This window comes from Stenotrophomonas sp. TWI700 (genome assembly GCF_039673645.1).
In the GTDB taxonomy this organism is placed as follows: domain Bacteria; phylum Pseudomonadota; class Gammaproteobacteria; order Xanthomonadales; family Xanthomonadaceae; genus Stenotrophomonas; species Stenotrophomonas maltophilia_AA.
This window is the reverse complement of the sequence record NZ_JBDJMB010000024.1, coordinates 1-57,217: the sequence shown is the minus strand read 5'-3', so window position 1 is coordinate 57,217 and position 57,217 is coordinate 1. Positions and strand designations below refer to the sequence as shown.

The window sequence follows — 57,217 nt, the reverse complement described above, 5'->3', positions numbered from 1 at the left end:
GTCCGGCTTGACCACCACGCCGACCGAATCCAGCTGCGGCATCGGGGTGAGCTGCAGGTTGTTCTCCAGATTCAGTTCGTTGCGCGTGGCCTTGGAGTAGTTCACGTCGGCGACGACCTTGACCCGCTCGAAGTTGAACTCGTTGTTCCAGCCGAACGCGTCGATCTTGTCCTTGCGCTTGTTGTACATGCCGCGCACCAGCGGATACACGCCGGTCGCCACGCCGCCGGCGAAGGTGCCATCGGCATTGATCTGCGGGTTGGTGATCAGCAGGCCGGGGGTATAGCCGCCGTTGTAGTTGCTGAGGTTGACCTCGAACTGGTTGGCGGTATCGATCTGCTCGGCTTCGGTATGGAACGCATCCAGCGTGCTGGTCCATACATTCGACGGGCGGAACTGCACGGTCGCCATCACGCCGTCGCGCTCGTTGTTGCCGGTGCGGCGCAGGGCCTTGATGCCGTCGGAGAACACGGTGCCCGGGGCCAGGCCGGGGCGGTTGCCCTGGTCGGTCTGCTCGGTGGTCCAGGGTTCGTACAGGCCGACCTGGTTTTCCTGGATGGGCATGTCGCTGTGCGCGTAGCCGATCGAGATGCCCAGCGTGTTGTCGAGGAACTGGTCGATGTAGCTGGCGCTGAAGCGGTTGCCGTACGGGTCGACATTGGCGGCCTTGCCCAGCGAACTCTTCTGGTAGCGGCCGCTGATCGCGATCACGCGCTCGGCAAAGCTCAGCGGACGCACGGTCTGCATGTCGATGGTGCCGGACAGGCCCTGGCCGACCAGGGCCGCGTCCGGGGTCTTGTACACGGTCACGCCGTTGACCAGTTCCGACGGGTACTGATCGAACTCGACGCTGCGGTTGTCACCGGTGCTGACCACTTCGCGCCCGTTGAGCAGGGTGGTGGCGAAGTCCGGGGACAGGCCGCGCACGCTGATCACCTGGGCACGGCCGGCGACACGCTGGGCCGCCAGGCCGGGCAGGCGGCCCAGCGATTCGGCGATGCTCACGTCGGGCAGTTTGCCGATGTCTTCGGCCGAGATCGCTTCGACCACCGAGGTGGCGTCCTGCTTGATCGCGATCGCGTTCTCGATGCCACGGCGGATGCCGGTGACCTGGACGGTGTCCAGATTGGTCGCCGTGGCGCCGGTCGGTGCGGTGGTGGTACTGGATTCGGCGGTCTGCGCCGACGCCATCAACGGCGTCAGGGCGACGGCCAGCGCGAGACTCAGCGCGCTGCGCTTGCGGTTCAACATTTTCCCCTCCCAGGCAATGTTGCCAATCGATTTTTTGGTTGCCCGGAGGACCCGGGAGCGTCATGGCGCGGTGGCCGTTGACTGCGTGGCTATGGTAGGCAGCGCGCTCGCTGCGGGGATCACCCTGCATACGTATTCAATGACGTTGGCTGCATTGGAATCGATTACAGGTGGCTATCGCAGCCGCACCGACGCACGCGCGCCCGGCGCTGACTGAGCGACTTACAACGGGGTGAAGCGGATCGCCTGCCCGCCACCCGGCGCCAGGGTGATCACCAGCGCATCGGCGCTGGTGACCTCGCGCGTCTCGCGCACGAAGGCGAACGGGTTGCTGCGGAAATCGGCGCCGTCTCCATCGCGGTAGATCTCCGCGCGGTAACGCACGCCCGGTTCCAGGAAGCCCAGTGACACCGGCAACACACGGCCGTGTTCGTCGGTGATGCTGCCCAGGAACCAGTCGCGGCTGTGGCGTTCCCTGCGCACGATGGTCACGTAGTCGCCCACCTCGCCGTTGAGCACGCGGGTGTCGTCCCAGTCCACTGCCACGTCTTCGATGAAGCGGAAGGCCTCACGGTGTTGTTCGTAATGCTCGGGCAGGTCGGCCGCCATCTGGATCGGGCTGTAGATCGTCACGTACAGGGCGAGCTGGCGGGCCAGCGTGCTGGGAATCGCCTGGCCGCCTCGGCCCTTCAGGCTCAGGATGCCGGGGGTGTAGTCCATCGGCCCGGACAGCATCCGGGTGAAGACGAGATTGACCTCGTGCTCGGGCGGGTTCGGTGGCTGGCCCCAGGCGTTGTATTCCATGCCACGCGCGCCTTCGCGGCTGATCCAGTTCGGGTAGGTGCGGCGCAGGCCGGTGTCCTTGATCGGCTCGTGCGGGTTCACCGCGATGTGCCGTCTGGCCGCCTCCTGCACGACCTTGAGATGGTGGCGGGCCATGAACTGGCCGTCATGCCACTCGCGCCACAACGGCCCACCGGCGGGGTTGCGGCGGTCAACCTGGCCGTCATCGCAGACGTAGCCGCTCTTGAACGAATCGACGCCCAGCCGCGCATACAGGTCCAGCGCCGCGCCAAGCTGATCTTCGTAGTGCTCGATCGCACACCCCGTTTCGTGGTGGCCGATCAGGTGCACGCCCTTCTTCGCGCCGTAGGCGGACAGCGCTTCGATGTCGAAATCGGGCGTGGGCCGGGTGAAGTCGAACGCATAGCCATTGCCCACCCAGTCGCCGTCCCAGCCCGGATTCCAGCCTTCCACCAGCACGCCGCGGAAGCCATGCCTGGCGGCGTAATCGATCACGCGCCTGGTTTTCGCCGTGGTCGCGGCATGTCGCGGGCCGGTCGCCCAGCTTTCCTCGTCCAGGTGCATCGACCACCACACGCCCAGATACTTGGAGGGCTTCACCCAGCTGACGTCGCCCAGCACGTTGGGCTCGTTGAGGTTGAGGATCAGGCTGGACTCGACCAGTCCGCCGGCGGTGTCGCTGATCTGCAGCGTGCGCCACGGGGTATCGAACGGCAGGCTCCGTCGCACTTTCCAGCCCTCGGCCGAGGGCGACAGCTGCGCGCGCAGGCGCTGGCCCTCGGTGCGGCGCAGCCACATGCCGGCGTAGTCCACCAGCGCGGCTTCATGGATGGAAACATGCAGGCCATCATGGCTGCGCAGCGTCATCGGCGTGTGTGCGAGCGGCACCTGGTCCAGCGGCGTGCGCTGGTAGAGATACTCGTAGTGAATCGGTTCACCGGCCGGAATCCACCAGGCGGTGGAGGCCGGGGCGATCGCGAACTCGGTCAGCTCATCGTCGATGATCGCCTCGCGCATGCCCGGCTGTTGCGGGAAGTGATAGCGGAAGCCCAGGCCGTCGTCATAGACCCGGAACACCACATCGATGCGACGCTTGGCGCCGTTGCGCTCGGCCAGCTGCACCACCACTTCGTTGAAATGATTGCGGGTCAGCCGGCGCTCGCCCCACGGCTGCTCCCAGGTCTCATCGACGCTGCGCGACTGCTGGCTGACGATGGCAAGATCACGGTCCAGTCGGCCATCACGCAGCTGGAAGCCGAGCCTGGAGGTGTCCACCACGGCCTCGCCGAAGCGTTCGACCCGGTAGCTGGGGGTGCCGCCGTCCAGTTGCAGCGATACGCGCAGCACCTTGCCGGGTGACTCGACGCTGGCCACGGTGACCGGCTCGGCAACCGCGGTGGCGCTGAACGCGCAGAGGATCCAGCCCAGCAGGGACAGGCGACGACGTGCGCAATGCCCGTCCGTTGGATACGACAGTGACGGCATTTCCCCTCCCAAGGCGGCCGAAAACACACCGGGACTATAGCGACGCCCTCACGCCTGCCGACCGCCGTGCCGATGAATACGTATGCAGGTCGATGCAGCCTGCGGTGCGCCGTCTACCATGGGGCCAAGGCACCCTGGGAGGGGGCCGCGAGCGCATTGCCGCGAGGCGGTGTGGACCTACAACGCGAGCAAAGGGGAGGGAGGCAACGGGCGCGAGCCGGTTCGCCACTTCGATGCTGAAGATGATCTGCCTGACCGCTGCCCTCGGGGCAGCGATGGGGTCCACCGCGGGCGCGGCGGACCTGGAGTTTGATGGCCGCCATGCGCGCGCCGAAACCGCCGCTGCGGGTGGCTATCGTCTGCATGCGCCGCAGGGCGAGGTGCGCGTCAGTGCGCAGCCGATGCGCAGCGAGACCGCCAGCGTACTGTTCGATGCGCTGTTCGGGCTGGCCCAGCAGGAGATGGCCGACGACCGCGTGGATGCGATCCGCGACCCGGCCTTCAATCACGGCAAGCCGGTTCCCTGCGCGTGTTTCCAGACCGGCGAGCGCTGGCCCTATGTGTGGACGCGCGATGTCAGCTTCGCCGCGGATCTGGCGCTGTCGCGGCTGGATCCCGTGCGTACGCGGCAGTCGCTGCAGTTCAAGCTGTCCACGGCGCGCGATGGACATACCCCGGGCCTGTTCGTGGCGCAGGACACCGGCTCCGGTGGCAGCTGGCCGATCAGCAGCGACCGCGTGGTCTGGTTCCTGGCCGCACGTGGGCTGCTGGATGACGCCGCATTCGCCGACCAGGTCTGGCAGGCGCTGCAGGCGACCCTGGCGCAGGATCGCGAGGCGGTGTTCGATGCACGGATCGGCCTGTATCGCGGCGAAACCTCGTTCCTGGATTGGCGCGAGCAGACCTATCCTGACTGGACCCGCGAGGACGTGCGCTTCATCGGCGAATCCTTCGCGCTGTCCACCAACGTGCTGCATTACGAAGCGCTGCGCCTGGCCGAACGGCTGGCCCGCCAGCACGGCGATGCACGCGCTGCCACGTACGGCCAATGGGCGGATGCGCTGGCCCGCCAGATCGACGCGCGTTTCTGGCGCGAGGATGCCGGGCAGTACATGAGCTACATCGGCGAGGCGGCGCACCCGGTGCCGTACGCCAAGTACGACCTGCTCGCGCTGTCGCTGGGCGTGCTGGCCGAGGTGTTCCCGGCCGATCGCGCACGGCGCGCGCTGGCGAACTACCCGGCCGTGGCCGGTGGCAGCCCGGTCGTCTGGCCGCAGGAAGCGCAGCAGCCCATCTACCACAACCGCGGCATCTGGCCCTTCGTCAGTGCGTACTCGCTGCGGGCAGCGCGGCGGTTGGATGATGCCCCGCGCATCGCCATGGAGATCGAGTCGCTGATGCGCGGCACCGCGCTGGCCGGCTCCAACATGGAGAATTACGAGATGCGCACGCTGGCCGTGCATGTCGATGAAGGCGTGCTCAGCGGTCCAGTGGTCAATTCGCCGCGCCAGTTGTGGTCGGTGGCCGGTTACCTCTCGATGGTGCTGGAAGGTGTGTTCGGCGTGGAAGACGATGGTCGCATCGCGCCGAAGCTGCCGGTGTCACTGGTGCCGACGTTGTTCGGCGACCGTGACCGCATCCGCCTGGACGACGGCAAACAGCGTTACGTTCTGGTGCGGCCGAAGCAGCTCGCCGGCGAACTGCTGGTGGCGGGCGCCATCCAGCGTGACGGCAGCACCACCACCGTGCAGTTGGTCCCGTTGGCGGGTCGTGCGGCGATGCCGTCGCCGGCGATTCTCCGCCCGGCGGCGGTCTTCGCCCCGGCCACCCCCGCCGCCCCGGTGCCGCGCGAAACGACGGCGGGCTGGCAGATCCCGGTGCCCGCCGATCATGTGCTGTGGCGCGACGGCCAGACGCTGTCGCCCACAGGGGGTATCGCCATGATTGCCCGGGACGCGGCCAGCCATTGCCTGAGCCTGACCCGCCGTGAGGGAACGCTGGAATCGCTGCACAGCCCGATGACCTGCGTCGGTCCGCAGCAGGTGCTGGCCGGTGCCACGCACTGGGAGTGGACCGCACCGAGCGCCGGACGTTGGCGTGCGCGCCTGCGCTATGACAATCCGAACGGCCCGATCAACACTGGCGTCACTGCGGCGGTAAAGACCTTGGTGCTGCAGTGCGAGGGACACCCCGACCAGCGCCGTCCGGTGGTGATGCCGCACAGCGTGGGCGAGCAGGATTCCACCGCGGTCGAGTTCGAGGCACCGGCGGGTAGCTGCCGCATCGCCTTGGAGGAGGGCTTCAACATGAGCGCGCTGACCCACTTCGCGCAGTACAACGGTGGCAAGGGGGGCAAGGACGGTGTGCTCAACCAGGCGCGCGTGTCCGCGCTGACCCTGATGCCGGTGGCCGTGTCGCTGGAGCCGCGCCGATGAGCCGTACACCCAAACCGACCCTGTCGTTCTGGCAGATCTGGAACATGTGCTTCGGCTTCCTCGGCATCCAGTTCGGCTTCGCGCTGCAGAACGCCAATGCCAGCCGCATCTTCGAGACGCTGGGCGCGCCGATGGACGCGGTGCCCGGGCTGTGGATCGCCGCCCCGCTGACCGGCCTGCTGGTGCAGCCGGTGATCGGCTACCTGTCCGACCGCACCTGGACGCGCTGGGGCCGCCGCCGTCCGTTCTTCATGATCGGTGCGGTGCTGACCACGCTCGCCCTGCTGGTGATGCCGAATTCGCCCACGCTGTGGATCGCGGCCGGTACGCTGTGGGTGCTGGATGCGTCGATCAATGTATCGATGGAGCCGTTCCGCGCGTTTGTCGGCGATCAGCTTGCTCCGCGCCAGCGGCCGACCGGCTTTGCCATGCAGAGCTTCTTCATCGGCATCGGTGCGATCGTCGCCAGCTTCCTGCCGTTCATCCTGGCCCACTTCGGCGTCGCCAACACGGCGGCCGCGGGGCAGGTGCCCGATACCGTGCGCTACGCGTTCTACTTCGGCGCGGCGGTGCTGCTCGCGGCGATCACCTGGACGGTGGTCAGCACCCGGGAATACTCGCCGGACGAGCTGGCCCGCTTCGATGACGCCGAGCCGTCCGCGGTGCACCAGAGTGCGCGCGTGGCCGGACCGCCCCCGTGGGCGCAGATCGGCGGCTGGGTGGCGGTGGGTATTGTGCTGGCCGCAGCCATCGCGGCGCGGCAGGGCGACCGCATGCTGTACGTGCTGGCCGGCCTGTGCATCGCCTATGGCGTGCTGCTGGGCATCGCGCGCTGTGTGCCGGGGCCGCACATGCTGACGACCATCGTCGACGACCTGCGTGCGATGCCACGCACCATGCGCCGCCTGGCCTGGGTGCAGTTCTTCTCCTGGTTCGCGCTGTTCGCGATGTGGATCTACACCACGGCCGCCGTCGCCGGCACCCATTTCGGCTCGACCGATACCGCCTCGGCCGCCTACAACGAAGGCGCCAACTGGGTGGGCGTGCTGTTCGGTGCCTACAACGGGTTCGCTGCGCTGGCGGCGTTGCTGATCCCGCTGATGGTGCGCGCACTGGGCCTGCGCTGGAGCCACCTGGTCAACCTGTGGCTGGGTGGACTGGGCCTGATCTCGATGCTGTTCATCCGCGACCCGCATTGGCTGCTGCTGTCGATGGTCGGCGTCGGCTTCGCCTGGGCCTCCATCCTGTCGCTACCGTATGCGCTGCTGTCCGACAGCGTGCCGGCGGCGAAGATGGGCATCTACATGGGCCTGTTCAATTTCTTCATCGTGATCCCGCAGCTGGTCGCGGCCAGTGCGCTCGGCTTCCTGCTGCGCGCGTGGCTGGGTGGCGATCCGATGCACGTGCTCGCACTCGGGGGCGGCAGCCTGCTGCTGGCCGGCCTGTGCGTGCTGCTCGTGCCATCCCAACAGGAGAGTGTCTGATGTCCCGGTATTCGTCGTTGTCGCTGGCCCTGTCGTTCGCGCTGTCGGCCAGCCCCGCCCTGGCCGTCGAGCGCCCGGACTATGTCGGCACGCGCGAGCCCTTCGCCAGCCAGGCGGTCTACTTCGTGGTGACCGACCGCTTCGTCAACGGCGATCCGTCCAACGACCACCGCGACCAGGGCGGCGCGCATCCCACGTTCGATATCCCGGTGCCGTGCCCGGACAAGGTGGACGGCAACATCGGCTACCTGGGCGGTGACTTCAAGGGCGTGCTCGACAACGCCGCGTACATCCGCAACCTCGGCTTCGGTGCGGTGTGGATCACCCCGATCATCGACAACCCGGACCAGGCCTTCACCGGCAGCAAGCCGATCAGCTGCACCAGCACGCTGACCGACCGCGGCAAGACCGGCTACCACGGCTACTGGGGCGTCAACTTCTACACGCTCGACGAGCATCTGCCGAGCAAGGGCCTGGACTTCGCCGCCTTCACCCGTGGCCTGCACGCCGCCGACCTGAAGGTGGTGCTGGATATCGTCGGCAACCATGGTTCGCCCGCGTGGACGATGCCGGTGGCGCAGCCGCAGTTCGGCCAGATCTTCGACAAGGACGGCCGGTTGATCGCCGATCACCAGAACCTGCCGCCGCAGCAGCTGGATCCGGCGCATAACCCGCTGCATGCCTTCTACAACAGCATCGGCCCGGTCGACGGCAAGCACGGCTCGATCTTCGACGGCAACCTCGCCCAGCTGTCCGACTTCAACGAGCACAATCCGGCGGTGATGGACTACCTGGTGGGCGCGTACCTGCAGTGGACCGCGCAGGGCGTGGATGCGTTGCGCATCGACACCATCGGCTGGCTGCCGCACCCGTGGTGGCATGCCTTCGTCAATCGCATCCGCGCCGAGCATCCCGGCATGTTCATGTTCGGCGAGGCATTCGACTACGACGCGGGCAAGATCGCCGAGCACACCTGGCCGGCCAACGCGAACGTCAGCGTGCTGGATTTCCCGCTGCGCGGCGCATTGTCGTCGGTGTTCGGCAAAGAGCAGAAGGGCTTTGAAACCCTGGCCGAGCCGCTGCACCTGCTCGACGGTCCGTATGCCAATCCGTACGAGCTGATGAGTTTCTACGACAACCACGACATGGCGCGGCTGGATGCCAGCGATGCCGGGTTCATCGATGCGCACAACTGGTTGTTCACGGCGCGCGGCATCCCGGTGATCTACTACGGCTCGGAAACCGGCTTCATGCGCAGCCGCGCCGAGCACGCCGGCAACCGCGCCTACTTCGGGCAGGAGCGCGTCAACGACGCGCCGAAGAGCCCGATCTTCGCGCCGCTGCAGCGCATCGCCAGACTGCGTGAGGCCACGCCGGCCCTGCAGCGCGGCCTGCAGGTCAACGAGCGCCTGCAGGGCGATGAAGCGGTGTTCTTCCGCGTGCTGCAGCAGGGCGATACCGCGCAGACCGCGCTGGTGCTGCTCAACAAGGGTGATACGGCGCGCTCCATCGAGGTCCGCCGCTACCTGCAGGCCGGTACCTGGCGCGACGCGCTGGGCGGCGCCAGCCAGACGGTGAAGGGATCGCTGACCGCCGAGGTGCCCGCACACGGCGTGCGTGTGTTCTTGCTGGACGCGCAGGTCGAGCAGACGGCGCTGCAGCAGCAGTTGAAGGCGGCGGTCGACGACCAGCGTGCGCGCACCAGGCGCCTGGCGAAGTAGCCGGAGTGTGCCCGGCCCGCCGCACTGCGGTGGCCCGGGCACTACAATCGGGTCCGCGACCGCGCAGTGCGGTCCTTCCGGGTCCGCTGTCCATGTCACGCCTGTTCCTGCACCACGCAACGCCCGACGATGCCGAGCGCCTGTTCCACCTGATGCAGTTCTACTACTTCGAGGCCTCGGCCTGGAGCGGAGAAGCGGTGCGTCCGGACGGCCTGTTCGATTGTGACCGGACCGATGTCGAGTCGTCGCTGCGCGATGACCCGCAGTGGGCACGGTTGCTGTTCGTCGACGACGCGCTGGCCGGGTTCGTGCTGGTGGATCAGGTGGAGCGGGAAGGGCGCCACTATCCCGAGCTGGCCGACCTCTTCGTGCTGCCCACGTACCGGCGGCAAGGCCTGGCCGCGCATGTGGTCAAGGAACTGGTCCGCCCCGGCGACGGGCAATGGCTGCTCGCGGTGTTCCGCGGCGACGTGACCGCGCATGCCTACTGGCTGCGGACGCTGCCACGGCTCGCGGTGCCGTTCGTCGCCCTCGACGACGAGGACGCCACCTTCCACCTGTTCCTGATCGGCGCCCCCGCGCGAGGGTAGTGCCGGCCGCTGGCCGGCTCCCAGTCACCCCGCGGGTACAATGAGGGATCCCCCGTATCCCTGCATTCCATGAACGACGCCGCCCCCCAGACCCCGATCGAAACCCTGCTCAAGACCGCGATGGACGGTCAGTTGCCGATCGGCCTGTTCATGAAGGCCTTCGTGGCCTCCGAGGTGGTGCTGCTCACCGGCAGCCTGGTGACCCCGGACGGCAGCGGTTTCGATCCGTTGCTGTTCGACAAGCAGGGTGTCCTGCACGTGTCGGTGTTCACCGATATGAGCCGCGTCGGTTTCCACAGCCAGCAGGCCCCGCACACGATCCGCATGCTGATGCTGGAGGTGCTCAAGCGCGTTCCCGGCGGCTACGGCGTGGTGATCAATCCGGGTACCTCGCTGGGCTTTGAGATCTCGCCGTCGGGCGTCGGCGAAATCCTCAAGGACTTCGCCGACGGCCCGCGCTGACGCTGCGTCCTACTGCAGCGTCACCTTGCGCCGGTTGTCCGAGGAGACCCGGTCGATCAGCTTGTTGTACGGATCGAAGCCCGCCTCGTCCGGCTTTCCCTCCACCGTGACGGTGATCGACGGGTTGGCCGCGGTGACGTGGTGGCGCTGCAGGTACAGCACCTTCTGATCGCGCTCCTTGCCCGAGGAGCCGTTGGCGAACACGCCGATCTCGATCCAGTCGTCCATCCTGCCCGCGGTCTCCTTGCCATCGCCGTCGGCGTAGCGCTTCTCGGCGTGCAGCGTCAGGGTGACGTCGTACTTGCCATCGGCCCGCTTGTGCGCGGTCGCGGCCAGCACCCGGTTGTCGTAGAAGCTGATCGTCTCGAACAGGTCGGTCACCAGCTGCTGGCGGTCGGCCGGCGTCTCGGCGCGGATGTACTCCAGCAGTTCGGTGGAGGTGGTGTAGGGCGGCTGCTGGAAACCCTTGTCCTGCAGGAAGCGCTTGAGCGCGCGGTTGAGCGCGGCCTCGCCGATCTCCTCGCGCAGGCGGTAGAACGCCAGTGCGCCCTTCTCGTAGTGGATGTACTGCTGGTTCTCCACGCGCGCCAGCGGCAGCTCCTCGATGCCCTCGCTGCCGCGTCCGGACAGGTAGCCATCCAGTTCGGTCTTGAGGAACTGGCGCATCTGCTGCCGCCCGTATTCCTTCTCCATCACCATCAGTGCCGAGTACTGCGACAACGATTCGGAGAGCATCGTCGCGCCCTGCACGTTGGCGCCGATCACCTGGTGTGCCCACCACTGGTGCGCCACTTCGTGGGCGGTCACGTAGAACACGTAGTCCACCTTGTCGCGGTCGCGCAGGTCGGCGATGAAGCCGATTCCTTCGGAGTAGGGAATGGTGTTGGCGAAGGACTGGGCGAACCGCGCGTAGCCCGGGAACTCGATGATGCGCACCTGGCGGTGCTGGTAGGGCGTGAAGTTGGCTTCGTAGTAGGCCAGTGACTTCTGCACCGCTTCGATCATGCGGTCTACGTTGTAGCCATGGCGCGCATCGTAGTACACCTCGATCGGGATGCCCTTGTATGCCGCGCGCTTCACGTCCCAGCGGGCCGAGAGGTATGCATAGAAGTTGAGCATCGGCCGGTCCATGGCATAGCTGAAGCAGCGCCGGCCGTTGACGGTGGCTTCGTGCTGCAGGTAGCCGGGCGCCAGCGCGATCTGGTCCGGTGCGGTGCAGATCGTGCTGCGGAATGCCAGCCAGTCGGCATCGTCGGTCACGTAGTTGTTCGCGCGGGCGGCCTGGTCTTCCAGCTTGGGCATGCGGCTCGGCTCGCCCAGGCCACGCTTGCGGCGTTCGTTGCGGTCGGTGATCTGCACGCCCTGGTCGTAGCCGAAGGAGGGCAGCAGGCTGCTGTTGAAGAAGCTGCCGTTCTCCACCAGGTTGGTCGGTGCCTGATCGGCGGTGATGCCGGTCGGGTGCTGGTTCACGCGGAAGTGGATGCGGCGCTCCTCGCCCGGCTGCAGCGGGCTGGCCAGCTGGTAAATGCGGTAGCCCAGGTCGGCGTCATGCATCGCCAAGGTCTGGCCGCCGAGGTCGACCGCGGTCAGTTGCCGGTCGTCGTTCATCGCCACGTGGAGCTGGGCGATGGGCGCGGTGTGGGTGTTGCGCACGGTCCAGTACGCATCGATCACCACCGACTGCGTTTCCGGATGCAGATCGATCCGGTTGTCCACGGCGACGATGCGCGGCTGCGGCAGGTCGCGGTAGCGCGACAGTTCGCGCTCGTAACGGGCCTGCAGGTCCAGCTGCTGGTCCGGCGAGAGGAACGCATTGCGGATGTTGGTGCTCCAGTACAGCCAGCCACCCAATGCGATGAAGCCCAGCATCGCCACGGCGGCGCCAAGCCCGGCCGGCCCCCGCAGGCGACGGCCGGCCAGCACCAGGCGCTGGCGCAGACTCGTGCCGACGCCACGCACCCAGAATGCCGAGGCAACACACAGCAGCGCCAGCAGGAACAGCGCCCAGTAGCCCTGGAAGGCCAGCTGCCCCGGTAGGAAGTGGCCGTAGCCGTTCATGTCCGAGTACGGGGCGATCGGCCAGCTGCCGAAGTTGTAGAGGTTCTGGGTGTAATCGAGCATGCCCAGCACGGCCTGGCCGATCATCACCAAGATCAGCAGCGCGTAGCCGACGAATTTGTTGTTGGTCAGTACCTGCAGGACCAGCGCCAATCCGCCCATCAACAGGTAGACCACCGAGTCCAGCGCCAGCGTCTTGAGGTACACCAGCGGCTCGATCTGCGTATAGCCCTTGGCCAGCTGCACCCCGATCGCGGCGAGTGCGCCGATCGCCTGGAAGCAGGCGATCACCGCCACCAGCGTGGCGAACTTGGCCAGCAGCGGCACCCAGTTGGGGACGGGCATCGCATCGGTGACTTCATTGATCCGCGCCGCGCGCTCTTTCCAGACCAGCTCGCCGGCGAAGAACAGCACGATGATGATCAGCAGCCAGCTGAAGGCGCCCTGCAGGGCGGTCAGCATCTCCGAGGTGACCGGCCAGATCGGCGTGCCATACAGGGTCTGGCGGAACAGCGCACCGGGCAGGAAGTTGCACAGCCCCAGCACCAGCAGCACCAGGAAGGGCACGCTGCGCAGCACACCGCGGGTGTCGAAGCGGACCTGGTGCAGGAACTGCGCCCAGGCGGTAGCGGCGCCACGGCCGGGCACCACGCGAGGCACAACGACCTGGGCCGGACGCAGTGATGGCGCGGCCGCCGCAGGGGTGGCTTTGCGGCCCCAGCGACGACCGCCGCTGCCGCTGCGCTCGGTGCGGAACAGGGCAAACGTCGCGGCATACAGGAGCGCGGCTACGCCCAGCCACAGCGCACGGTTGGCCAGCAGCTGCCCGGCCAGCGCAGGCAACCCGCTGTTGCGCTCGGCCACTGACCAGTAGCGGATGGTCCGTGACAGCGCGCGCAGGCCGAGCGGCTCGCTGAGTACGGCGATCCAGGTGTTGTCGATGTCGCTGAGCAGGGCCGCGCTGACCCCGTACAGCACGAAGTAGCCGATCACGCCGATGTAGACCCACAGGATCGAGCGCGTGGTGGCCGCCAGCAAGGCCAGCAGGGCCGTGGTGAAGATCAGGTTCGGGATCACGATCACCCCGAATGCCCAGACGTAGCTGTACAGCGACACCGGCCCCATGCGGGCTGGATCGACCCAGGGCATGAACGGCCCGAGCGCGAGGCCGAGCGCGATGATCACGTACACCAGCAGTCCGCTGACCAGGGCGGCGCCGATGCGGCCGGCCAGATAGTCGCGGCGCTTGATCGGGCTGGCGAAGATCAGCTCGGCCGTGCCGAGATCGAAATCGCGCAGCAGCGCATTGCTGACGAACAGCGTGGACACCAGCATGCCGAGCAGGGTGAACACGCCCAGCATCGAGGCGATCACGGTCGGCGCATTGCTGTGCACGTTGCCGGCACCGCCGCCGATCTGTATCGCGTCGGACGACGCGGCACCGAAGGCCATCAGCGCGAACAGGCCCGCCAGCAGCCACAGCAGGGGGGAACGGAGCTGCTCGCGCAGCTCGAAGCGGAAAAAGGCAGCGATCATGGGCGGGCTCCGGTCAGGCGGCCCGCGACTGCAGGCGCAGTCGCGGGAAATCGACGTCTTCCAGATCGGGAGCAACGACGGCGAAGCCGTCGCCGGGGTCGGTCGCGCTGTGCACGTGGATCACCGGCCGGCCACCGACCAGGCGCGTGGACAGCACCACATGGTTGGCTTCGTAGTCGGGCAGTTCGGCAACGTCCACCTGCTTGCGCCAGACCTGGTGCTGCAGCGCGTCGATCGCATCGCTGGGCTTGCCGGTCAGCAGCACCTGTCCCTTGTTCATGATAGCCATGCTGGGGCACAGGTCGGTGACATCCTCGACGATGTGCGTGGACAGGATCACCGCTACGTTCTCGCCGATCGCCGCGAGCAGGTTGAGGAAGCGGTTGCGCTCTTCCGGGTCGAGCCCGGCGGTGGGCTCATCGACGATCACCAGGCGCGGATCGCCGAGCAGGGCCTGCGCGATGCCGAAGCGCTGGCGCATGCCGCCGGAGTAGGTGCCGAGTTTGCGTTTGCGCGCATCCCACAGATTGACCTGCTGCAGCAGGGCCTCCACCACTTCGCGGCGCTGGGCCTTGTTCGTGAGTCCCTTGAGCACCGCGAAATGGTCGAGCAGGTCCAGGGCGCTGACCTTGGGATATACCCCGAAGTCCTGCGGCAGATAGCCCAACCGCCGACGCACCGCATCCTTGTCACGCAGCACGTCGATGCTGGCCTCCCCGGGAATGGACAGGGTGGCCGTGCCGCTGTCCGCTTCCTGCAGCGTGGCCAGCGTCCGCATCAGCGAGGACTTGCCGGCGCCGTTGGGACCGAGCAGGCCGAACATGCCGCGGGGAATATCGAGCGTCACACCCGCAAGGGCATGCACACCATTGGCGTAGGTCTTGGACAGCGCGCGGATCTCAAGCATGCGGACAGCTTCCCCTGGGCGATACCTCGGTTATCCGCCCTATTCAGATAGGCTGCATCCGCCGTAAGTCATGGGTGCCCGCGGCCGGTCGTCCGCCAACGGGCCGCCAGCCACGATACCGCCACGCATCCGGCGCCAGCGAGCACCCACCCGGTCGCCGCGCGGCCCGCGGCCTGCTCGATCGCGCTCCACCATGCCGGGCCGAACAGGGTGCCCACTGCCAGGGCAGCGATGGCCAGCACGACCAGCAGCACCCGCGACACCCAGCGCTCGATGCCGGCGTCATGGCGGGCGATGCGCAGGGCGACCTCGCGGGCGAAGCGCATCGGCGGCCCGCGCTGTGGTGCGGAGGCGATCGCCTCGGCGATGCGCAGGTAGTCGACGTCGTCCGGGCCGGCGCGCTGGCCGCTTAGGGCGGCGCGCAGGCCACGTTCCTGGGCCTGCCACTCCTCGGGGTCGATCCGGGGCTCGTCTGCGGTGCTCATGCGGGCACTCCAATACGGGATTCCAGCAGCTCGCGTAGTCGCTTGCGGCTGCGGAACAGGTGGCTCTTGATGGTGCCTTCGGCCAGGTCGGTCAGGGTGGCGATCTCGGCGATGGAGATCTCTTCCAGATGATAGAGCGTGAGCAGGGTGCGCTGCAGCGGCGGCAACGCGTCGATCGCGGCGTGCAGATGGGCGTTGATGTCCTGCTCGCTGGTGTGCGCCTCCAGATCGTGGCCGTCGCCGATCTGGTCGATCAACGCGGCACCGTCTTCGGTCACGCTGTTGTCCACCAGCGGAATGCGGCGCCGCTCCAGGTGGCGCCTGGCGATCGAATAGGCGACCTGCGCCACCCACGATTTCAGTGCGCTCTCGCCGCGGTACTGATGCAGCGTCTGATGGATGCGAAGGAACGCTTCCTGGCACAGCTCTCGGGTGTCGTCCGGATGGCGGACCATGCGGTCGACCACGCGCCAGCACAGTCCTTGATACTCGCGCACCAGCTGCTCGAACGCCCCGGGCTGCCGCGACAGGATGGCGGCGACCAGGGCACGGTCGGCGTCGAGGCAGTCGGCAGGGGTGGGCGGCGCGCGCATGTCCCATAGGGATACGTCGAGTGCGCCATCGGTTGCAACCGGGGCCCGTGCAACCGATCCCGCCCCGGCCGTATCTCAGTGGACAAGCCCCTCCTCAACGGAACGTACGCACCATGGATTACAACCTGATTCTGCCCGTCGTCCTGATCCTCGGCATCGTGTATGCCATCAAGAGCGTGGTCGACGGCCACACCCGGCGGCGGATCGTCGAAGCCCGCGGCTCGGAAGAGCTGGTGCGCTCACTGCTGGCCGGCGACACCACCAAGCGGCGGCTGGCCGCGCTGCACTGGGGCTGCGTGATGCTGGCCCTGGCGCTCGGTTTCGGGCTGGTGGATGTCCTCGGCATCGACCGGGTCACGCCCGGGGCGATCGCGCTGCTGCTCGGTGCGACCGGGCTGGGCAATGTCGTGTACTTCGTGCTGGATCGTCGTTTGAAATAAGCCGACAGCGGTGAATGCTCAGCCGCGCAGCGAGGATTCCCGCAGCACCTGCTTCACCGCGATGCTCTGGCCTTCCACCGGCTGGCCTTCGATCAGTGCCAGCAGCTTTTCCACCAGCAGGTGCCCGGCCTGCTTGGTGTCCTGCTGCACGGTGGACAGCGGCGGGGACACCGAGGCGGCCAGCGGGATGTCATCGAAACCGGTGACGGCCACATCCTCCGGGACACGCAGCCCATGTTCGCGCAGGGCACGCATCGCGCCGATCGCGATCAGGTCGCTGGCCGCGCACAGCCCATCGATACGCTCGCCGCCTGCCAACAGCGCCTGGCAGGCATCGAAGCCGGACTGCTCGGTGGTGATCGCATCGTGCTGCAATGAAGGCTCGGCGGTCAGGCCGCGCACCCGCATCGCCTCGACGTGGCCGCGATAGCGCTGCTCGAATTCGGGATAGTGGCTGGAGGCGTGGCCGACGAAGGCGATCCGGCGGCAGCCCTGGTCGAGCAGGTGGGCGGTGATGTCAAACCCGCCCTGGAAATTGTCGCTGCCGATCGAGACACCCGGCTGGTCGGGCAGGGACGCCCCCCAGCGCACGAAATGGGTGCCTTGCTCGACCAGCCGCTGCAGGCGCTCGCGCGACTCATGGTAGTCGCCGTAGCCGAGCAGGATGATGCCGTCGGCCTTGTTGCTGTCCTCGTAATCGGCCTGCCAGTCGGTGGACAGCTGCTGGAAGGAGACCAGCAGGTCGTAGCCGCGCAGCGCGCAGGCGCGCGTGATCGAGCCGAGCATGGCGTGGAAGAACGGGTTGATCAGCGAGTCGTCGTTGGTCGGGTCCTCGAAGAACAGCAGGGCCAGCGTGCCGGCATTGCGCAGGCGCAGGCTGGAGGCGTTCTTGTCGACCTTGTAGTTCAGCTCCCGGGCGATGGCCAGGATCCGCTGCCGGGTCTCGGCATTGACCATCGGGCTGCCGCGCAGTGCCCGCGACACCGTCGGCTGGGAGACGCCGGCCAGGTGGGCGATATCGAGGGAGGTGGCTTTACCGCGGATGGTCATTGCTGCAGGCGTGGGAACAGTGAACGGACATCATGCCATGCGCCGCCAGGGCCGGGCCGGGCGGAGGGAGGGCCCCCGCGCCAGCGGCCGGCGGGCTGCGGGCGCAACCGCCGTCACCCTTGCGGCATATGGCTCGAGCAGGTTTCCGGTCGCTTCCGGCCGGAATTCCGACAGGGCCGGGGACGATGGCAATGATAAGATGGGTCGTTCTGGATTCCCCCAATTTCACCTGGGGCGGCCCCGCGTATCTGCAGCCTGTCCGGGGCTGTGATATGACTGCGGCCTGCCCTCGGACAACGGAAGAGCAACCCTATGGCGCGTGGCATCAATAAAGTCATCCTGGTCGGCAACCTCGGCAACGACCCGGACGTGAAGTACACCCAGGGCGGTATGGCGATCACCCGCATCAGCCTGGCCACCACCAGCGTCCGCAAGGACAAGGATGGCAACCAGCAGGAGCGCACCGAATGGCACCGCGTGGTGTTCTTCGGCAAGCTCGGCGAAATCGCCGGTGAATACCTGCGCAAGGGCAGCTCGGTCTATGTCGAAGGCAGCCTGCGTTACGACAAGTACACCGGCCAGGACGGCGTGGAGAAGTACTCCACCGACATCATCGCCGATGAGATGCAGATGCTCGGCGGCCGTGAAGGCGGCGGTGGCGGCGGTGGTGCTGGCGGCGAACGTCCGCAGCGCCAGCAGGCGCCGCGCCAGGAGTACGGCGGTGGTGGTGGCGGCGGTGGTGGTGGTCAGCGCGGCGGCGGTGGTGGTGGCTACGGCCAGCAGCGCCCGCAGCAGCAGGCCCCGCAGCAGTCGGCGCCGCCGATGGACGACTTCGCTGATGACGACATTCCGTTCTGATTTCTGATTTTTACGGATGCAGATGAAACCCCGGTAAGCCCCCGTGCTTGCTGGGGTTTTTCTTTTCTGCACGGGACGTTCGGGTTCCTGCTTGTCTGACGCCGGTCTTCTATCTCTGGTCGTGGCACGATGGGTCATTGCTCAAGGAAGGAGTGACGGCATGCGACTGACCGACCAGGAACTCAAGCACGTGCTCAATGTCGACTGGGGGATGCGATTCTGGCGCTGGTTCCGCTGGGTGCTGCTGGTCATCCTGGCAGTGGCCGCGACCGGTGGTCATACCGGCCTGATGAAGCAGGCACCGAATGCGTGGCTGATCGCCGGCGCGGTCTATCTGCTGGTCGCCTGGCCGGGCCTCTGTCGCGCGTATGTCTATCGCTCGCTGCGGCGCATGATCGAGGCCGACCCGGAGGCGCGCGAGCAGCTGCGCCAGGCGATGCATCGCCGGCGATGAGTGGATGCCTGCCGCGAGGCGGTGCTGATCTCCCGCAGCCGGGTGAACGCGATTGCGCGGCACGCGGCCCTCCCATCGCACGCACGCGGCGACAGGCAGTACGCGCGTTGTGCCCCGCAACATGCGTTTTCGTGCACCGCGTCTTGCAAAAAAACGATGTCCTCCTCTATGGTGCAATCGATTGCATTGCAGCGGATCGTCAACGTTTGATACCGGTTGGGAGGCCGGAAGACGGATGTCCATCCATTCGATCAGACCGGCGCCGTCATCGGGGCCGGGGCTCACGCGGCGTGATGCACTGCGCCTGGCGGCCGCCGCGAGCCTTGGGCTGGGTGCTGCGGGCGTGCTGCCGGCGTTTGCCGCCGCCGCGCCGCTCAAGGGCAACCTGAAGCACGCCGTCGCCCGTTGGACCTTTCCGCAGCAGTCGGTTGCCCAGCTGTGCAGGACGGTGCAGGAGATCGGATTCGCCGCCATTGATCTGGTCGGCCCGGAGGACTGGCCCACGCTGAAGGCCCATGGCGTGGACAGCTCGATGTGCAACGGCGCGGAGCTGGGCCTGACCAAGGGCTTTGCCGGCCGCGAGTTCCACGACCAACTGGTGGAGCGCTACACGCGGCACATCGATCTGGTCGCCGATGCCGGCTACCGCAACCTCATCTGCTTCTCCGGCAATCGCAATGGCATGGACCCCGAGCAAGGCATGGCCCATGCCGAAGCGGGGCTCAAGCGCATCCTCCGGCACGCCGAGAAACGCAACGTCGTACTGGTGATGGAGTTGCTGAACTCCAGGGTCGATCATCCCGACTACCTCTGCGACACCTCCGCCTGGGGCGTCGAGCTGTGCCAACGGATCGGCTCGGATCATTTCGGCCTGCTCTACGACATCTACCACATGCAGATCATGGAGGGCGACATCATCGCCACCATCGGCAGGCATCACGCGTACTTCAAGCACTACCACACCGCGGGCGTGCCTGGCCGGCACGAGATCGGGGATCAGCAGGAACTGAACTATCCGGCCATCTGTCGCGCGATCCGCGACACCGGTTTCGATGGGTATCTGGCGCAGGAATTCATGCCTGCGGCGCCAGATCCCGTCGGCTCGCTGCGCGAGGCGATCCGCCTCTGCGACGTCTGAAACGATATCCACCAGGTGAGAGATCCATGGCAGACAATCATTACGACGCCATCGTTGTTGGCTCGGGAATCAGTGGCGGTTGGGCGGCAAAGGAGCTGACCGAGAAGGGCCTCAAAGTCCTGATGCTGGAACGGGGACGCAACATCGAGCACGTGAAGGACTACGTCAACGCGATGAAGGAGCCGTGGGACTTCCCGCATCGTAACCGGCCAACCCAGGCGATGAAGGCCGCGTTCCCGGTACTGATGCGCGACTACGCGCTGGCCGAGAACCTGCAGGGGATGTGGGCCGACGAACAGGAATCGCCCTACATCGAGACCAAACGGTTCGACTGGTTCCGCGGCTACCACGTCGGGGGGCGCTCGCTGATGTGGGGCCGGCAGAGCTATCGCTTCTCCGATCTGGATTTCGAAGCGAATCTCAAGGAGGGCATCGCTACCGACTGGCCTATCCGCTACGCCGACATCGCGCCGTGGTACGACTACGTGGAGAAGTTCGCCGGCATCGCTGGCACGCGCGAAGGGTTGGATGTGTTGCCGGACGGCGAGTTCCTGCCGCCGATCCCGTTGAACATCGTCGAAAAGGACGTGGCCGCGCGGATCAAAAAGGCCTTCGGCGGCACCCGGCACATGATCCACTCGCGCACCGCCAACATCACCCAGCCCATGCCCGAGCAGGGGCGTGTCAACTGCCAGTACCGCAACAAGTGCATCCTGGGCTGCCCCTTCGGCGCCTACTTCTCGACCCAGTCGGCGACGCTGCCGGCCGCCATGAAGACCGGCAACCTGACCCTGCGCCCCTTCTCGATCGTCAAGGAAGTGCTCTACGACAAGGACCGCAAGCGTGCGCGCGGCGTGGAAGTCATCGATGCCGAGACCGGGCAGACCTACCAGTACACGGCCAAGGTGATCTTCCTCAACGCATCCTCCTTCAACTCGACCTGGCTGTTGATGAACTCGGCCACCGATGTCTGGGAAGGCGGGCTGGGCTCTGCGTCGGGCGAGCTGGGGCACAACGTGATGGACCACCATTTCGGTGCGGGTGCCTCCGGCCGGGTCGAGGGCTTTGAGGACAAGTACTACTTCGGCCGGCGTCCCTGCGGCTTCTACATTCCCCGTTTCCGCAACGTCGCCGAGGAAAAGCGCGGCTACATGCGTGGCTTCGGTTATCAGGGCGGCGCGAGCCGCAACGGGTGGTCGCGCGAGATCGCCGAGCTGAACATCGGTGCCGACCTGAAGGAGGCGCTGACCGTACCCGGCGACTGGCGCATCGGCATGACCGGGTTCGGCGAGATGCTGCCGCACCACGACAACACGATCCGCCTCGACCGGGACCGCGAGGACAAGTGGGGACTGCCGGTGCTGGCGATGGATGTATCCATGCGCGCCAACGAGCTGGCCATGCGCAAGGACATGGCCGCCGATGCCGCCGAGATGCTGGAAGCCGCCGGCGTCAAGGACGTGGAGATGCACGACAACGACTATGCCCCGGGCAAGGGCATCCATGAAATGGGCACCGCGCGCATGGGGCGTGACCGCAGGAACTCCGTGCTGAACCAGCACAACCAGGTATGGGATGCGCCCAACGTCTATGTCACCGACGGCGCCTGCATGACCTCCAGCGCGTGCGTGAATCCGTCGCTGACCTATATGGCGCTGACCGCGCGGGCAGCCGACCACGCTGTGCGCGAACTGAAAGCGGGGAATCTCTGATGGACCGCCGCGAACTGCTGAAGATGATCGTCGCCGCCACCGGTGCGGCGATGATCGGCCTGCCCGCGCTCGGTCAGGCACAGGCTCCTCCCGCAGGGCCGAAGACGCCGTTCTCCGACGCGGATGTCGGCACGCTGGACGAGATCGCCGAGACCATCCTGCCGCGGACGAAAACGCCGGGGGCGAAAGACGCAGGCGCCGGTGCGTTCATGGCGACGTTCGTCAGCGACTGCTACACCGCTCGGCAGCAGGCGACGTTCCGCGCCGGCCTGGCCGATATCGACAAACGCGCGGGCGGTCGCTTCGTTTCACTTGCGCCGCAGGCCCGCACCGAACTGCTGCGCGCGCTGGATGCTGAGGCCAGGAAACACGCAGTCGAGGTCACCGAGACCGGCACCGCCGAAGAAGGCGAAGCAATGCCGCATTACTTCACGATGTTCAAGCAGCTGACCATCTTCGGTTTCTTCACCTCCAAGGTCGGCGCAACCGAGGTCCTGCGCTACGTCGCCGTGCCGGGTCGCTACGACGGCGACCTCGCCTATGTTCCCGGTACGCCTGCCTGGGGGACCAGCTGATGGATCACGCCATGAAGATCACGCCTCTATTGATCGCCGCCGGTGTGCTGGCCGCTGCACCGGCGTTCGCGCAGGCCGGTGCCGATCCCGCGCGCGATCCAACGAAGACCGAGGTGTGGACCCCCGTGCCCGCGAGCGTGGCCACGCCGCCGGGCCGCGCGCCCTCCGACGCGATCGTGCTGTTCGATGGCAGGGATGTTTCTGCCTGGGAGGCGGAGCAGGGTGGGCGCGTGCCCTGGAGCGTCGCCGACGGTGCGCTGACCGTGGTGCCGGGCAGCAAGGGCATCCGCACGAAACAGCGCTTCTGCGACATCCAGCTGCACGTCGAATGGCGCTCGCCCATCGCGACCAAGGGCTTCGACGGCCAGGATCGGGGCAACAGTGGCATCTTCCTGCAGGAGTTGTATGAGCTGCAGGTGCTCGACAGTTACAACAATCCGACCTATGCCAATGGCCAGGCCGCCTCGCTCTACAAACAGGCCATGCCGCTGGTGAACGCCTCGCGTGCGCCGGGCGAGTGGCAGGCCTACGACATCCTCTGGAAGGCACCGCGCTTCTCGCCGGGCGGCGGGCTCACCTCGCCCGCCCGCATCACCGTGCTGCACAACGGCGTGCTGGTGCAGGACGACACCGTGCTGGCAGGCAAGACCGAATACATCGGTGCGCCGTCGTACGCGCCGCATGCGTGCGCGCCGATCTACCTGCAGGAGCACGATTCCAGGGTCAGCTACCGCAACATCTGGGTGCGCGAGCTGTAGCGCCGACACGAAACGGCTGCCGGCGCCGGTAGCCTAGTGCGCCAGGTAACTGGCGATATCGTCGATCTCCTGGGGCGACAGCTGTGGAAACGGCGGCATCAACCCGCCGCCCTTGCTGATCTTCTCCTTGATCTGCGCCGGCTGCAGCCGCTTGGCGACGTCGGTGAGCGCGGGGAACGTCGGCGGTACACCGGCGCGCTCGGCGCCGTGGCAGGCCGTGCAGTGGGTTGCGTAGAGGGTCGCGCCGGCCGCGGGGTCGTCCTTGGACCACGCCTCAGGGGCAAGCAGCGCACTCGATGCCAGTACGGCGAGGATCGGGATCAGTCTGAAACGCGTATTCAAGCATTACTCCTTTGCTGGCTGGCGCGGTGCGCTGGCGGGCAGGCGGGCAGTCAGGTGTCTGCGCAGGTAGTCCGCCCCGGCCTGGATGACCTTGGCCGGATCACGCGGCTGGTCGTGTTCGATGATGTACCACCGCACCCCGGCATCCGCCGCGGCCGGCAGGATCGCGTTCCAGTCCAGCACGCCCTGGCCGACGGCGGCGAAACCGCCCTCGTCTTCGGCCTGGCCCTTGGGTGCATTGTCCTTGGCGTGCACCGCGAACAGGCGGCCGCGGAATGTCGCCAGCATGGCCGCCGGGTCATGGCCCGCACGCGCGACCCAGGCCAGGTCCAGCTCGGTCAGCAGATCGGGTCCGGCGGCCGCGAACAGCAGTTCCAACCCTGTCCTGCCGTTGAAGTCGACCAGCTCGAAGTCGTGGTTGTGGTAGGCCAGCTGCATGCCCTTGGCCCGTGCCTGCCTCGCGATTCCGCCGAGTTCCCGGCCCAGTGCGGTCCAGCCTGCGGCATCGGTGGGTCGATCCTTTTCGTCCAGGTAGGGCACCACCAGCGTCGTGTTGCCGATCGACCGGTTGAACGCCACCACGCCGTCCAGGTCCCTGCGCAGCTCGGCCAGTTGCACGTGGGACGAAATCGCCCTGATCGAATACCTGTCCAGCAGCTGCTTGAGTTCGGCGGCGCTGACGCCCTGCGTGCCCACCGTTTCCACCGCACCCACGCCCGCGTCATGGACGATCTTCAACTGCTGGTCGAGCGAGCCGGCGTTGCGCAGTGTGTACATCTGCACGGCGATGGGCTTCTGCGGGGTGACGATGTCGTGCGCGAAGGCGGGCAGGGCAGCGAGCAGCAGAGCGAGGATTACAGTTCCGCGAACAGAGGTGTTCATCAAGAGAGTCTCCCGGGATTCAGCCGATGGTGGTCCAGGCACGTGTCCTGGCCGATGCGATGACGCGGTCTACGATCCGCGCCGAGCGCAGTCCGTCTTCGAAGGTGGGCAGGCCCTGCGGCCGCTCGCCTTCGATGGCGCGATAGGTGTCGGCGACGAACGCCTCGAAGCAATGGCCGTAGCCCTGCGCGTGCCCGGCCGGCAATACGGACAGCCGGCGCTGTTCGGCACTGCCGGCCCCCGGCCCACGCACGAAGGTCTCCTCGCGCTGGTCGGGCAGGCCGATCCACAGCCGCTCGGCGCCCTCCTGGTTGAATGCCACGCTGGACCTGGCGCCATCGATCTCGAACCAGAGGCGATTGTGGCGTCCGGCAGAGACCTGGCTGACCGTCAATGACGCCAGCGTACCCGCACCGGTCCTGAACATCGCTGCCGCCACGTCCTCGCTGGTTACCGCCTGCATCGCGCCGCCCCCCGCTGGCGTGGTGAAGCTCTGCCCGCCCACGGCACCGCGCTCGGCGATCACCGTGGCGAAGGCCGCGCTGACGTCGACGAAACGCTCGCCGCTGACCCATTCCACCAGGTCGCACCAGTGCGAGCCGATGTCGGCGAACACGCGCGAGGCGCCGCCCAGCGCCGGGTCCACGCGCCAGTTGTTGCTGGCGGGGTCCAGCAGCCAGTCCTGCAGGTAGCTGCCGTGGATCAGGTGCAGCGGCCCCAGCTCGCCCTGCGCGATGCGTGCGCGTGCCTCGCGGACCACCGGGTGGTAGCGGTAAACGAAAGGCACCGTGGCGACCAGCCCGGTCGAGGCGGCCAATGCCGCCAGGGCCTCGGCGTCTTCCAGCGTTGTCGCCAGCGGCTTCTCGCAGATCACGTGTTTGCCGGCTTCCAGTGCGGCCTGCGCCATCGGGCGGTGCAGGTGATTGGGCGTACAGATGTGCACGACCTGCACCTGGGGATCGGCGACCACGTCCTCGATATCCCGATAGGCGTGCGGGACATTCCACGACTGCGCCACCTCTTGTGCGCGTTGCGGCGAAGAGGCGACCACGCCGCGGACATCCGCGCCGGCCAGCAGCGCCGCGCGACGATGCACGGCGCCGATCATGCCCGCGCCCACAATGGCGATTCCAAGCTTGCGCATCGGGTGGGCTCCTCAGTGCGTGGTGGGCGCGGCGGCAAGCACCGGCCGGTCGCGGAACAGCAGCAGGAAGGCGATCAGCACGACCAGCGCGACGCCGGCCGGGAACAGCCAGATCCGTTGCCAGTCCGGGCCTGCGGCCGTGGTGTAGTGCTCGACCACAGCGCCGGACAGGAACGTGCCGATCAACATGCCCACGCCGTAAGTGGCCAGGGTGATGAACCCCTGCGCGCTGCTGCGCGCGGCGGGGCCGGCATGCGCATCGGTGTAGATCTGGCCGGTGACGAAGAAGAAGTCGTAGCAGATGCCGTGCAGCACGATGCCGATCACCAGCAGGGAGAAGCCGCCGCCCGCATCGCCAAAGGCGAACATGGCGTAGCGCACCACCCATGCGGCCATGCCGACCGCCAGCATCGTCTTGACCCCCAGCCGCACGAACAGGAACGGCATCGCCAGCATCAGCAGGACTTCGGAGACCTGTCCAAGCGATTGCAGGCCGGCCGCGCCGCGCACGCCCAGGTCGTTGAGGTACGGGTTGGTGAAGTTGTAATAGAACGACAGCGGGATGCAGATGGCGATGGATGCCAGGAAGAACACCAGATACGAGCGCGACTTCAGCAGCCGCAGCGAATCCAGGCCCAGGATCTGCCCCAGCCCGGCGTCGCGCTGTTGCGCCAGCGGCGGCGTGTGCGGCAGCGTGAACGCATACAGGCCCAGCGCCAGCGATGCCATCGCAGCCATCTGGAACGTCAGCTCCAGCCGATGCGCCTGTTCCCAGCCCAGCCAGCCGATCAGCACGCCCGCCACGATCCAGCCGACGCTGCCGGCCACCCGCACCAGCGGGAAGTGTTTCTCAGGCGAGTGCATGTGCCGCATCGCAACGCTGTTGGCCAGCGCCAGCGTCGGCATGAACAGCAGCATGTACCCCATGACATAGGCGGAGAAGGTGCTGAAGTCCGTCGCCGTGGACGCCAGCCACATCAGCGCTGCACCGGCGAGGTGCAGCACCGCGAGGATGCGCTGCGCCGCGAAGTAGCGATCCGCGATCAGGCCGACCAGGAAAGGCGCGACGATGGCACCGATCGATTGGCTGAGGAACGCCGTCGCTACCTGGCTCGCGCTGGCCTGCAACGGCCCCTGCACCAGGTACGTCCCCAGGGTGACGAACCATGCCCCCCAGATGAAGAACTGCAGAAACATCATCGCGCCCAAGCGCGACATGGTGTGCGTCATGGCTTGCCCTCCCAGGCAGTGATGGCTCAGATCCCCAGCATGCGGCGCAGGGATCCAGGATCGGTGCCGCTGTCGGCAAAGTCGTCGAAGGCGCGCTCGGTCACGTGGATGATGTGGTCGCGGATGAAGGCGGCGCCCTCCCGTGCGCCGTCTTCCGGGTGCTTCAGGCAGCACTCCCACTCCAGCACCGCCCAGCCCGGGAAGTCGTACTGCGCGAACTTCGAGAAGATCGCCTTGAAGTCGATCTGCCCATCACCGAGCGAGCGGAACCGCCCCGGACGATCGATCCAGTCCTGGTAGCCGCCATAGACGCCACTGCGCGCACTGGTGCGGTACTCCGCGTCCTTGACGTGGAAGATGCCGATACGGTCGTGATAGCGGTCGATGAAGCCCAGATAGTCCATCTGCTGCAGCAGCAGGTGGCTGGGGTCGTACAGGATCTTTGCGCGGGGGTGGTGGTCCACCACGTCGAGGAAGCGCTCGAAGGTCGCGCCGTCATGCAGGTCCTCGCCCGGGTGGATCTCAAAGCACAGGTCCACGCCGCAGGCGTCGAAGGCATCCAGGATGGGGCGCCAGCGACGGCCGAGTTCGGCGAAGGCTTCTTCCACCAGCCCGGGCGGGCGTTGCGGCCACGGATAGAAATAAGGCCAGGCCAGCGCGCCGGAGAACGTGGCATGCGCTGTCAGTCCCAGGCGCTGGCTGGCCTTGGCGGCCAGCAGCAGCTGCTCCACCGCCCAGGCCTGGCGGGCGGCCGGATCGCCGCGCTTGTCGGGCGGCGCGAATCCGTCGAACAGGCTGTCGTAGGCGGGATGGACGGCGACCAGCTGCCCTTGCAGGTGGGTGGACAGCTCGGTGATCTGCACACCATGGCCGGTCAGCATGCCGGCGACGTCGTCGCAGTAGGCCTGGCTGCGGGCCGCCTCGGCCAGATCGAACAGGTGGGGCGCGCTGGTGGGCACTTGTACGCCAGAATAGCCCAGCCCCGCGGCCCACTCGGCCAGCGTGTCCAGCCGATCGAATGGAGGTGTGTCGCCGATGAACTGCGCCAGGAACAGCGCTGGACCCTTGAGCGTCTTCAACGTGATTCATCCTCGATGCAATCGATTGCATTATCCTAGCAGGGGCTTTCGCAGGACGCGTTGTGCAGTGCACAGCGGACAGAAACACTAACGCCATGGCAACCATCTACGACATCGCAAAACACGTTGGCGTCTCCGCCGGCACGGTGTCGCGGGCGCTGTCCCGGCCGGAGAAGGTCCTGCCGGCCACGCGTACCCGCATCGAGCAGGCGGCCGCCGCACTCGGCTATGTGCCCAACACGGTTGCCCGCACGCTCAAGACCCAGCGCAGCGGCAAGATCCTGGTCACCGTCCCGGACATCGCCAATCCGTTCTTCGCCCAGATCCTGCAGGGTGCGGAGGACGCCGCGCAGGCCGTTGGCTACGCCGTCCTGCTCGGTGATACCCAGCATCAACCCGACCGCGAGGAGCGCTACGCGCAGATGCTCCGGCGCAACGAGGCCGACGGTCTGATCGTACTGGGGCATCGCCTTCCGCCGACGGCGCGTGCGATCGTCCAGCAGCTGGGCGCCGCTGCGCCGGTGGTCAATGGATGCGAGTTCGATCCTGCGCTCGGCATTCCCAGTGTCCACATCGACAACGCCGCCGCCGCGCGCGCCGTGATGGACCACCTGTATGGACTGGGGCACGAACGGATCGCCGTGGTGGGCGGGCCGCCCGACAATCCCCTCCACCAGCAACGGCTCGAAGGGGTCCGGGCCGCCGGCAGGGCGCGCGGCCGCCTGCGCCAGCTGGGCGTGGTGCCGGGCGACTTTTCCGTGGAATCCGGCCATGCGGCGGGCATGGCGCTGCTGGCCCGCGCGCCGATGCCGACCGCGGTGTTTTGCTTCAGCGACCAGATGGCGCTGGGCGTCCTGGCGGCCTGCCGGGATCTGGGCATCCGGGTGCCGGGTGATCTGTCCGTCGTCGGCTTCGACGACTTGGCATCGTCGCGGTATCTCACGCCGCCGTTGACGACCATCCGGCAACCGATGCGGGAGATCGGTTCCCGCGCGGTCAACCTGCTGCTCGCCATCATCGAACGTGTCGATGTGCCGCTTCAGCAGACGCTGGATTTCAGCTTGATGCTGCGGGGCTCGACGGCTGCGCCCGCACCACATCCACTACCATGGGCCACCCGTCAGGATGCGCCCGCATGTCCCTAGTGATCCCCGCGTTGCCCACGCCGCCCACCGCCCGCATCGCGGCCTGGGTGCTGATCCTGCTCGGCATGTGGCTGACCCTGAAGCTGGGCCTGGTGGTGACCTTGCTGTCGGGCCTGCTGGTGTTTCACCTGACCCACCTGCTGGCCTCCACCGTCGAAGGCAAGCTGCCGCCGGGGCGCGCACGGGCCTATTCGGTGATCGTGCTGTCGGCGCTGATCATCGGTGCACTGACGCTGGCGGCGATCGGCATCGCCTCGTTTTTCCGCAATGAAACCGGTGGGCCGGATGCGCTGCTGATGCGGCTGATGGACATCCTCAATACCTCCCGCCACCAGGTGCCGGACCTGCTGCAGCCGTACATCCCCGAAGACCTGCAGGCGCTGCGCACGGCCATGAACGACTGGGCCGCCACCCACCGCCAGCAGCTGGGCATCGCCGGCACCTCGGCGGTGCAGATCAGCGTGCGGATCCTGATCGGCATGGTGCTGGGCGCGATGATCGCGCTCTACGACGAGCTGCCGCTGCCGAAAATGGGGCCGCTGGCGCGCGAGCTGATCGGCCGCACCAGCCGCCTGGCCACGGCCTTCCGCCAGGTGGTGTTCGCGCAGGTGAAGATCTCCCTGCTCAATACGCTGTTCACCGCCATCTTCCTGCTCGGGGTGCTGCCGCTGTTCGGCGTACACCTGCCGCTGTCCAAGACACTGGTGCTGATCACCTTCCTGGCCGGCCTGCTGCCGGTGGTGGGCAACATCATCTCCAACACCGTCATCACCATCGTGGCGCTGTCGGTGTCCTTCTATGTCGCCGTGGTCGCACTGCTGTACCTGGTGGTCATCCACAAGCTGGAGTATTTCCTCAACGCGCGCATCGTCGGAGGGGAGATCCAGGCGCGGGCGTGGGAGCTGCTGCTGGCGATGCTGGTGATGGAAGCCGCCTTCGGGCTGCCGGGCCTGGTCGCAGCGCCGGTGTTCTACGCCTACATCAAGCGCGAACTGCTGGACCAGCGCTGGATCTGAGCCGGGGCGGCCGCGTGTGGCGCGTTGCCGCCAGGCCCGGCGCGGTCTATAACGCCTGTGGGTCTCCAGAGGAACGGCACCATGGCGTCGAACGGTCCACGAGCGTCAGCTGACAAGGGAAAGCCCTCGATCGCTGACGGCGAACCGCGGTTGCTGTCAGGCGGCAACCCGCAGATTCCCAAAGGCGAGGGCGATGGCCCGGTGCAGGCCTATATCGCGGCCATGCCCGGCTGGAAGCGTGCAGTGGGTGAACGGCTGGATGCGCTGATCGTGGCCACCGTCCCGGGGGTGCACAAGGCGGTCAAATGGAACTCGCCGCTGTACGGGATCGAAGGCGATGGCTGGTTCCTGAGCCTGCATTGCTTCACCCACTACATCAAGGTCGCGTTCTTCCGGGGGAAGGCACTGCAGCCGGTCCCGCCGGTCGCCTCCAAAAGCCAGGACACGCGCTACCTGCATATCGAGGAAGGCGTGCCGCTGGACGAAGCGCAGTTCCGTGCCTGGGTACAGCAGGCCAGCCGGCTGCCCGGCGAACGGATGTGAGGGCAGGGCTGCCCTAGAGTTTCAGGTTCAATGACACGTACGCCGAGCGCCCCGGTGCCGGCGAGAACATCGGCTGGTCATCGCCGCCCCAGAAGAAGGTGTCGTACCACGCATAGGCGTAGTCGCGGCCGGTCAGGTTCTTGACCTGCACATCGACACTCAGCCGCTCGGAAAGCTGGTACGACGCGCTGGCATCGAGCACCGCGAAGGCGCCGAATTTTCCCTGCGTGTTGCGCTCTTCAATGTAGTAATCGCCCTGCATCCGGCCCTGCAGCCCGAAGCTCCAGCGTTCGTTGCTGCGGTAGTCGAGCCCGAGGTTGCTGATGTAGCGCGGCGTGGCGATGACCTCGTTGCCGGCGAGGGCGGTGCCGTCGGTGGTGAACGCGCGGACCACCTTGGCCTGCTGGATCGCGTGCGAGGCCCACAGCGTCCAGTGGTCGCCCAGCCGCGAGCTGAACTGCAGATCGACGCCTTCGCGACGGGTCTGGCCGAGGCCGACCGAGGTGCCGGTGGCCGGCATGTTGGCGACTTCGTCGGTCGCGTCCTGGCGCCACACCGCGATGCGCGCGTCGGTGCCGACGGCCGGGGTGAACTTGATGCCCACTTCCTTGCCGGTATTGATCGAGGGCCGGAACGTGTCCTGGCCGGCGGTGAGGTAGGCCGGTGCGGTGGAACCGGTCAGTACCTGGAACGTCCTGCCCCAGTTGGCATAGACGTTGAGCGCGGGGGTGATCGCATAGACCACGCTCAGCTTGGGCTGTTCGATGGTGCCGTAGCGCTGCAGCGGGGCGGTGATGCCACCCGGCAGGCGGGTGCTGCCGGAGAAGCGGTCGACGCGGTAGGCCGGCACGATTTTCAACGCAGGCGTGGGCTGGTACACGGCCTGTACGTACGCACCGAGGTTGTCCAGCGTGTAGCGGTCATCGTTCTGGATCCGCGCCGGGGTCGAGAAATCGGTGGGAACGGACTGGGCATAGCGCAGGCGACGGTAGGAGTTGCCCTGGTGCTCGGCATTGAGACCGCTCTCGACCGTCAGCGCAGGCGTGGCTGCCCACGTCAGCGTGCTGAGCAGGCCCGTCTGTTTCTCATCCCACTGGCGGCGCTGGCGCGGTGCGTTGCCGGGCACGTAACCGGTGAACGTCACCTGCCGGTCGTCCTCGTAGCGGTTGTAGTACAGCTTGTTGCTGACGTGCACCGTATCGCTGAGCTGCAGATCCAGATGGGTGCTGAGATGGCGCATGTCGCGGTCGTCGACGTCGTTGGCATTCTTGAGTGCGGATCCTCGGCGGTCCGTGGCCAACTCATCGGCGGTCATGAAACCGGGCTCGTCCGCCTCGTGGTGGTACACGCGCGCGATCAGACCGAGGTTGAACAGGTCACCGTCACCGCTGTAGAACCACTTGCCGCCCAGCGAGTACTTCTTCGAACGGTCGTGGTCGCGGTAGCCGTCGGAGGCCTGCGAGGCCAGGAAGTAGTTCTGCGCGACACCGTTGGCTTCGCGTCCGATCGCGACCTGCGCTTCGCGGGTGTTGTAGCTGCCATACGTGAGCCGCGCATCGGTGTAGGTACCGCCCTGGCGGGTGCCGAGATTGATGTTGCCGCCGATGTTGTGCAGGCCGTAGCGCGGGTCGTTGGTGCCGCGCACGACCTCGATGTAGTCGATGTCCAGCGGAAACACCATGTCGATGAAGCGCTGGTTGCCGCTGTTGACGTTGCTGGGAATCCCGTCGATCAGGATCTTGATGCCGTTGAGGTAGCCCTCGCCATTGAACGCGCGGAAGGTGGCCTTGCCGGACTCCGCGCCCTGGCGGGTTTCGGTCAATTGCATGCCCGGCATCTGGCCGAGCAGTTCCCAGCTGTTGGAGACGTTCTTCTCATGCACCTGGTCGCCGCCCATCACATCCACCGAGGTCAGCACGCGGTTCGCGGCGAGGGGACGGCGGGAGCCTTCCCGCACGTGCACGCTGCCCAGGGTGATTGCCGCATCGCTGGATTGCGCGCGCGCTTCGCCGGCGCACAGGGTCGCCAGCACGGCGGACACCATTGCCTTGGTTCTCATCTAGTTGTGCCTTTCAGTAGCCGTGAGGACAGGGGTAGGGCAAGCGGACAGAGGTCGCTCGCCGAGGGGATGGGTGCCAACAAAAGAAATAATATAACATTGCATTAATGTTCGCTTCCCTTTGATCTCCGGCAGGCGCCGCATGCTTGATGGGCCCTTCGATCAGGTCTATAAGGCGCACGAAGGGCGCGCTGCCGCAGCCAGCGAGCCGTCCGCATCGCAGCAGATCGATGCGCGCATCCAGTCGCTGGATGATTGGCGGGGCGAGACCCTGGCGCGCATCCGCAGCCTGATCCACCAGGTCGATCCGGCGGTGGTGGAAACCTGGAAGTGGCGAGGCGTGCCCGTGTGGGAGCATGACGGCATCCTGTGCACCGGCGAGACCTACAAGGCGGCCGTGAAGCTGACCTTCGCCAAGGGCGCGGCGTTGCCCGATCCGAAGGGGCTGTTCAATGCGAGCCTGGAGGGCAACACGCGCCGCGCCATCGATCTGCACGAGGGCGAAACGATCAGCGCCACCGCGTTCAAGGCATTGATCCGCGCCGCGATCGCGCGCAACCGGGCAGCGAAGCTCCCCGCCGCTGCAGCGCGTGCGAAGGCGAGCCAGCGCTCTGCCTGAATCATCACGACCTCCTGCACTGGAACACGCCGCGCGATTCGGCAACGATGAAGGGCTGGGCGAGGCGGCAGCGATGCGGCCGGCCCATTCCCCCCCCAACGTTTCCAGGATGTGCCTATGCTGAGTGTGATCGGCTGTTTGCTTGCGTTGTATCTGGTATGGCGGCTGATCTGGCCGTTGCGGTTGCCGCGTCCGGTCCGGCTCGTGCTGGGGCTGCTGGTGGTGGCACTGGCGCTGCACCACCGGATCGTGGCGCAGTTCGCCGGGACCATGGCCTCGCCCGAGATTCCCAAAGCGTTGATCGCGGTGCTCGCGACCGGGTTCACCACGCTGCTGATCAGTGCGGTGTTCGTGCTTGTGCTGGATGCGCTGCTGCTGATCGCGCGACTGGTGCGGGCGCGGCGCGTGCTGCCGATGCTGCGTGCGCCGTGGCTGCGCCCTGCGGCGGGCACACTGGCGTTGCTGCTCTCCGCCTACGGTATCTGGCAGGGCATGGCGGTCCCCAAGCCGCGCCAGATCGAGGTGGCCATCGACGGGTTGCCGGCCGCGTTCGACGGCTATCGCGTGCTTCAGCTCACCGACATCCACGCCAGCCGCCTGCTCACCGGTGCCTGGGTGGAGAAGGTGGTGGCCGAGAGCAACGCCCTGCATCCTGACCTGGTGGTGATCACCGGTGATCTGATCGACGGCACTGTCAGCGCCCGCGCCAACGACTTCGCGCCTCTGGCCAGACTGCAGGCACCCGATGGTGTCATCGCCATCACCGGCAACCACGAGTACTACGCGCAGTACGCCGAGTGGATGCAGGCGTTCCGTGGGCAGGGGATGCAGGTGCTGGAGAACAGCCACACCCGGGTGCAGCGCCAGGGCGCCACGCTGACCATCGCCGGCGTCACCGATCCGGTGGCCGCGCGTTACGGCCTGCCCATGCCGGACCTCGCCACCGCGCTCGCCGGGGCAGACCCGCAGGCGCCGGTGATCCTGCTCGACCATCGCCCGGTGGAGGCACGCGCCAATGCCGCGAAGGGTGTGGCGTTGCAGCTTTCCGGCCACACCCATGGCGGTCACATCGTCGGCATGGACCAGCTGGTCAAGCGCGCCAACGGCGGCTATGTGTCCGGCCGCTACGAGGTGGATGGCATGACGTTGTATGTCAGCAACGGTGCCGGACTGTGGCCGGGCTTCGCGGCACGTATCGGCGTGCCGTCGGAGATCACCCTGATCACGCTGCGGAGGGGATGAGCCGATGCCTTGGAGTGAACGCCAGGAATGCGCAGGTGGCCTGGAGGTGGCGGCACCGACTGCCGTGACCGGGGTCGTGCTACCGGATACCGAAGCCTGGTGGGTCCGCGACCCGACGGGCCGGAACTACCCGGTCTGGGTGGCCCTGCCGGCCGGGTATGAGCGCGATACCCACCTGCGCTACCCGGTGCTGTATGTCACGGATGCGCTGTACAGCTTTCCGCTCGTGCGCAGCGTGCGCAACATGGTCGGGCAGGGCGGCGCGCACCTGACGCCGTTCATCCTGGTCGGGCTGCCGCCGCAGCAGGGGCTGAGCTCGCAGCAGAGCCGCTCACGCGACTACACGCCGACCCCGCCGGTGCGCTGTGCAGGCGACGACTACACCGATGGGATCATCTACGGCGGCGCTGCGCACTACCGCGATTTCCTGGAGGCGCATGTGCTGCCCCGGGTCGAGGCGCGCTATCGCACCGATCCGGCGCAGCGCGCCTTCGCCGGCCATTCGTACGGCGGGCTGTTCGGCATGTACGGCTGCTGACCCGCCCCGCGATGTTCCAGCGTTACCTGCTGTCCAGCCCATCGCTCTGGTTCGACCAGCATGTGATCGACCGGATCGAGGCGGACTACGCGGGCACGCACACGGACCTGGAGGCGCAGGTCGTGCTGTCGATTGGTGCGCATGAAACGCCCGCCTCCGATGCGCCGTTCGCCGCGCGCAACGACATGGTCGCGCATACCCGGCGCTTTGCCGATCGCCTGCACGGGCGCGGCTATCCCGGCCTGCAGCTGGAAACGCGCGTGGTCCCGGACGAGGATCACCTGACCGTCTACCCGGCCGTGCTGACCCGTGCGCTGCTGGCGATGTTCCCCAGCGCAACCCCGGCCGCAACCATGTGAATGTCCCGCCAGTGGCCGTGCACGCCTCGGTCACTGCGCTGCGCGGAGGCTGGGCGTACGAGCCCTGACCCCGGAGATTCCATGACCACGCTGACCCTGCCCGAACTGGCCAAGAAGATGGCCAACATCGACTTCACCATGCTGCAGACCCATGCCGACAGCGGCGAGATCGCGGCGCGGCCTATGAGCAACAACGGTGATGTGGACTACGACGGCGACAGCTGGTTCTTCACCACCGAAGACACCGACATGGTCCGCGAGATCACGCACGACCCGAAGGTGGCGCTGAGCTTCACCGGCAGCAAGTCGCTGCTGGGCAAGCCGCCGCTGTTCGTGGCGGTGCAGGGCAGGGCGACCCTGATCCGCGACAAGGCGGTGATGCAGCAGCATTGGGTGAAAGATCTGGAGCGCTGGTTCGCGCAGGGGGTGGATAGCCCTGGGCTGGTTCTGATCCAGGTGGCTGCGGCGCGCATCCATTACTGGGATGGGGAAGACCAGGGCGAAATCCTGCGCTGAAGGAGGCACGCATGGCCGCGTCGCGTATGCCGAAGATCGGGTGTGCCGGCTGGTCGATCCCCAGCCGCTACGCCACGCACTTCGGGCCCGGCGACAGCCTGTTGGCGCGCTATGCCACGCGCTTTGACGTGGTGGAGATCAACTCCTCGTTCTACCGGCCGCACCAACGCGCGACCTACGCGCGCTGGGCGGCCACCGTACCGGCCAACTTTCGCTTCTCGGTAAAGCTGCCGCGGACCATCTCGCACGATTCCGGACTGGTCGGCGTGGGCCCACTGTTGGACCGCTTCCTGGACGAGGTGGGTGGACTGGGGCGTACGTTGGGCGCCCTGCTGCTGCAGTTGCCACCATCGCTGGCACTGGATACGCGCCGCGCCGGGAGCTTTTTCCGCGCGCTGCGTCGACGCACCCCGGTGCCTGTGGTCTGCGAGCCCCGCCATGCCAGTTGGTTCAGCACGCAGTCCGATGCGCTGCTGCAGCGCCACGCGATTTCCCGGGCCGCGGTGGATCCGGCGCGCGTTGCCGCCGCCGCGCTACCGGGCGGCGCGCAGGGCTGGCACTACTGGCGCTGGCACGGTTCGCCGCGCATGTACTACAGCGACTATCCCGAGGCCGCATTGGCCTCTCTGGCGACACAGGTCATACAGCAGCCCGGGCAGGCGCAGGCACCGTGGGTGATCTTCGACAACACCGCCCATGGCTTTGCGATCGCCAATGCCCTGCGCCTGAAGGAGATCACCACGCATGCCTGAAGGTCCTTCCATCGTCATCCTGCGGGAAGCGGCCGCCAAGTTCCGCGGCAAGACCGTGCGGCTGGCCACCGGCAACAGCTCGCTCGACCTCACCCGCATGGAAGGCCGCCGCGTGGTCGCGCTGCGCAGCTGGGGCAAGCACTTTCTGATCGAATTCCGCGGCTTCAGCCTGCGCGTGCACATGCTGATGTTCGGCAGCTACCGCATCGATGAGCGCAAGCCCTCGCCACCGCGGGTGTCGCTTCAGTTCGACAATGGCGAGCTCAACATCTATGCCTCGTCGGTGAAGTACATCGAAGGCGCGCTGGCGGATACCTACGATTGGCGCGGCGATGTGATGGATCCGGCGTGGGATCCGACACTGGCGCGACGTAAACTCAAGCAGCAGCCGGAGACGTTGATCTGCGACGCGCTGCTGGACCAGGACATCTTTGCCGGCGTGGGCAACATCATCAAGAACGAGGTGCTGTTCCGTACGCGTGTGCATCCCGAATCCACGGTCGGCGCGCTGCCACCGCGCAAGCTGGGCGAGGTCATCAAACAGGCGCGGCAGTACAGTGTCGACTTCTTGGACTGGAAACGGCAGTTCGTGCTGCGCCAGCACTGGCTGGTCCACACCAAGCGCAGCTGTCCCCACTGCGGTGGCCCGCTCAGCAAGACTTACCCGGGCACGACCCGGCGGCGGACGTTCTTCTGCCCGGTCTGCCAGGTGCGCTACGGCGCCGTGGCCGCCGTGCGCAAGGCCACTTCGACGCCACGCAAGGCGGCGCCGAGGCGTTCAGCCAGGTCTGTGCGCATGGCGTAGGATGGGGTCACACGTGCTTGCGCGCGTCCTGCGCGATCGACACCTGATCGCCCCGCTCCTTTCTCCGAGCCCTTCATGCCGCTCCCGGAATGAAGGCTCCCGTGTCCCACGGAGCGCACATGCCGGGCTATACCACCCGCATCCTCACCATCCCGGTCGGCGGCCACGACTTCCGCATCCGCGCGCTCAGCGACCTGCAGCAGTTCTCCGATCCCACCGGGCGTGCCGAGCGCGTCGGCATCCATTCTTCGCTGTGGAGCCTGTTCGGCCAGATCTGGCCGGCCGGCCGCGCACTGGCCGAGACCATGAGCCACTTCGACGTGGCCGGTAAACGAATCCTGGAACTGGGCTGCGGGCTGGGCCTGTCCAGCCTGGTGCTCGCGCATCGGGGTGCCGACGTCGTTGCGACCGATCACCATCCCCTGGCCGAATCGTTCCTCGCCTACAACGCGGGGCTCAACGACCTGCCGGCCGTCAGTTATCGCGACCTTCCCTGGGAAGTCCCCGATGGCTCACTTGGCCGCTTCGACCTGATCATCGGCAGTGACATCCTCTACGAGCGGGGGCATGCCCATCAGGTCGCGGCAATGATGCTGCGGCATGCCAAGCCTGATGCCGAGCTGCTGATCACCGACCCCGGCCGCGGCAACGTCGGGTCGTTCTCGCGTGGCATGGCCCTGCAGGGCTTTGACGTGACCGAAGAACTGGGGCTGTTCGAGGACGAGGGCAATGCGCCGGGCAATGGCCGGTTGCTGAGCTATCGGCGGGGTGCGGTCCGACCCGTGGCCGCGGCCTGAGCGCGGGCGGGGCCGCGTTGCGACAACGCCGCGCTCCCGTGACGCGGCGTGCAGATCGGCTGTCGTAGGCTGTCGCCGTCCAGATGCGGCCGAGGCGGCCGGGAGTAGCCCGATGCGATTTCTTCCGCTGTCGCTCCGCGACGACCTGCGCGTCCACAGGAAGCTCGCTTGAGCCCGGCGCCCACCGCGCCCGGGACGCGCCCACGTACGCGCTCGATGATCATCGCCGGCCTGTCGACGGTGGTGGAGTGGTACGACTTCACGCTCTACCTGTACCTGGCCACGGTGCTGTCCCGCGTATTTTTCGGCGGTGGCGAGAATGCACTGCTGGCCACGCTCGCCGGCTTCGCGGTGTCCTACCTGATGCGTCCGTTGGGGGCCCTGGTGTTCGGCCATCTCGGCGACCGCTTCGGTCGACGCTACATGCTGCTGGCCTCGATGCTACTGATGACCGTGGCGATGCTCGCCACCGCCCTGCTGCCCACCTTCGAGAGCATCGGTGCCGCTGCCGGTGTGCTGTTGCTGCTGCTGCGCTGTCTGATGGCGTTCTCGGTGGGCGGCGAGTACACGGGCGTGGTCGCATATCTGCTGGAAACCGCGCCGGTGCGCCGTCGCGGGCTGGTGACCTCGCTGGCCTCGGCCGCGAGCGAAGTAGGGGCATTGCTCGCGGTCGCGCTGTCGGCGCTGACCGTCGCGCTGCTCAGCACGGCGCAGCTGGATGGCTGGGGCTGGCGCATTCCGTTCTTCGTCGGGGCAGCACTGGCCGGTGCGATCCTGCTGGCACGCTCGACCATGCATGAGTCGCCCGAGTTCGAGCGCCAGCAGGCCGAAGGCACCGTGCCGGTGTCGCCGATCCGCGACACCTGGCGCCACCACAAGGCCGCCATTGCACGCACGTTCGCGATCTCCGCGTTGGGCTCGATCACCTACTACGTCGGCATCACCTATGTGCCCGCGTTCCTGGGCTCGGCCGGCCAGGTCGGTGAATCGGAAGCGTTGTGGCTGTCCACCGTCGCGGCGGTGGCGGTGATCATCGTGACCCCGCTGGCGGGCGCGTTGTCGGACCGGGTCGGGCGCCGTCCGGTGTTGATTGTGTTGGCCGCGCTGTCGGCCCTGCTGCCGCTGACGATGTTCTCGGTGATGGCCGGCGGCAGTACCGTGGCGATCGGGCTGGCGGCGGTGGTGCTGGCCTGCCTCGCGGGCGGCGTGAGCGCGGTGGCGGCTCCCGCCACGGCCGAGCAGTTCCCCGGCGAAGGGCGGCTCAGTGGCCTGGCGCTGGGCGTCACCATGGCGACCGCGTTCTTCGGTGGGGCAACGCCGTTGCTGGCCGAGCTGCTGGTGCGGCATACCGGCTGGTCGTCCGCGCCCGGCGCGATGATCGCGGTGGTCGCGGTGCTGGTGCTGCCGGTGATGTGGACGCTGCGCGAGACACGGCCCGGTAGTGCCGGCCGCTGGCCGGGGCAAAAAAACGGGCCGCCCGAAGGCGACCCGTTCGTTCAACACAGCGATGTCGCCAGGCCTCAGTACTTCCAGCGTAGGCTCAACGCGACGAAGCGCGGTTCGCCGTAGTTGTTGTAATCCAGGTTGGCCCAGTAGGTCTTGTCCAGCGCGTTGCGCACGCTGAGGGTGGCCGTCCAACTGTCGCTGATGCGGTAGTTGGCATTGAACTGCACCAGCGCGTAGGCCGGCTGGTTCACAGTGACCGTGCCGCCGAGCGGATAGGGGATGTTGTAGCCCTGCACCTTGCTCTGCCACTGCACGCCCGCGCCCACGCTCAGGCGCTCCAGCGCGCCGCGCAGCCGCACCTGGGTGTTGAGCTGCAGCAGATCTTCAGCCGGGTTGGCGTACAGCAGATCGGTGGCCGCGCGGGTCACCTTGACGTGGGTGAAGCCGGCATTGACCGTCCAGCCCGGCAGGATCTCGCCGTTGACGTCCACTTCCCAGCCGCGTGCCTTGGTGCCGTTGATGCCGATGTAGGCCGAGCTGCCATCGCTGAGCGAGCGCTCCGGCACGCTCGTATCGAGTACCGCGTAGTTGTCCTGCTTGGCCTCGAACACCGCCGCGTTGGCGGTCAGGCGACCGTCGAACCACTGCGACTTGATGCCTGCTTCCAGATTGGAACCTTCCACCGGCGCCAGCAGGTTTTCGTTGCGGTCCTTGTAGTTCTGCGGGTTGAAGATTTCGGTGTAGCTGGCATAGGCGGCCACCTGCGGGGTGATGTCGTACACCAGGCCCACATAGGGCGTGACTTCATCGGTCACTTTGTAGGCGCCGCTCGTGCCGGTGTACGCCCCGGCCGCGCTGTAGGCACGGGTCAGCGTTTCCCAGCGGCTCAGGCGCGCACCGGCGATCAGCGCCAGCGGATCGGCCAGGCGCAGGCGGGTAGCCACGTAGACGCCGCTCTGCGTGGTCTTGGCGACGCGGCGTGCGCCGGTACGCGAGTAGGTCACTTCGGAGATGTCACCATCCCACGCGCGGATGTCCGGGATGTAGTAGCAGCGCTCGGTGATGTTGCCTTGACGGCAAGTGGCCCAGTCGGTGGGGTAGCGCAGCGCGATGGTGTTCGTGGTGCCCTCGATATCCGCCCACTGGCCGCCCACGGTCAGGTCGTGTTCGCGGCCGAACAGGGTGAAGGTGCCACTCAGATAAGCATCGACGTTGCGGCGGGTGTCTTCCGAATCGCCGGCGGCGGTGCGCAGGAAAATGCCCGTGCCGGTGGCCGGATCGGGGTAGCCGCTGCCGTACACGCGCACGTTCTGCACGTTGCCCTGGGTGTAGGCGGTGTTGATCTTCAGCAGCCAGTTCTCGCCGAAGCGCTGTTCCAGGTTCGCGAACGCGGTGCTGGTCTCGCGCTGCCAGTAGCTCCACTTCGGGGCGACGTTGGTCGAGCGCGGCAGGTGCGCGAAGTTGCCCTGGCTGTCGAAGAAGGGCACGGTGCCCCAGGTCGAACCGACCGGATTGTTGTCCTGGGTCTGGTAGCCCACGGTCAGCGTGGTGCTGTCGGTCAGGTCACCTTCCAGCACGGCCATGCCGGCCATCTTGTTCTCGTGGTAACGGTCGTAATACAGATCACGGTCGGTGTAGGCGGCGACCACGCGGCTGCGGAACCGGCCATCGGCGGTCAGCGGCGCGGTGACATCGGCTTCCATGCGCTGGTAGTCCCAGCTGCCGGCGCTCACTGCGAAGGAGGCATCGAATTCCTTGCCCGGTCGCTTGCGCAGCAGGTTGACCGTGGCCGACGGCACGCCGGCCCCGCTCAGCAGGCCGTTGGCGCCGCGGATCACTTCGACGCGATCGTAGAAAGCGGTGTCGTATTCCTGGTTGGTCGAGCCGCTGTAGGTGGGGATGCCGTCCACCTGGAAGTCGGTGATGGCAAATCCGCGCGCGTAGTACAGCGGGCGCTGGGTGTCATAGAAGGAGACGCTGACGCCGGTGACGTTGCGCATCACGTCGTTGATGCTGAACAACGATTCGTCCTGCAGCCGCTGCAGGCCGATCGAGGTCGCCGACTGCGGGGTTTCCTGCAGGCTGATCGGCAGGCGCGTGGTGCTCGACGGCATCGCCCGGGCACCAACCACGCTGACCTTGTCCAAGGTCTTGGCATCGGCGGCGCTGCTGGCGTCTGCCAGCGCATCGGCGAACGCCTGCGGCGCGGTCAGCACCAGCACGGAAAGCAGGGCCAGGCCCAGCGGGGCACGGCGGGGGAGGCGAAGCGAAGCAGCGCAGGCGTACATGCGGGGTCTCGTGATGATCTGGGGGACGTGGCCGGGCCCCAAGCCCGGCGGGGTGCAAATGTAAAGCGTTCTCATTCGCTTTACAAATTGTGAACATTCAGCGTCACCCAACCCCTAAACGCAACCGGCCACCGCGAGGGTGGCCGGAGGGAAACCGTGGCGAGGGCCCGCAGGCCCCGCCGGGGCAGGCTTACAGCGCCTGCAGTTCTTCGTTGGCGTTGCGCTTGGCCTCGGCCGGCTTGGCGGCCGGCGGCGGGGTCAGCATCACCGCCGGGCTGGTCGCGCCTTCCAGCGGCACGTCCAGGTAGGGCAGCTTCAGCGTCTCGCTGGTCAGGCGGCGGATCTCGTTGGTCAGCGCGGGACTGTCGTTGAGCTTGCGGCCATACGACGGCACGATTTCCTTCAGGCGTGCTTCCCAGCCCGCGGCCATCTGCTCGGGGAAGGCCTTCTTGAGCAGGTCGAGCATGATCGGCGGCGAGGTCGAGGCACCCGGCGAGGCGCCGAGCAGGGCGGCCAGGGTGTGGTCCTGATCGGTCACGATCTCGGTACCGAACTGCAGGATCGGGCCCTTCTCCGGGTCGTTCTTGATGATCTGCACGCGCTGGCCGGCGGTGACCAGCTTCCAGTCCTCACGCTTGGCGTTCGGGTAGTACTTGACCAGCTCGGCCTGGCGGTCGTCATCGTTCAGGCGCGCCTGGCCCATCAGGTACTTCACCAGGTCCAGGTTCTCCAGGCCCACGTCCATCATGCCGGCCACGTTGTTGTGGTTGACCGAGGAATACAGGTCGAACCACGAGCCATGCTTGAGGAACTTGGTGCTGTACAGCGCGAACGGCCCGAACAGCACCACCGGCTTGCCATCCAGCTTGCGCGCATCCAGATGCGGCACCGACATCGGCGGCGAGCCGGTTTCGGCCATGCCATAGGCCTTCACCGAATGACGCCCGGCGATCGCCGGCGACTGGAAGGCCAGGAACTGGCCCCCCACCGGGAAACCAGCGTAGTTCTTCGATTCCGGAATGCCCGACAGCTGCAGCAGCTTGAGGGCGGCGCCACCGGCACCGATGAAAACGAAGCGCGACTTGACGGTGGATTCGGTGTCCGAGGCCAGGTCCTTGACCGTGACGTTCCAGCTCTTGTCGTCGTTCTGGCGCAGGGCGCGCACTTCATGGTTGAGGTGCAGCGTGAAGTTCGGGCTGCGCTGCAGCCCGGCGGTGAGCTGGCGGGTGATCACCCCGAAGTTCACGTCGGTGCCGAGCGGCATCCAGGTCGCGGCGACCTTCTGCTTCGGGTCGCGGCCTTCCATCAGCAGCGGTGCCCACTGCTTGATCTGCGCGGCGTCCTCGGAGTACTGCATGCCGTAGAACAGCGGGTTCTTGACCAGCGCCTGCTGGCGCTTGTGCAGGTAGGCGATGTTCTCATCGCCCCAGACGAAGCTCATGTGCGGGGTCGGATTGATGAAGTCGCTGGGCTGGCTCAGGCGGCCTTCGCGGACCTGGTGCGACCAGAACTGGCGCGAGATCTCGAACTGCTCGGCGATGCCGACCGCACGTTTGGTCTCGATGCTGCCGTCGGGCAGTTCCGGGGTGTAGTTCAGCTCGGCGAACGCGGAATGGCCGGTACCGGCGTTGTTCCAGCCGTCCGAACTTTCCAGTGCGACCCCGTCCAGGCGCTCATAGACCTGGATGTTCCAGTCCGGTTGCAGCTCCTGCAGGAAGGTGGCGAGCGTGATGCTCATGATGCCGCCGCCGACCAGGACGACGTCGACCGGCTTGTCGTTGCCGGCGGCCGGGACCGAACGCTGATGCAGCGGCCAGTACAGGAACAGTGCCGCTGCCAACAGCAACACCACGAACAGGCCGAGGACGACCTTCGCTAGTTTTTTCATGGGGATCTCAGGTAGGGAGACATGGGAAGGATGCCGCCGCTGCCGGGAACGCCCGTGAAGACGGGCGTCACAGCGGTACCTTGGAGGCGATTTTAGCCCTTTCCGGTACGGATTTGGTGCAACGCAGCATCCGGTGGGTGTGCCGCGCCGGGTCAGTCGCTGGCCAAGGTGAAGTATTCAAGAAGGAAATAGCTGGCTTGATAGATCAGCGCTATCAGGGCCAGGGCCAGGTGGGCGCGGCGCTGGCGCAGGACGATGCCCAGCCCGGCGATCGCAAGCATCACCACCGTGTGGACCCAGTAGGCGTCGCCGAGCATCTGCCAGCGGCTGTGGCCCTTGATGGCGGTATCGATCAGATCGAGCAGGGTGACCAGCGCCAGCATCCCGAAGAAGCCGCCGCGCCGTTGCAGCAGGTAGTTCTCATAGCTGCCGAACTCGCGCACGTCGTCGGGAAACAGCAGGACGCAGAGCATGTACCAGGCGGCGCAGTAGGCGATCACGAACAGATACAGCTCGAAGGTCCACTGCCGCACCTGCCCCAGGCGGAACTCCCACCACCAGAAGGTCACCACCGAAATCAGCGCCCAGACCACCCAGCACAGGTGGATCCACGACCAGCCGCGGCGCTGGGGATGTTCGATGATCCCGGCCAGGCCGCGCAGCAGGGTGGTGATGCTCAGGCCGAGGATGATGCTGAGCACCACCCGGATGTGCAGGTAGACCGGATCGCTGTCCATCGAGACCCCCACGGCTGGATGGGCCGATCCTGCACCGGGCCGAGTCGGTGGCCTGTGTAGGGCAGGGCTGGGCCGCCGCTTTTACCGCTTCCGCCGCACCAGCGTCGCCGAGGCCGCCAGTACCGCGCGGGTCAGCAGTGCCATCGTCTGCACGTCGCCCTTCCAGTGCTGCCAGTACAGCGGCACGTCTTCCCAGGCGCGCTGTTTCATGTGCACCAACCGGCCGGCATCGAGATGGCGCTTGACCAGCGGCAGCGGGTTCATGGTCCAGCCCAGCCCACCGAGGTTGGCCTGGACGAAGGCGCGGGTGGAGGGAATCCACCAGGTCGGCGCGGTCAGCGGCAGGTCGTTGCCGGCCAGGCGGCGGGCGAACCGGGCCTGCATGTCGTCCTTGCGGTTGAACACCAGCACCGGCGCCTGGGCCAGCGACTGCGCGTTGACGCCCTTGGCGAAGTACTGCTCATGGAAGGCCGGGGTGCAGGTGGCCGCATAGCGGATGCTGCCCAGCGCGTGGATCTGGCAGCCCTGCACCGGCTCGTCCAGCGTGGTCACCGCGCCCAGCACGGCGCCCTGGCGGAGCAGGGCCACGGTGTGGTCCTGGTCTTCCGAGCGCAGGTCCAGCGTGGTGCCGGTCTGCCGTGCGAACTGCAGGGCCGCCTCGGGGAACCAGGTTTCCAGGCTGTCATGGTTCACCGCCACCGGGATGCTGGCGTGGGGCAGGTCCTCATCGGCGATACCCATCCGGTGCAGGGCATCGTGCTCGAGCAGGGCGGTCTGCTCGGCCAGCTGGACCAGCACCTGGCCCTCGGTGGTGGCCACCGCCGGGGACGAGCGCTTGACCAGCAGGCGGCCGACCCGGTCCTCCAGCGCCTTGACCCGCTGGGAGACCGCCGAGGCGGTGACATTGAGCGACTGCGCGGCACGCTCGAAGCTGCCTTCGCGGATCACTGCGGCCAGGGCACGGAGCTGGGCATGGTCGATGCGCATGATCTTAAGTTCTGCTAAAGATGGTTAAGTAAGTTTAGCTCTACTTTTTAATGTTGCGGCGCGACAATATGCGCCATCCGGTGCTGTACGCCTTGGCGAGGCACCGCCCCCCAGCAAGACACAGGTGGTATCCCATGTTTTCGATCCTTTCCGGCGGCGCCGGGCTGAGCGCGTGGCTCAGTGGTGCCGCAACCGGCATCGGCCTGTTCGCGGTGGTCGGTGCGCAGAGCGCGTTCATCCTGCGCCAGGGCATCCTGCGCAAGCACATCATTCCGGTGGTGGCCACGTGTGCCGCCATCGATGGCATCTTCATCTTCGCCAGCGTGGCCGGCCTGCGCACGCTGACCCAGGCGGTGCCGTGGCTCACCACTGTCGTGCTGTGGGGCGGTGTCGCCTTCCTGGCCTGGTATGCCTGGCAGTCGGCGCGACGCGCGCTGGCCGGTGGCGGCGGCATGCATGTGGACGACGGCGACAGCACCTCGCGCCGCGCGGTGCTGATCTCGGCGGTCGGGTTCTCGCTGATCAACCCGCACTTCTGGCTGGACATGATGGTCATCGGTGGCATCGCCGAGAACTTCGGCAACGCACGCATGGCCTTCGCCGCCGGCGTGTTCACCGCCAGCTGCCTGTGGCTCACCGCCCAGGGCCTGGGCGCGCGCCTGCTGGCCCCGTTGTTCACCAAGCCCAAAACCTGGCGCATCCTCGACGGCACCATCGCGGTGATCCTGTCGATCCTGGCGCTCAGCCTCGCGTTCCGCGGCATGCATTGAACTCTCTCCTCGATGCAGGCCCTGGAGATGGCACCGTTCGCGGTGCCATTTTTTTTACGCGGACAGGCTCCTTTTTCCTGCCCGGCGGTAGGAAAACGCCGCTGGTTGACCCGCCGAGCTTGCGCCTAGAATCGCCCTTCCGGACACGATGTCCAGTGGAGCAGGGGGGAAGGATGAAGCGTGCATGCGTGTGGGGAATGACCGCGCTGTTGGCCATGACGGGCCAGGCCGGTGCGGTGGACCTGGAGCACTATCTGCGCCGGGATACGTTTACGGACATCAAGATTTCGCCGACCGGCGCGTTCTATGCGGCCACCATTCCGATGGAGGACCGCACCGGGCTGGCGATCGTGCGACGCGAGGACGGCAAGCTGATCGGCTCGTTCGTTCCGCCGAAGAACAACCACGCCAATGACTTCGATTGGGTCAACGACAAGCGCGTCCTGATCGGGTTGGCGGAGAAGTTCGGCTCGCTGGACGAGCCGCAGCCGACCGGCGAACTGTTCGGCATCAATGCCGACGGCGGGCGGGGCGAGCTGCTGATCGGCTACCGCGTGCAGAGCCGAGGGCCGGGCACGCGCATCCAGCCGAAGAAGGTCGAAGCGGTGGCTGCGTTCATGATCGATGCGTTGCCCGACCAGGACCGCCGCGTGCTGGTCAAGGTGATGCCGTTCTCGGTCGATCCGTTCACCTCGGCCGAGCGCCTGGACGTCAACAGCGGCCAGCGCACGCCGGTCGCGCGCGCGCCGGTGCAGCGCGCCGACTTCGTCGCCGATGGCAAGGGGGAAGTGCGCTTCGCCGACGGCGCCGCCGGTGACAACGTCAACAAGCTGTACTACCGCGACGGCGCCGGTGCGGCCTGGAAAATGATCAACGATCAAGGCGTCAGCCAACGGATCGAGCGGGCGCTGGGCTTCTCCGAGGATGGCAGGCTGGCCTATCTGCTGGTCGAGCAGCCCAGTGGCCCGGACACGATCGTGTCGTGGAACCCGGCGACCGACGAGCGCCGCGAACTGCTGCGCGACGCGGTGGTCGACCCGGCCAGGGTGATCTACCGGCGCGGGACCTCGATCCCGATCGGCGCGCTGTACCTGGGCGACACGCCGCGCACCCGCTTCTTCGATGAAACATCGGCCGATGCCCGCCTGCAGCGCAGCCTGGAGCAGGCCTTCAGCGGCCAGGCGGTGTTCATTACCTCGTCCTCGCGCGACGGCAGGCTGGCGATGGTGCAGGTATGGTCGGGGAGCAATCCCGGCGACTTCTACGTGTTCGATACGCAGGCCAAGAAGGCCGATCTGGTGGTGAGCCGCAGCCAGTGGGTGGATCCGGACACCGCGGCCGTGGTGCAGCCGATCGCCCTGAAGGCCCGCGACGGGATGCCGCTGCACGGGTTCGTTACCCGTCCCAGGGGCAGCGAGGGCAAGCGCCTGCCGATGGTCGTCATGCCGCATGGGGGGCCCTTCTTCGTGTACGACGATGGCGCCTATGACATGGACAGCCAACTGCTGGCCGCCGCCGGTTATGCGGTGCTGCAGGTCAACTTCCGGGGCTCGTCCAACTTCGGCCGGGCCCATGCCAACGCCGGCAGCCGGGAATGGGGCGGCGCCATGCAGGACGACCTGACCGACGCCACCCGCTGGGCGGTAGCCGAAGGCATCGCCGATGGCGCGAAGATCTGCATGTATGGTGCGAGCTACGGCGGCTATGCGGCCTTGATGGGCGTGGCCAAGGAGCCGTCGCTGTACGCGTGTGCGGCGGGCTATGTCGGGGTCTATGACCTGCCGATCATGTACACCACCGGCGACATCCAGCGCCGTGGCTCGGGCGAGACCCATCTCAGGGAATGGGTGGGTGACCGCACGGCACTGGCGGCGGTATCACCGGTGAACCTGGCCGAGCGGATCAAAGTGCCCGTATTCCTGGCCGCCGGTGGCGAAGACGAGCGCGCGCCGATCCTGCACACCCGGCGGATGGAAGCGGCACTGAAGAAGGCCGGCGTGCCGGTGGAGACGCTGTATTACCCCACCGAAGGCCATGGCTTCTACACCGACCCGCATCGCCGCGAGTACTACACCAAGCTGCTGGCCTTCCTGTCCAACAGCCTGGGCGGGCAGACCGCCACGGTGTCGACGCCGGCCCAGCCCTGAGCGCGTCGCGCAGGTCACACTGCTTCAACGACAACGGCACCGGAAGGTGCCGTTGTCGTATGCGCGGCAGGCAGGACTCACTTCACTCCGTGCATCATCCGCTTCAGCAGCGGCGAGCAGATCAGCGCGACCGCGGCACACCCCAGGCCGATCCACATCAGCAGCCAGAACAGGTGCTCGTAGCTGGCGGCGGCGCTGCCGATGTCCATGGTCTGGCCTTCCGGCACCTCGATCGCGGCGAGCTTGCCGAACAGCGCAGCCAGCGTTTCCGAGAACGCGGTGGCCAGGAACCAGGTGCCCATCATCAGGCTGACCACGCGCGGCGCGGCCAGCTGGGTCACCGCCGACAGGCCGACCGGCGACAGGCACATTTCACCGATCTCCAGGATCAGATACGCCAGCACCAGCCACCACACGCTGGCCATCTGCCCGGTCGCGCCGACGTGCTGGGCGGCCAGGGCCAGGGGCACGAACGACAGCGCGGCGAAGACCAGGCCGATCGAGGATTTGACCGGCTTGGACGGGTCCATGCGGCGACGATCCAGCCACGCCCACAGCATCGCGAACAGCGGCGCGAGCACGACCAGGAACAGGCCGCCGAGATAGGTCAGCGAGCCGGCGGTCTGCGGAATCACCAGGCAGTCGCGGATCAGCATCACCAGCATCGCAGCGACGATGGCGATGAACAGCGTGCGCGGTGCGGACGAGCCGGGGCTGCGCTCGGACAGGCGCGTGGCCACCACGAACCCCAGCGGTGCCAGCAGCAGCGAGGCGATCGACCACGGCAGCGGCGTGCCGCCCTGGATCACCAGCGAGGGCACCAGGTCCTTGGTCAGCAGGCGATCGGTGAACGTGACCCACGAGCCGTAGGTCTGCTCGTACAGGGTGAAGAACACCAGCGCCATGAAGATCAGGGCCATCAGCGCGATCATCTGCTGGCGCTGCACCGGCGTGCAGCGGGTGCCGGTGAACCAGGCGAACCAGACCAGCACGCCGCCGAGCACGACGATCATCAGCATCAGCGCCAGGCTGATTTCCCCGCCGAGCGCGAACGCGCCATTGGCGGCCGCCCACATCAGGGCAGCGACCGGCACCACGCCGAGCACGGCCACCGCATAGATCAGCCATTCGCGGCGGACGCCCAGCACGCGCTGGCGCAGCGCCGGCAGGTCGGACGGTTCGGCATGGCCCTGCAGATACTTCTGCCCCCACAGGAACATGGCCAGGCCGATCACCATGCCGATGCCGGCCGCGCCGAAGCCGTATTTCCAGCCGTAGGCTTCACCGAGGAAGCCGCACACCAGCGACGCGAACAGCGCGCCGAGGTTGATGCCGGCATAGAACAGCGAGAAGCCCGAATCGCGGCGTGGATCGTTTTCCGGGTAGAGCTTGCCGACAATGGTGGAGATGTTGGGCTTGAGGAAGCCCACGCCCATGATGATCAGCGCCAGCGAGAGGTAGGTGATGCCCAGTGCGGCGTCATCGCGTACAACCGCGCCGCCCACGTGGACCGCCGCATGTCCTTCGAAGGCCATACCGAGATGGCCGAGCACCAGCAGCACGCCGCCGAACACCACCGCCTTGCGCATGCCCAGCCAGCGGTCGGCGAGCAGGCCACCGAACACCGGAATGCAGTAGACCAGACCACCGTAGGCGCCGAGCAGGTCCAGGCCGGCCTTGTCGCCGAACAGGTGGTACTTGGTGAGGTACAGCAGCAGCAGCGCCTTCATCCCGTAGAACGAGAACCGCTCCCACATCTCGGTGAAGAAGCAGATGTAGACGCCCTTGGGATGGCCGAGGAAGTCGTCGGTAGCGGGGGAGGCTGCGGAGGCGGGCAGGGCGGCTGCGGTCATCGAGGGATAGGGGCAGGGCGGACAAGGCGGCGAGTATAGGCCCGCGGCGAAGGGTCAGCCGTGCCGGGTCTGGCCGCTCCGCTGTGGTAGTGCCGGCCGCTGTCGTAGTGCCGGCCGCTGTCGTAGTGCCGGCCGCTGGCCGGCAGCCTCAGCAGCCCGGCATCGCGCGCTTACAGATAGCGAAGCCAAGCCAGGTCCCGGCGCCGTGCCTTGAACCGTGCGAACGCCCGCGTCGGCCAGTACAGCGCCAGCGCCAGCACGGCGGTGACAAGCCACAGCGTCGCCACATGGTCGACCGCGAAGTACCCGCCGTGGGTCTGGCCCCAGCGCGCCTCGGCCAGCAGGTAGAGCAGCTTCAGCACGTACAGGTGCAGCAGATAGAAGAACATCGGCGCCGCCCCGATGTCGGCCAGCGGCGCCAGCGCCTGGGCCACCCGCGGCTGCTCGTACAGGCGCAGCAACAGCAGGCCGATGCCCAGGGTCAGCAGCAGGAACAGCAGCGAGGGCGGGTACTTGGTGACGTTGAAGAAACTCATCACCGTGCCGGCGGCGCTGGCGAACGACTGCCACGGGCTGTCGCCGTAGAGGTTCACCGCCCGCAGCATGACGAACGCCAGCAGCGCACCGGCGCCGGCCATCCACAGGCGGCGCTGGCGCAGGAGGGCATCGCCGCCGCGCGCGAACCACGGCCCGATCACCCAGCCCAGCGCAATGACGCCGATCCACGGCAGGACCGGGTAGGAGGTGCGCAGGCGCAGCCCGTCGGTCACGGCGATCCACTCGCGCTGGTGCAGCACCTTCCAGACCACGGCCAGTGCACCGTCGCCCTGTACGCGGATGCCATCGAGCAGGTTGTGCCCGGCGATCACGGCCAGTGCCAGCACCGCCAGCGCGCCGCGTGGCAACCACAGCAGCCCGGCCAGCGCGATCATGCTGATCCCGATCGCCCAGATCACCTGCAGGTAGACCACGCTGGGCGGGAACTGCAGGGTCCAGGCGAAGTTGACCACCAGCAGCTCCAGCACGACCAGGAACAGGCCGCGCTTGAGCAGGAAGGCCGACGCGGCCCGCCGCCCGTCCGGCTTGCCGCTGGCGTACAGCCAGGCCGACAGACCGGTCAGCAGCACGAACACCGGGGCGCACAGGTGGGCCAGCAGCCGGCTGACGAACAGCGCCGGCTCGACCTGGTCGACCGCCATCGGGTCGCCCACCTGCTGGTGCATATAGAAGGTTTCGCGCACGTGGTCGAGCAGCATCAGCACGATCACGGTGCCGCGCAGCTGGTCGATGGAGGTCAGGCGGGAGGTGGGGGAAGACGTCACAGCAGCGCCGCTTGGTTGGTGCGATAGGATATAACATAACCATATTGGATGGGCCTGGCCCCGGACCTTGCCGAGTCCGGCGTGTCGCGGCTGCGCCGGCACGCGCAGGTCAGCAGGGGCCTCGATCAGGTGGTGCAGGGTTGCCGGCCAGCGGCCGGCACTACTGGACTTGCCTGTACATGAACGCTAGCGTGGCAGGGATTTTTTGCCAGCAGGGGCTTCCATGAACAACGACGCTGCGCCACGCCAGCTCACTTTCCGCGCGGTGGTGCTTGCCATCGTGCTGGCGGTGATTCTGTCGGCCGCCAACGCCTACCTCGGTCTGTTCGCAGGCCTGACCATCGCCACCGCCATTCCCGCCGCGGTCATTTCCATGGGGGTGCTGCGCCTGCTCGGCGGTGGCACGATCCTGGAAAACAACATCGTCCAGACCGGCGCCTCGGCCGGTTCGTCCATCGCCGCCGGCGTGATCTTCACGATCCCCGCGCTGGTGATCATGGGCTACTGGCCGGACTTCAAGTACTGGTGGGTGCTGGGCATCGCCGGCCTGGGTGGCCTGCTGGGCGTGCTGTTCTCGGTGCCGCTGCGCCGTTCGATGATCGTGGAAGATCCGCTCCCGTTCCCGGAAGGCAAGGCCGCCGCCGAAGTGCTCAAGGCCGGTGAAAACCCGGGCCCGGGCCTGAAGATCCTGGCGGTGTCGGCGGTGATCGGTGCCTTCGTCAAGCTGGCGGCCGAAAGCGGCCTGCGCCTGATTCCGGATGCCTGGGCCACCTCGGCCTATGTGGGCGGCTCGAAGATCAGCGCCTTCATCGGCACCAATCTGTCCCCGGCGCTGCTGGGCGTGGGCTACATCGTCGGCCTGAATGTCGGCATCGTGGTGGTGTCCGGCTCGATCCTGACCTGGCATATCGCCATCCCGCTGTACCAGGCGTTCTTCATGAACACCGATCCGGCGCTGGCGGCCTCGATCGCCACGGCCACCTCCACGGAAGCGGCCTTCGCCATCTGGGGCGCGAAGATGCGCTACCTGGGCGTGGGCGCGATGCTGATCGGTGGCGTCTGGACCCTGATCTCGCTGCGCAAGTCGTTGCTCAATGGCGTCAAGAGTGGCTTTGCCGCGGCCCGCAAGAGCGGTGGCCCGGCGCTGGCGGACACCGAGCGCGACCTTCCGATGAAGTGGATGCTGGTGGCACTGGTCGTCTTCACCCTGCCGCTGCTGGCGCTGTACCAGGCCATCGTGGGCCAGTGGCACGTGTCGATCCCGATGACGCTGATCATGATCGTGGCCGGCTTCCTGTTCGTGTCGGTCTCGGCCTACCTGGCCGGCCTGATCGGCTCCTCCAACAACCCGGTCTCGGGCATCACCATCTCCACCATCCTGTTCGCTTCGGCGGTGCTGGTGCTGCTGCTCGGCGCCGACGGCCTCAAGCCGGTGGGTGTTGGCGGTGCACCGCTGGGTGCCGTGGCCGCGATCATGATCGGCGCGGTGGTGTGCTGTGCGGCCGCGGTCGGCGGTGACAATCTGCAGGACCTCAAGGCCGGCTATATCGTCGGCGCCACCCCGTGGAAGCAGCAGCTGATGCTGGGCATCGGCGCGTTCTCGTGCGCGCTGATCATGGCCCCGGTGCTGAACCTGCTGGCGACTGCCTACGGCATCGGCGTCAAGTCCGAGCTGCATCCCAACGCGTTGGCCGCGCCGCAGGCGAACCTGATGGCCTCGGTGGCCAAGGGGCTGTTCGGTGGCGAGCTGCCGTGGACCTTCATCGGCATCGGCGCGGTGGTCGGCGCGGCGATCATCGCCTTCGACAGCTGGCTGAAGTCGCGCAACGCACGCTTCCGCGTGCCGGTGCTGGCGGCCGCCATCGGTATCTACCTGCCGCTGGAGCTGATGGTGCCGATCTTCCTGGGTGGCCTGATCGCCTATCTGGTGGAGCGTTTCCACAAGATCCGTGGCGACGACGAAGAAGGCCGCGACCGCGTGCACAAGCCGGGCGTGCTGTTCGCCGCCGGCCTGATCACCGGTGAAGCCCTGATGGGTATCGCGATCGCGGTACCGATCGTGATCAGCAGCCGTGCCGACGTGCTGGCGCTGCCGTTCCACCTGCCGGGCGCGCAGTGGATCGGTCTGGCCGTGCTGTTCCTGGTCGGCTGGCTGATCTACCGCACCGGCAAGCGCGCGGTGGGGTCGGTCTAACAAAGACCCGATCTGTGTCACGACAAACCCCGCTCCGGCGGGGTTTGTCGTTTCTGCCCCCAGGCAAGGCACCGGCATGACCGATGGCCTTTGCATGTGCGGCCCCTGCGGCCCTACCATCGGCGTTTTGCCGTTCCGCGGAGACCCCGATGAAACTTCGTTACGCCCTGCTGCCGTTGTGCCTGCTGACCGCGATGCCCTCGCTGGCGGCCACGCGTGGCCTGGATGTGCGCGACATGATCGCGCTGGATCGGGTCTCCAGCCCGCTGCTCACCGCCGATGGCGGCAACGTGATCTTCGCCAAGCGCGTGGTCGGTGCCGACAGCAAGGCCAGCACCGGCCTGTTCATCCGCAACCTGCGCACGCGTGACCTGGCCCCGCCCAAGCCGCTCACCCCGGCCGGCTGGAACGTCAATTCCGCCGCGCTGTCGGCCGATGGCCAGACCGTGTATTTCCTGAGCGCCAAGAACGGCAGCCAGCAGCTGTACGCGCAGCCGACCACCGGCGGCACCCCCCGCCAGCTGACCGATTTCCCGGTCGATGTGGACAGCTTCCACGTCTCGCCGCAGGGCGACCGCGTCGCCTTCAGCAGCGGCGTGTTCCAGGACTGCGGTTCGGACCTGGCCTGCACCAGCAAGAAACTGGACGCGCACAAGGCGCGCAAGAACACCGGTGAGGTATTCGACAGCCTGTTCGTGCGCCATTGGGACACCTGGGCCGATGGCCGCCGCAACACGCTGTTCGTGGCGCCGCTGCCGGCCGGCAAGGCCGCCGCGGTGAAGGGTGCCTCGGCGATCAGCGCGACGCTGGCCGGCGATGCGCCGTCCAAGCCGTTCGGTGGCAATGACGACTTCACCTGGTCGCCGGACGGCAAGACCGTGGTCGCTGCGATCCGCGTAGCCGGCAAGCAGGAGCCGTGGTCGACCAACTTCGACCTGTACCGCCTGGATGCCGAGGGCAAGCAGGCGCCGGTCAACCTGACCGCGTCCAACCCGGCCTGGGATGCCGGCCCGGTGTTCAGCGCCGACGGCAAGACCCTGTACTACCGCGCCATGAAGCGACCGGGCTTCGAAGCGGACCGCTTCGGCCTGATGGCGATGGACGTGGCCACCGGCAAGACCCGCGAGATCGCACCAAAGTGGGACCGCTCGGCCGGCGAGATCGTGCTGTCCGGTGACGGCACCCTGATCTACACCAGCGCCGACGACATGGGCGAGCACCGCCTGTTCGGCGTCGACATCGCCACTGGTGAGGCCGAGGTCGTGGTCGACGGCGGCAGCATCGGCTCGCCGGTGATCGCCGGCACCACGCTGGCGTATACGAAGAACAGCCTGAAGAGCGGCGACCAGATCGTCGTCGCCGCCTTCGATGGTGCCAACCCGCGCGAGATCACCCCGAGCGCCGGCGAGATGCTGCCCGATGTCGCCTTCGGCGATTACGAGCAGTTCCAGTTCAAGGGCTGGAACAACGAGACCGTGCACGGTTACGTGGTCAAGCCGTACAACTACCAGGAAGGCAAGCGCTACCCGGTCGCGTTCCTGATCCATGGCGGCCCGCAGGGCAGCTTCGGCAACGGCTGGAGCTACCGCTGGAACCCGCAGACCTACGCCGGCCAGGGCTACGCGGTGGTCATGATCGACTTCCACGGCTCCACCGGTTACGGCCAGGCCTTCACCGATGCGATCAGCCAGCACTGGGGCGAGCGCCCGCTGGAAGATCTGCAGAAGGGCTGGGCCGCGGCACAGAAGCAGTACCCGTTCCTCAACGGCGACAAGGCGTGCGCGCTGGGCGCCAGCTACGGCGGCTTCATGGTCAACTGGATCGCCGGCAACTGGAACGAGCCGTGGAAGTGCCTGGTCAACCATGACGGCGTGTTCGACCAGCGCATGATGGGTTACGCCACCGAAGAGCTGTGGTTCACCGAGTGGGAGCAGGGCGGCACGCCGTACGAAAAGGCCGCCAGCTACGAGAAGTTCAACCCGGTCAACCACGTGTCGGACTGGAAGAAGCCGATCCTGATCGTGCACGGCCAGCTCGACTACCGAATTCCGGTGGAGCAGGGCCTGGCAGCGTTCACCGCCGCACAGCGCCAGGGCATCGAGTCCAAGTTCCTGTACTTCCCGGACGAGAACCACTGGGTGCTCAAGCCGCAGAACAGCGTGCAGTGGCACGACACCGTCAACGGCTGGTTGAAGCAGCACATCGGCGAATAAGCCGGTTTGAAGCGCCGCCCCCAGGGGCGGCGCTTTTGCATCGCGGGTGCCGGCCGCAGGCCAGCATCTGTATCTTCATCCGTAGTGCCGGCCGCTGGCCGGCATCTGCACCGCGCTTTCAGTACTCATGAGGTTGCCGGCAAGCGGCCGGCACGACCCAGGCACCCCATCTCCGTGAAAGCACCTGCCCTGATCCAGAACGACATCGTCGTCTTCGGCCTGATCGCCGCCACCCTCGGTGCCGTGTTCTGGACCGCCTCGCGCGAGCAGGGGCTGTGGAAGCGCTTCTACACCTACGTGCCCGCGCTGCTGTTGTGTTACCTGATTCCCGGTGTGTACAACACCGTTGGCCTGATCGACGGCCAGAACACCCATCTCTACAACCCGGTCGCGCGCGACATCCTGCTGCCCGCCGCGCTGGTGCTGCTCACGCTGGCCGTGGACATCAAGGGCATCCTGCGGCTGGGCCCGAAACTGATCGTGATGTACCTGGGCGCCTCGCTGAGCATCATGATCGGCGCGGTGGTGGCCTTCCAGCTGATGAAGTGGCTGCATCCGGCGACCGTCGCCGGCGATACCTGGGCCGGCATGGCCGCGCTGGCCGGCAGCTGGATCGGCGGCGGCGCCAACATGCTCGCCATGCGCGAAGTATTCGACGTCAACGCGACCACCTTCGGGCAGTTCGCGGTGGTCGACGTCGGCGTCGGGTACGTGTGGATGGCCGTGCTGATCTTCATGGCCGGGCGTTCGGCGAAGATCGATGCGCGCAGCGGTGCCGACACCTCGGGCATCGACGCGCTCAAGCTGCGCATCCAGGCCTTCCAGGCGCAGCACGAACGCGTGGCCAGCCTGACCGACCTGATGCTGATCGTGGCCGTCGCGTTCGGCGTGGTGGGGCTGTCGCATGCGATCGCCGGGCCGGTCTCGGCCTGGTTCAAGGGCCATGTGGCCTGGGCGTCGCAGTTCAGCCTGGACGCGCCGTTCGTCTGGGTGGTGGTGATCTCCACCACCGGCGGCCTGGCGCTGAGTTTCACCCGTGCACGCAACCTCGAAGGTGCGGGTGCCTCCAAGCTGGGCGCGCTGCTGCTGTACTTCCTGATCGCCTGCATCGGCATGCAGATGGACCTGCTCGCGCTGCTCGACCGCCCGTGGCTGTTCCTGCTCGGCCTGATCTGGATCGCCGTGCACATCGTGCTGCTGTGGGCGCTGGCGCGCGCGCTGAAGGTGCCGTTCTTCTACTTCGCGATCGGCTCGCAATCCAATATCGGTGGGCCGGCCTCGGCCCCGGTGGTGGCCGCAGCGTTCCATCCCTCGCTGGCCCCGGTCGGCGTGCTGCTGGGCACGATGGGCTACGCGACGGGCACGTATCTGGCCTACATCGTGGGCATCACCCTGCGCGCGATGGCCGGGCAGGGCTGAGGGCGGTAGTGGCGGGGGGGGGGGGGCGCCCCCCCCCCAGCGCGCCAGAGCCAGCAGCGGGGGCGCCGGCCGCCCCCGCACACCCCCGC

Annotated in this window: 48 protein-coding genes (1 of these 48 cut by a window edge); 29 read left to right on the top strand and 19 right to left on the bottom strand. The window is 67.1% G+C overall.

The features are described 5' to 3' along the window. Together ABE473_RS15315 and ABE473_RS15310 are read right to left on the bottom strand one after the other, a co-directional pair. Positions 1-1,251, bottom strand: the 5' portion of a protein-coding gene (locus ABE473_RS15315; protein ID WP_346490090.1) for a TonB-dependent receptor. The gene continues 1,509 nt to the left of window position 1, outside the view; 1,251 of the gene's 2,760 nt are visible here — the first part of the coding sequence; its start codon is at positions 1,249-1,251; its stop codon lies off the left edge, out of view. Between the two features lie 222 nt (positions 1,252-1,473). Then, positions 1,474-3,540 (bottom strand): glycoside hydrolase family 97 protein, encoded by a 2,067-nt coding sequence (locus ABE473_RS15310; RefSeq protein ID WP_346490089.1) that lies wholly within the window; start codon positions 3,538-3,540, stop codon positions 1,474-1,476. Between the two features lie 233 nt (positions 3,541-3,773). Between ABE473_RS15310 and ABE473_RS15305 the strand changes: the two genes are divergently transcribed. The 5 genes from ABE473_RS15305 to ABE473_RS15285 all read left to right on the top strand — a co-directional run bounded on the left by ABE473_RS15305 (position 3,774) and on the right by ABE473_RS15285 (position 10,232). Further along, entirely contained in the window at positions 3,774-5,975 is a 2,202-nt protein-coding gene (locus ABE473_RS15305) for a Six-hairpin glycosidase-like protein (protein ID WP_346490088.1), read from the top strand. Then, positions 5,972-7,459 carry an MFS transporter gene (locus ABE473_RS15300; protein WP_346490087.1) on the top strand — a complete coding sequence of 496 codons (1,488 nt, stop codon included), beginning with the start codon at positions 5,972-5,974 and terminating at the stop codon, positions 7,457-7,459. Before ABE473_RS15305 ends, ABE473_RS15300 begins: the two co-directional genes overlap by 4 nt. Then, positions 7,459-9,180 carry an alpha-amylase family glycosyl hydrolase gene (locus ABE473_RS15295; RefSeq protein ID WP_346490086.1) on the top strand — a complete coding sequence of 574 codons (1,722 nt, stop codon included), beginning with the start codon at positions 7,459-7,461 and terminating at the stop codon, positions 9,178-9,180. The genes ABE473_RS15300 and ABE473_RS15295 overlap by 1 nt, the downstream gene beginning before the upstream one ends. Before the next feature lie 92 nt (positions 9,181-9,272). Next, complete coding sequence (locus ABE473_RS15290; RefSeq protein ID WP_346490085.1) at positions 9,273-9,770, top strand: GNAT family N-acetyltransferase; 498 nt, start codon at positions 9,273-9,275, stop codon at positions 9,768-9,770. A 69-nt stretch (positions 9,771-9,839) separates the two neighbouring features. Then, complete coding sequence (locus ABE473_RS15285) at positions 9,840-10,232, top strand: SseB family protein (RefSeq protein WP_121043258.1); 393 nt, start codon at positions 9,840-9,842, stop codon at positions 10,230-10,232. A 9-nt stretch (positions 10,233-10,241) separates the two neighbouring features. Here the strand turns inward: ABE473_RS15285 and ABE473_RS15280 are convergent, their stop codons facing one another. The 4 genes from ABE473_RS15280 to ABE473_RS15265 form a co-directional block, all read right to left on the bottom strand. Continuing rightward, the gene (locus ABE473_RS15280) at positions 10,242-13,826 is read right to left on the bottom strand and encodes a M1 family aminopeptidase (RefSeq protein WP_346490083.1); all 3,585 of its coding nucleotides are present in this window, start codon (positions 13,824-13,826) and stop codon (positions 10,242-10,244) included. Positions 13,827-13,839: 13 nt separating this feature from the next. Then, positions 13,840-14,733: an ABC transporter ATP-binding protein gene (locus tag ABE473_RS15275; protein WP_346490082.1), complete on the bottom strand. Its 894-nt coding sequence runs from the start codon at positions 14,731-14,733 to the stop codon at positions 13,840-13,842. Between the two features lie 68 nt (positions 14,734-14,801). After that, a complete protein-coding gene (locus tag ABE473_RS15270; RefSeq protein WP_346490081.1) occupies positions 14,802-15,218 on the bottom strand; it encodes a hypothetical protein in 417 nt (138 codons plus the stop codon). Further along, positions 15,215-15,811, bottom strand: coding sequence for a sigma-70 family RNA polymerase sigma factor (locus ABE473_RS15265; protein ID WP_179459550.1), 597 nt, complete (start codon positions 15,809-15,811; stop codon positions 15,215-15,217). Before ABE473_RS15265 ends, ABE473_RS15270 begins: the two co-directional genes overlap by 4 nt. A 113-nt stretch (positions 15,812-15,924) precedes the next feature. On the opposite strand from ABE473_RS15265, the gene ABE473_RS15260 reads away from it, so the two are divergent. Continuing rightward, positions 15,925-16,251, top strand: coding sequence for a hypothetical protein (locus ABE473_RS15260; RefSeq protein WP_176990115.1), 327 nt, complete (start codon positions 15,925-15,927; stop codon positions 16,249-16,251). 18 nt (positions 16,252-16,269) lie between these two features. On the opposite strand, the gene ABE473_RS15255 is transcribed toward ABE473_RS15260, so the two are convergent. After that, positions 16,270-17,301 (bottom strand): LacI family DNA-binding transcriptional regulator, encoded by a 1,032-nt coding sequence (locus ABE473_RS15255; RefSeq protein WP_179459549.1) that lies wholly within the window; start codon positions 17,299-17,301, stop codon positions 16,270-16,272. A gap of 312 nt (positions 17,302-17,613) precedes the next feature. Between ABE473_RS15255 and ABE473_RS15250 the strand changes: the two genes are divergently transcribed. The 6 genes from ABE473_RS15250 (at position 17,614) to ABE473_RS15225 (ending at position 22,796) form a co-directional block, all read left to right on the top strand. After that, the gene (locus tag ABE473_RS15250) at positions 17,614-18,159 is read left to right on the top strand and encodes a single-stranded DNA-binding protein (protein WP_346490079.1); all 546 of its coding nucleotides are present in this window, start codon (positions 17,614-17,616) and stop codon (positions 18,157-18,159) included. 160 nt (positions 18,160-18,319) lie between these two features. Continuing rightward, positions 18,320-18,613, top strand: a complete 294-nt coding sequence (locus ABE473_RS15245; protein ID WP_179459535.1) for a hypothetical protein — start codon at positions 18,320-18,322, stop codon at positions 18,611-18,613. A gap of 235 nt (positions 18,614-18,848) precedes the next feature. Continuing rightward, positions 18,849-19,751 (top strand): TIM barrel protein, encoded by a 903-nt coding sequence (locus ABE473_RS15240; RefSeq protein WP_346490078.1) that lies wholly within the window; start codon positions 18,849-18,851, stop codon positions 19,749-19,751. Between the two features lie 26 nt (positions 19,752-19,777). Further along, positions 19,778-21,463, top strand: coding sequence for a GMC family oxidoreductase (locus tag ABE473_RS15235; RefSeq protein WP_346490077.1), 1,686 nt, complete (start codon positions 19,778-19,780; stop codon positions 21,461-21,463). Then, positions 21,463-22,038, top strand: coding sequence for a gluconate 2-dehydrogenase subunit 3 family protein (locus ABE473_RS15230; RefSeq protein ID WP_346490076.1), 576 nt, complete (start codon positions 21,463-21,465; stop codon positions 22,036-22,038). Before ABE473_RS15235 ends, ABE473_RS15230 begins: the two co-directional genes overlap by 1 nt. Beyond that, positions 22,038-22,796, top strand: a complete 759-nt coding sequence (locus tag ABE473_RS15225; RefSeq protein ID WP_346490075.1) for a DUF1080 domain-containing protein — start codon at positions 22,038-22,040, stop codon at positions 22,794-22,796. The genes ABE473_RS15230 and ABE473_RS15225 overlap by 1 nt, the downstream gene beginning before the upstream one ends. Before the next feature lie 33 nt (positions 22,797-22,829). On the opposite strand, the gene ABE473_RS15220 is transcribed toward ABE473_RS15225, so the two are convergent. From ABE473_RS15220 to ABE473_RS15200, 5 genes are read right to left on the bottom strand one after another with little or no spacing between them, the layout of a single operon-like run. After that, the gene (locus ABE473_RS15220; RefSeq protein WP_346490093.1) at positions 22,830-23,120 is read right to left on the bottom strand and encodes a cytochrome c; all 291 of its coding nucleotides are present in this window, start codon (positions 23,118-23,120) and stop codon (positions 22,830-22,832) included. 21 nt (positions 23,121-23,141) lie between these two features. Next, complete coding sequence (locus tag ABE473_RS15215; RefSeq protein ID WP_346490074.1) at positions 23,142-24,020, bottom strand: sugar phosphate isomerase/epimerase; 879 nt, start codon at positions 24,018-24,020, stop codon at positions 23,142-23,144. A gap of 19 nt (positions 24,021-24,039) precedes the next feature. Further along, a complete protein-coding gene (locus ABE473_RS15210; protein ID WP_346490073.1) occupies positions 24,040-25,164 on the bottom strand; it encodes a Gfo/Idh/MocA family oxidoreductase in 1,125 nt (374 codons plus the stop codon). Between the two features lie 12 nt (positions 25,165-25,176). After that, positions 25,177-26,394 carry a nucleoside permease gene (locus tag ABE473_RS15205; RefSeq protein WP_346490072.1) on the bottom strand — a complete coding sequence of 406 codons (1,218 nt, stop codon included), beginning with the start codon at positions 26,392-26,394 and terminating at the stop codon, positions 25,177-25,179. 26 nt (positions 26,395-26,420) lie between these two features. Then, positions 26,421-27,473 (bottom strand): sugar phosphate isomerase/epimerase family protein, encoded by a 1,053-nt coding sequence (locus ABE473_RS15200; RefSeq protein WP_346490071.1) that lies wholly within the window; start codon positions 27,471-27,473, stop codon positions 26,421-26,423. Between the two features lie 95 nt (positions 27,474-27,568). Between ABE473_RS15200 and ABE473_RS15195 the strand changes: the two genes are divergently transcribed. From ABE473_RS15195 to ABE473_RS15185, 3 genes are all read left to right on the top strand, one after another. Beyond that, on the top strand, positions 27,569-28,618 hold the full coding sequence (locus tag ABE473_RS15195; RefSeq protein ID WP_346490070.1) for a LacI family DNA-binding transcriptional regulator: 1,050 nt from the start codon (positions 27,569-27,571) through the stop codon (positions 28,616-28,618). Then, complete coding sequence (locus ABE473_RS15190) at positions 28,609-29,634, top strand: AI-2E family transporter (RefSeq protein ID WP_346490069.1); 1,026 nt, start codon at positions 28,609-28,611, stop codon at positions 29,632-29,634. Before ABE473_RS15195 ends, ABE473_RS15190 begins: the two co-directional genes overlap by 10 nt. Before the next feature lie 81 nt (positions 29,635-29,715). Then, positions 29,716-30,177 carry a DUF1801 domain-containing protein gene (locus ABE473_RS15185; RefSeq protein ID WP_346490068.1) on the top strand — a complete coding sequence of 154 codons (462 nt, stop codon included), beginning with the start codon at positions 29,716-29,718 and terminating at the stop codon, positions 30,175-30,177. 13 nt (positions 30,178-30,190) lie between these two features. On the opposite strand, the gene ABE473_RS15180 is transcribed toward ABE473_RS15185, so the two are convergent. After that, positions 30,191-32,236: a TonB-dependent receptor gene (locus ABE473_RS15180; RefSeq protein ID WP_346490067.1), complete on the bottom strand. Its 2,046-nt coding sequence runs from the start codon at positions 32,234-32,236 to the stop codon at positions 30,191-30,193. Positions 32,237-32,378: 142 nt separating this feature from the next. On the opposite strand from ABE473_RS15180, the gene ABE473_RS15175 reads away from it, so the two are divergent. From ABE473_RS15175 to ABE473_RS15135, 9 genes are all read left to right on the top strand, one after another. Continuing rightward, positions 32,379-32,855 carry a DUF1801 domain-containing protein gene (locus ABE473_RS15175; protein WP_346490066.1) on the top strand — a complete coding sequence of 159 codons (477 nt, stop codon included), beginning with the start codon at positions 32,379-32,381 and terminating at the stop codon, positions 32,853-32,855. A 117-nt stretch (positions 32,856-32,972) separates the two neighbouring features. Continuing rightward, a complete protein-coding gene (locus tag ABE473_RS15170; protein WP_346490065.1) occupies positions 32,973-34,097 on the top strand; it encodes a metallophosphoesterase in 1,125 nt (374 codons plus the stop codon). 4 nt (positions 34,098-34,101) lie between these two features. Then, positions 34,102-34,635, top strand: a complete 534-nt coding sequence (locus tag ABE473_RS15165; RefSeq protein ID WP_346490064.1) for an alpha/beta hydrolase-fold protein — start codon at positions 34,102-34,104, stop codon at positions 34,633-34,635. A gap of 11 nt (positions 34,636-34,646) precedes the next feature. Then, positions 34,647-34,994 carry a hypothetical protein gene (locus ABE473_RS15160; RefSeq protein ID WP_346490063.1) on the top strand — a complete coding sequence of 116 codons (348 nt, stop codon included), beginning with the start codon at positions 34,647-34,649 and terminating at the stop codon, positions 34,992-34,994. Between the two features lie 81 nt (positions 34,995-35,075). Further along, positions 35,076-35,510: a pyridoxamine 5'-phosphate oxidase family protein gene (locus ABE473_RS15155; protein WP_176990092.1), complete on the top strand. Its 435-nt coding sequence runs from the start codon at positions 35,076-35,078 to the stop codon at positions 35,508-35,510. 11 nt (positions 35,511-35,521) lie between these two features. Next, the gene (locus tag ABE473_RS15150) at positions 35,522-36,262 is read left to right on the top strand and encodes a DUF72 domain-containing protein (protein ID WP_346490061.1); all 741 of its coding nucleotides are present in this window, start codon (positions 35,522-35,524) and stop codon (positions 36,260-36,262) included. Continuing rightward, positions 36,255-37,067, top strand: a complete 813-nt coding sequence (locus ABE473_RS15145; protein ID WP_346490060.1) for a DNA-formamidopyrimidine glycosylase family protein — start codon at positions 36,255-36,257, stop codon at positions 37,065-37,067. Before ABE473_RS15150 ends, ABE473_RS15145 begins: the two co-directional genes overlap by 8 nt. 119 nt (positions 37,068-37,186) lie before the next feature. Beyond that, the gene (locus ABE473_RS15140; protein WP_346490058.1) at positions 37,187-37,864 is read left to right on the top strand and encodes a methyltransferase domain-containing protein; all 678 of its coding nucleotides are present in this window, start codon (positions 37,187-37,189) and stop codon (positions 37,862-37,864) included. A gap of 216 nt (positions 37,865-38,080) precedes the next feature. After that, complete coding sequence (locus ABE473_RS15135) at positions 38,081-39,433, top strand: MFS transporter (RefSeq protein WP_346490092.1); 1,353 nt, start codon at positions 38,081-38,083, stop codon at positions 39,431-39,433. Here the strand turns inward: ABE473_RS15135 and ABE473_RS15130 are convergent. The 4 genes from ABE473_RS15130 to ABE473_RS15115 form a co-directional block, all read right to left on the bottom strand. Continuing rightward, positions 39,385-41,598, bottom strand: coding sequence for a TonB-dependent siderophore receptor (locus ABE473_RS15130; protein ID WP_346490057.1), 2,214 nt, complete (start codon positions 41,596-41,598; stop codon positions 39,385-39,387). The two genes, ABE473_RS15135 and ABE473_RS15130, sit on opposite strands and share 49 nt — an antisense overlap. 190 nt (positions 41,599-41,788) lie before the next feature. Next, positions 41,789-43,486 carry a malate dehydrogenase (quinone) gene (gene mqo / locus ABE473_RS15125; protein ID WP_346490056.1) on the bottom strand — a complete coding sequence of 566 codons (1,698 nt, stop codon included), beginning with the start codon at positions 43,484-43,486 and terminating at the stop codon, positions 41,789-41,791. Between the two features lie 152 nt (positions 43,487-43,638). Further along, positions 43,639-44,223, bottom strand: a complete 585-nt coding sequence (locus ABE473_RS15120; protein ID WP_346490055.1) for a hypothetical protein — start codon at positions 44,221-44,223, stop codon at positions 43,639-43,641. Between the two features lie 81 nt (positions 44,224-44,304). Then, positions 44,305-45,210 (bottom strand): LysR family transcriptional regulator ArgP, encoded by a 906-nt coding sequence (locus ABE473_RS15115; protein WP_176990085.1) that lies wholly within the window; start codon positions 45,208-45,210, stop codon positions 44,305-44,307. Between the two features lie 134 nt (positions 45,211-45,344). Here ABE473_RS15115 and ABE473_RS15110 point away from each other — a divergent pair, with 134 nt between their 5' ends. Then, a complete protein-coding gene (locus ABE473_RS15110) occupies positions 45,345-45,980 on the top strand; it encodes a LysE family transporter (RefSeq protein WP_179459514.1) in 636 nt (211 codons plus the stop codon). Between the two features lie 197 nt (positions 45,981-46,177). Then, complete coding sequence (locus ABE473_RS15105; RefSeq protein ID WP_346490054.1) at positions 46,178-48,127, top strand: S9 family peptidase; 1,950 nt, start codon at positions 46,178-46,180, stop codon at positions 48,125-48,127. Between the two features lie 77 nt (positions 48,128-48,204). Here ABE473_RS15105 and ABE473_RS15100 read toward each other — a convergent pair whose 3' ends face one another. Then, positions 48,205-49,980, bottom strand: coding sequence for an oligopeptide:H+ symporter (locus tag ABE473_RS15100; RefSeq protein WP_346490053.1), 1,776 nt, complete (start codon positions 49,978-49,980; stop codon positions 48,205-48,207). Between the two features lie 170 nt (positions 49,981-50,150). Then, positions 50,151-51,302 (bottom strand): heparan-alpha-glucosaminide N-acetyltransferase domain-containing protein, encoded by a 1,152-nt coding sequence (locus ABE473_RS15095; RefSeq protein WP_346490052.1) that lies wholly within the window; start codon positions 51,300-51,302, stop codon positions 50,151-50,153. A gap of 223 nt (positions 51,303-51,525) precedes the next feature. On the opposite strand from ABE473_RS15095, the gene ABE473_RS15090 reads away from it, so the two are divergent. From ABE473_RS15090 to ABE473_RS15080, 3 genes are all read left to right on the top strand, one after another. Beyond that, positions 51,526-53,496 carry an oligopeptide transporter, OPT family gene (locus ABE473_RS15090; protein WP_346490051.1) on the top strand — a complete coding sequence of 657 codons (1,971 nt, stop codon included), beginning with the start codon at positions 51,526-51,528 and terminating at the stop codon, positions 53,494-53,496. Between the two features lie 149 nt (positions 53,497-53,645). Beyond that, positions 53,646-55,709 (top strand): S9 family peptidase, encoded by a 2,064-nt coding sequence (locus ABE473_RS15085; RefSeq protein ID WP_346490050.1) that lies wholly within the window; start codon positions 53,646-53,648, stop codon positions 55,707-55,709. Between the two features lie 174 nt (positions 55,710-55,883). Next, the gene (locus ABE473_RS15080; RefSeq protein WP_346490049.1) at positions 55,884-57,128 is read left to right on the top strand and encodes a DUF819 family protein; all 1,245 of its coding nucleotides are present in this window, start codon (positions 55,884-55,886) and stop codon (positions 57,126-57,128) included. Positions 57,129-57,217 lie beyond the last annotated feature (89 nt).

Bases quoted from the DNA above. Each gene is read 5' to 3' on its own strand.
- ABE473_RS15310 (WP_346490089.1), bottom strand. From the start codon at position 3,540: ATGCCGTCACTGTCGTATCCAACGGACGGGCATTGCGCACGTCGTCGC.
- ABE473_RS15305 (WP_346490088.1), top strand. From the start codon at position 3,774: ATGCTGAAGATGATCTGCCTGACCGCTGCCCTCGGGGCAGCGATGGGG.
- ABE473_RS15300 (WP_346490087.1), top strand. From the start codon at position 5,972: ATGAGCCGTACACCCAAACCGACCCTGTCGTTCTGGCAGATCTGGAAC.
- ABE473_RS15295 (WP_346490086.1), top strand. From the start codon at position 7,459: ATGTCCCGGTATTCGTCGTTGTCGCTGGCCCTGTCGTTCGCGCTGTCG.
- ABE473_RS15290 (WP_346490085.1), top strand. From the start codon at position 9,273: ATGTCACGCCTGTTCCTGCACCACGCAACGCCCGACGATGCCGAGCGC.
- ABE473_RS15285 (WP_121043258.1), top strand. From the start codon at position 9,840: ATGAACGACGCCGCCCCCCAGACCCCGATCGAAACCCTGCTCAAGACC.
- ABE473_RS15280 (WP_346490083.1), bottom strand. From the start codon at position 13,826: ATGATCGCTGCCTTTTTCCGCTTCGAGCTGCGCGAGCAGCTCCGTTCC.
- ABE473_RS15275 (WP_346490082.1), bottom strand. From the start codon at position 14,733: ATGCTTGAGATCCGCGCGCTGTCCAAGACCTACGCCAATGGTGTGCAT.
- ABE473_RS15270 (WP_346490081.1), bottom strand. From the start codon at position 15,218: ATGAGCACCGCAGACGAGCCCCGGATCGACCCCGAGGAGTGGCAGGCC.
- ABE473_RS15265 (WP_179459550.1), bottom strand. From the start codon at position 15,811: ATGCGCGCGCCGCCCACCCCTGCCGACTGCCTCGACGCCGACCGTGCC.
- ABE473_RS15260 (WP_176990115.1), top strand. From the start codon at position 15,925: ATGGATTACAACCTGATTCTGCCCGTCGTCCTGATCCTCGGCATCGTG.
- ABE473_RS15255 (WP_179459549.1), bottom strand. From the start codon at position 17,301: ATGACCATCCGCGGTAAAGCCACCTCCCTCGATATCGCCCACCTGGCC.
- ABE473_RS15250 (WP_346490079.1), top strand. From the start codon at position 17,614: ATGGCGCGTGGCATCAATAAAGTCATCCTGGTCGGCAACCTCGGCAAC.
- ABE473_RS15245 (WP_179459535.1), top strand. From the start codon at position 18,320: ATGCGACTGACCGACCAGGAACTCAAGCACGTGCTCAATGTCGACTGG.
- ABE473_RS15240 (WP_346490078.1), top strand. From the start codon at position 18,849: ATGTCCATCCATTCGATCAGACCGGCGCCGTCATCGGGGCCGGGGCTC.
- ABE473_RS15235 (WP_346490077.1), top strand. From the start codon at position 19,778: ATGGCAGACAATCATTACGACGCCATCGTTGTTGGCTCGGGAATCAGT.
- ABE473_RS15230 (WP_346490076.1), top strand. From the start codon at position 21,463: ATGGACCGCCGCGAACTGCTGAAGATGATCGTCGCCGCCACCGGTGCG.
- ABE473_RS15225 (WP_346490075.1), top strand. From the start codon at position 22,038: ATGGATCACGCCATGAAGATCACGCCTCTATTGATCGCCGCCGGTGTG.
- ABE473_RS15215 (WP_346490074.1), bottom strand. From the start codon at position 24,020: ATGAACACCTCTGTTCGCGGAACTGTAATCCTCGCTCTGCTGCTCGCT.
- ABE473_RS15210 (WP_346490073.1), bottom strand. From the start codon at position 25,164: ATGCGCAAGCTTGGAATCGCCATTGTGGGCGCGGGCATGATCGGCGCC.
- ABE473_RS15205 (WP_346490072.1), bottom strand. From the start codon at position 26,394: ATGACGCACACCATGTCGCGCTTGGGCGCGATGATGTTTCTGCAGTTC.
- ABE473_RS15195 (WP_346490070.1), top strand. From the start codon at position 27,569: ATGGCAACCATCTACGACATCGCAAAACACGTTGGCGTCTCCGCCGGC.
- ABE473_RS15190 (WP_346490069.1), top strand. From the start codon at position 28,609: ATGTCCCTAGTGATCCCCGCGTTGCCCACGCCGCCCACCGCCCGCATC.
- ABE473_RS15185 (WP_346490068.1), top strand. From the start codon at position 29,716: ATGGCGTCGAACGGTCCACGAGCGTCAGCTGACAAGGGAAAGCCCTCG.
- ABE473_RS15180 (WP_346490067.1), bottom strand. From the start codon at position 32,236: ATGAGAACCAAGGCAATGGTGTCCGCCGTGCTGGCGACCCTGTGCGCC.
- ABE473_RS15175 (WP_346490066.1), top strand. From the start codon at position 32,379: ATGCTTGATGGGCCCTTCGATCAGGTCTATAAGGCGCACGAAGGGCGC.
- ABE473_RS15170 (WP_346490065.1), top strand. From the start codon at position 32,973: ATGCTGAGTGTGATCGGCTGTTTGCTTGCGTTGTATCTGGTATGGCGG.
- ABE473_RS15165 (WP_346490064.1), top strand. From the start codon at position 34,102: ATGCCTTGGAGTGAACGCCAGGAATGCGCAGGTGGCCTGGAGGTGGCG.
- ABE473_RS15160 (WP_346490063.1), top strand. From the start codon at position 34,647: ATGTTCCAGCGTTACCTGCTGTCCAGCCCATCGCTCTGGTTCGACCAG.
- ABE473_RS15155 (WP_176990092.1), top strand. From the start codon at position 35,076: ATGACCACGCTGACCCTGCCCGAACTGGCCAAGAAGATGGCCAACATC.
- ABE473_RS15150 (WP_346490061.1), top strand. From the start codon at position 35,522: ATGGCCGCGTCGCGTATGCCGAAGATCGGGTGTGCCGGCTGGTCGATC.
- ABE473_RS15145 (WP_346490060.1), top strand. From the start codon at position 36,255: ATGCCTGAAGGTCCTTCCATCGTCATCCTGCGGGAAGCGGCCGCCAAG.
- ABE473_RS15140 (WP_346490058.1), top strand. From the start codon at position 37,187: ATGCCGGGCTATACCACCCGCATCCTCACCATCCCGGTCGGCGGCCAC.
- ABE473_RS15135 (WP_346490092.1), top strand. From the start codon at position 38,081: ATGATCATCGCCGGCCTGTCGACGGTGGTGGAGTGGTACGACTTCACG.
- ABE473_RS15130 (WP_346490057.1), bottom strand. From the start codon at position 41,598: ATGTACGCCTGCGCTGCTTCGCTTCGCCTCCCCCGCCGTGCCCCGCTG.
- mqo (WP_346490056.1), bottom strand. From the start codon at position 43,486: ATGAAAAAACTAGCGAAGGTCGTCCTCGGCCTGTTCGTGGTGTTGCTG.
- ABE473_RS15120 (WP_346490055.1), bottom strand. From the start codon at position 44,223: ATGGACAGCGATCCGGTCTACCTGCACATCCGGGTGGTGCTCAGCATC.
- ABE473_RS15115 (WP_176990085.1), bottom strand. From the start codon at position 45,210: ATGCGCATCGACCATGCCCAGCTCCGTGCCCTGGCCGCAGTGATCCGC.
- ABE473_RS15110 (WP_179459514.1), top strand. From the start codon at position 45,345: ATGTTTTCGATCCTTTCCGGCGGCGCCGGGCTGAGCGCGTGGCTCAGT.
- ABE473_RS15105 (WP_346490054.1), top strand. From the start codon at position 46,178: ATGACCGCGCTGTTGGCCATGACGGGCCAGGCCGGTGCGGTGGACCTG.
- ABE473_RS15100 (WP_346490053.1), bottom strand. From the start codon at position 49,980: ATGACCGCAGCCGCCCTGCCCGCCTCCGCAGCCTCCCCCGCTACCGAC.
- ABE473_RS15090 (WP_346490051.1), top strand. From the start codon at position 51,526: ATGAACAACGACGCTGCGCCACGCCAGCTCACTTTCCGCGCGGTGGTG.
- ABE473_RS15085 (WP_346490050.1), top strand. From the start codon at position 53,646: ATGAAACTTCGTTACGCCCTGCTGCCGTTGTGCCTGCTGACCGCGATG.